The organism is Streptomyces sp. NPDC014656 (assembly GCF_043084305.1).
In the GTDB taxonomy this organism is placed as follows: domain Bacteria; phylum Actinomycetota; class Actinomycetes; order Streptomycetales; family Streptomycetaceae; genus Streptomyces.
In genome coordinates this window covers 1-54,633 of the sequence record NZ_JBIBZN010000024.1, presented here as the reverse complement: position 1 = coordinate 54,633, position 54,633 = coordinate 1, and the positions used below count along the sequence as shown (strand labels likewise).

General features: G+C 75.3%; 58 protein-coding genes (1 of these 58 only partly in view). 34 read left to right on the top strand and 24 right to left on the bottom strand.

The window, feature by feature from the left end; all coding sequences use genetic code 11:
• Both ACF1ED_RS35285 and ACF1ED_RS35280 read right to left on the bottom strand, forming a co-directional pair.
• Positions 1 to 255, bottom strand: partial view of a sacsin N-terminal ATP-binding-like domain-containing protein gene (locus ACF1ED_RS35285; protein WP_391767443.1) — the 5' end (the start) only. It extends 2,880 nt beyond the left edge of the window; only the first 255 of its 3,135 coding nucleotides appear in the window; it begins with the start codon at positions 253 to 255; its stop codon lies off the left edge, out of view.
• Positions 256 to 442: 187 nt separating this feature from the next.
• The gene (locus tag ACF1ED_RS35280; RefSeq protein WP_391767442.1) at positions 443 to 1,378 is read right to left on the bottom strand and encodes a DUF3027 domain-containing protein; all 936 of its coding nucleotides are present in this window, start codon (positions 1,376 to 1,378) and stop codon (positions 443 to 445) included.
• A 495-nt stretch (positions 1,379 to 1,873) separates the two neighbouring features.
• On the opposite strand from ACF1ED_RS35280, the gene ACF1ED_RS35275 reads away from it, so the two are divergent.
• The 4 genes from ACF1ED_RS35275 (at position 1,874) to ACF1ED_RS35260 (ending at position 5,482) form a co-directional block, all read left to right on the top strand.
• Complete coding sequence (locus ACF1ED_RS35275) at positions 1,874 to 3,250, top strand: MFS transporter (protein ID WP_391767441.1); 1,377 nt, start codon at positions 1,874 to 1,876, stop codon at positions 3,248 to 3,250.
• A 132-nt stretch (positions 3,251 to 3,382) separates the two neighbouring features.
• A complete protein-coding gene (locus ACF1ED_RS35270; RefSeq protein ID WP_391767440.1) occupies positions 3,383 to 3,868 on the top strand; it encodes a DUF2771 domain-containing protein in 486 nt (161 codons plus the stop codon).
• A 7-nt stretch (positions 3,869 to 3,875) separates the two neighbouring features.
• Positions 3,876 to 4,628: a futalosine hydrolase gene (locus ACF1ED_RS35265; RefSeq protein WP_391767439.1), complete on the top strand. Its 753-nt coding sequence runs from the start codon at positions 3,876 to 3,878 to the stop codon at positions 4,626 to 4,628.
• A complete protein-coding gene (locus tag ACF1ED_RS35260; protein ID WP_391767438.1) occupies positions 4,619 to 5,482 on the top strand; it encodes a 1,4-dihydroxy-6-naphthoate synthase in 864 nt (287 codons plus the stop codon). Before ACF1ED_RS35265 ends, ACF1ED_RS35260 begins: the two co-directional genes overlap by 10 nt.
• A 3-nt stretch (positions 5,483 to 5,485) precedes the next feature.
• On the opposite strand, the gene ACF1ED_RS35255 is transcribed toward ACF1ED_RS35260, so the two are convergent.
• Positions 5,486 to 5,869, bottom strand: coding sequence for a cold-shock protein (locus ACF1ED_RS35255; RefSeq protein WP_189954685.1), 384 nt, complete (start codon positions 5,867 to 5,869; stop codon positions 5,486 to 5,488).
• 143 nt (positions 5,870 to 6,012) lie between these two features.
• On the opposite strand from ACF1ED_RS35255, the gene ACF1ED_RS35250 reads away from it, so the two are divergent.
• A complete protein-coding gene (locus ACF1ED_RS35250) occupies positions 6,013 to 6,294 on the top strand; it encodes a hypothetical protein (RefSeq protein WP_391767437.1) in 282 nt (93 codons plus the stop codon).
• On the opposite strand, the gene ACF1ED_RS35245 is transcribed toward ACF1ED_RS35250, so the two are convergent.
• The gene (locus ACF1ED_RS35245) at positions 6,291 to 6,947 is read right to left on the bottom strand and encodes an HAD family hydrolase (protein WP_391767436.1); all 657 of its coding nucleotides are present in this window, start codon (positions 6,945 to 6,947) and stop codon (positions 6,291 to 6,293) included. The genes ACF1ED_RS35250 and ACF1ED_RS35245 overlap by 4 nt on opposite strands.
• 80 nt (positions 6,948 to 7,027) lie before the next feature.
• Between ACF1ED_RS35245 and ACF1ED_RS35240 the strand changes: the two genes are divergently transcribed.
• From ACF1ED_RS35240 to ACF1ED_RS35230, 3 genes are read left to right on the top strand one after another with little or no spacing between them, the layout of a single operon-like run.
• Entirely contained in the window at positions 7,028 to 8,032 is a 1,005-nt protein-coding gene (locus tag ACF1ED_RS35240) for a FecCD family ABC transporter permease (RefSeq protein WP_391767435.1), read from the top strand.
• A complete protein-coding gene (locus ACF1ED_RS35235) occupies positions 8,029 to 9,114 on the top strand; it encodes a FecCD family ABC transporter permease (RefSeq protein ID WP_391767434.1) in 1,086 nt (361 codons plus the stop codon). The genes ACF1ED_RS35240 and ACF1ED_RS35235 overlap by 4 nt, the downstream gene beginning before the upstream one ends.
• Complete coding sequence (locus ACF1ED_RS35230) at positions 9,111 to 9,971, top strand: ABC transporter ATP-binding protein (protein WP_391767433.1); 861 nt, start codon at positions 9,111 to 9,113, stop codon at positions 9,969 to 9,971. The genes ACF1ED_RS35235 and ACF1ED_RS35230 overlap by 4 nt, the downstream gene beginning before the upstream one ends.
• Here ACF1ED_RS35230 and ACF1ED_RS35225 read toward each other — a convergent pair.
• Complete coding sequence (locus tag ACF1ED_RS35225; protein ID WP_391767432.1) at positions 9,933 to 11,069, bottom strand: hypothetical protein; 1,137 nt, start codon at positions 11,067 to 11,069, stop codon at positions 9,933 to 9,935. The two genes, ACF1ED_RS35230 and ACF1ED_RS35225, sit on opposite strands and share 39 nt — an antisense overlap.
• A gap of 76 nt (positions 11,070 to 11,145) precedes the next feature.
• Between ACF1ED_RS35225 and ACF1ED_RS35220 the strand changes: the two genes are divergently transcribed.
• Entirely contained in the window at positions 11,146 to 13,848 is a 2,703-nt protein-coding gene (locus ACF1ED_RS35220) for a helicase-associated domain-containing protein (RefSeq protein ID WP_391767431.1), read from the top strand.
• Positions 13,849 to 13,854: 6 nt separating this feature from the next.
• Here ACF1ED_RS35220 and ACF1ED_RS35215 read toward each other — a convergent pair whose 3' ends face one another.
• Complete coding sequence (locus tag ACF1ED_RS35215) at positions 13,855 to 14,208, bottom strand: hypothetical protein (RefSeq protein WP_391767430.1); 354 nt, start codon at positions 14,206 to 14,208, stop codon at positions 13,855 to 13,857.
• A gap of 148 nt (positions 14,209 to 14,356) precedes the next feature.
• Between ACF1ED_RS35215 and ACF1ED_RS35210 the strand changes: the two genes are divergently transcribed.
• Complete coding sequence (locus tag ACF1ED_RS35210; protein WP_391767429.1) at positions 14,357 to 15,994, top strand: DNA repair helicase XPB; 1,638 nt, start codon at positions 14,357 to 14,359, stop codon at positions 15,992 to 15,994.
• Between the two features lie 14 nt (positions 15,995 to 16,008).
• Here the strand turns inward: ACF1ED_RS35210 and ACF1ED_RS35205 are convergent, their stop codons facing one another.
• Both ACF1ED_RS35205 and ACF1ED_RS35200 read right to left on the bottom strand, forming a co-directional pair.
• A complete protein-coding gene (locus tag ACF1ED_RS35205; protein WP_391767428.1) occupies positions 16,009 to 16,305 on the bottom strand; it encodes a hypothetical protein in 297 nt (98 codons plus the stop codon).
• Positions 16,306 to 16,353: 48 nt separating this feature from the next.
• On the bottom strand, positions 16,354 to 16,554 hold the full coding sequence (locus ACF1ED_RS35200; protein ID WP_391767427.1) for a hypothetical protein: 201 nt from the start codon (positions 16,552 to 16,554) through the stop codon (positions 16,354 to 16,356).
• 244 nt (positions 16,555 to 16,798) lie between these two features.
• On the opposite strand from ACF1ED_RS35200, the gene ACF1ED_RS35195 reads away from it, so the two are divergent.
• On the top strand, positions 16,799 to 18,862 hold the full coding sequence (locus tag ACF1ED_RS35195) for a HelD family protein (RefSeq protein WP_391767426.1): 2,064 nt from the start codon (positions 16,799 to 16,801) through the stop codon (positions 18,860 to 18,862).
• Positions 18,859 to 19,272: a VOC family protein gene (locus tag ACF1ED_RS35190; RefSeq protein WP_391767425.1), complete on the top strand. Its 414-nt coding sequence runs from the start codon at positions 18,859 to 18,861 to the stop codon at positions 19,270 to 19,272. The genes ACF1ED_RS35195 and ACF1ED_RS35190 overlap by 4 nt, the downstream gene beginning before the upstream one ends.
• Here ACF1ED_RS35190 and ACF1ED_RS35185 read toward each other — a convergent pair.
• The 5 genes from ACF1ED_RS35185 to ACF1ED_RS35165 form a co-directional block, all read right to left on the bottom strand.
• On the bottom strand, positions 19,269 to 19,703 hold the full coding sequence (locus ACF1ED_RS35185) for a DUF6892 domain-containing protein (protein ID WP_391767424.1): 435 nt from the start codon (positions 19,701 to 19,703) through the stop codon (positions 19,269 to 19,271). The two genes, ACF1ED_RS35190 and ACF1ED_RS35185, sit on opposite strands and share 4 nt — an antisense overlap.
• A gap of 43 nt (positions 19,704 to 19,746) precedes the next feature.
• Entirely contained in the window at positions 19,747 to 21,150 is a 1,404-nt protein-coding gene (locus ACF1ED_RS35180) for a hypothetical protein (RefSeq protein ID WP_391767423.1), read from the bottom strand.
• A 161-nt stretch (positions 21,151 to 21,311) separates the two neighbouring features.
• Complete coding sequence (locus ACF1ED_RS35175; RefSeq protein WP_391767422.1) at positions 21,312 to 22,238, bottom strand: aminoglycoside phosphotransferase family protein; 927 nt, start codon at positions 22,236 to 22,238, stop codon at positions 21,312 to 21,314.
• Between the two features lie 150 nt (positions 22,239 to 22,388).
• Positions 22,389 to 23,087, bottom strand: coding sequence for a copper homeostasis protein CutC (locus tag ACF1ED_RS35170; protein WP_391767421.1), 699 nt, complete (start codon positions 23,085 to 23,087; stop codon positions 22,389 to 22,391).
• A 51-nt stretch (positions 23,088 to 23,138) separates the two neighbouring features.
• Positions 23,139 to 24,134 (bottom strand): hypothetical protein, encoded by a 996-nt coding sequence (locus tag ACF1ED_RS35165; RefSeq protein ID WP_391767420.1) that lies wholly within the window; start codon positions 24,132 to 24,134, stop codon positions 23,139 to 23,141.
• A 216-nt stretch (positions 24,135 to 24,350) separates the two neighbouring features.
• Here ACF1ED_RS35165 and ACF1ED_RS35160 point away from each other — a divergent pair, with 216 nt between their 5' ends.
• The 10 genes from ACF1ED_RS35160 (at position 24,351) to ACF1ED_RS35115 (ending at position 33,443) form a co-directional block, all read left to right on the top strand.
• Positions 24,351 to 24,632, top strand: coding sequence for a cation transporter (locus ACF1ED_RS35160; RefSeq protein ID WP_391767419.1), 282 nt, complete (start codon positions 24,351 to 24,353; stop codon positions 24,630 to 24,632).
• 82 nt (positions 24,633 to 24,714) lie between these two features.
• Positions 24,715 to 26,982, top strand: a complete 2,268-nt coding sequence (locus tag ACF1ED_RS35155; RefSeq protein WP_391767418.1) for a heavy metal translocating P-type ATPase — start codon at positions 24,715 to 24,717, stop codon at positions 26,980 to 26,982.
• 38 nt (positions 26,983 to 27,020) lie between these two features.
• The gene (locus tag ACF1ED_RS35150; RefSeq protein WP_030749685.1) at positions 27,021 to 27,302 is read left to right on the top strand and encodes a metal-sensitive transcriptional regulator; all 282 of its coding nucleotides are present in this window, start codon (positions 27,021 to 27,023) and stop codon (positions 27,300 to 27,302) included.
• 201 nt (positions 27,303 to 27,503) lie between these two features.
• Positions 27,504 to 27,896, top strand: a complete 393-nt coding sequence (locus ACF1ED_RS35145) for a BlaI/MecI/CopY family transcriptional regulator (protein WP_391767417.1) — start codon at positions 27,504 to 27,506, stop codon at positions 27,894 to 27,896.
• Positions 27,893 to 28,804 carry a M56 family metallopeptidase gene (locus ACF1ED_RS35140; protein WP_391767416.1) on the top strand — a complete coding sequence of 304 codons (912 nt, stop codon included), beginning with the start codon at positions 27,893 to 27,895 and terminating at the stop codon, positions 28,802 to 28,804. The genes ACF1ED_RS35145 and ACF1ED_RS35140 overlap by 4 nt, the downstream gene beginning before the upstream one ends.
• Before the next feature lie 139 nt (positions 28,805 to 28,943).
• The gene (locus ACF1ED_RS35135; protein ID WP_391767415.1) at positions 28,944 to 29,423 is read left to right on the top strand and encodes a GNAT family N-acetyltransferase; all 480 of its coding nucleotides are present in this window, start codon (positions 28,944 to 28,946) and stop codon (positions 29,421 to 29,423) included.
• 255 nt (positions 29,424 to 29,678) lie between these two features.
• A complete protein-coding gene (locus ACF1ED_RS35130; RefSeq protein WP_391767414.1) occupies positions 29,679 to 30,629 on the top strand; it encodes an SAM-dependent methyltransferase in 951 nt (316 codons plus the stop codon).
• A 67-nt stretch (positions 30,630 to 30,696) separates the two neighbouring features.
• Entirely contained in the window at positions 30,697 to 31,122 is a 426-nt protein-coding gene (locus ACF1ED_RS35125; RefSeq protein WP_391767413.1) for a Fur family transcriptional regulator, read from the top strand.
• Positions 31,123 to 31,297: 175 nt separating this feature from the next.
• A complete protein-coding gene (locus ACF1ED_RS35120; protein ID WP_391767412.1) occupies positions 31,298 to 32,341 on the top strand; it encodes a LuxR C-terminal-related transcriptional regulator in 1,044 nt (347 codons plus the stop codon).
• Positions 32,342 to 32,390: 49 nt separating this feature from the next.
• On the top strand, positions 32,391 to 33,443 hold the full coding sequence (locus ACF1ED_RS35115; protein WP_391767411.1) for a LuxR C-terminal-related transcriptional regulator: 1,053 nt from the start codon (positions 32,391 to 32,393) through the stop codon (positions 33,441 to 33,443).
• 88 nt (positions 33,444 to 33,531) lie between these two features.
• Here ACF1ED_RS35115 and ACF1ED_RS35110 read toward each other — a convergent pair whose 3' ends face one another.
• From ACF1ED_RS35110 to asnB, 6 genes are all read right to left on the bottom strand, one after another.
• Positions 33,532 to 33,735, bottom strand: coding sequence for a hypothetical protein (locus tag ACF1ED_RS35110; RefSeq protein WP_391767410.1), 204 nt, complete (start codon positions 33,733 to 33,735; stop codon positions 33,532 to 33,534).
• Between the two features lie 227 nt (positions 33,736 to 33,962).
• A complete protein-coding gene (gene mshA, locus ACF1ED_RS35105; protein WP_391767471.1) occupies positions 33,963 to 35,285 on the bottom strand; it encodes a D-inositol-3-phosphate glycosyltransferase in 1,323 nt (440 codons plus the stop codon).
• 377 nt (positions 35,286 to 35,662) lie between these two features.
• The gene (locus tag ACF1ED_RS35100; protein ID WP_391767409.1) at positions 35,663 to 37,228 is read right to left on the bottom strand and encodes a class I tRNA ligase family protein; all 1,566 of its coding nucleotides are present in this window, start codon (positions 37,226 to 37,228) and stop codon (positions 35,663 to 35,665) included.
• 38 nt (positions 37,229 to 37,266) lie between these two features.
• The gene (locus tag ACF1ED_RS35095) at positions 37,267 to 38,013 is read right to left on the bottom strand and encodes an SDR family oxidoreductase (protein WP_391767408.1); all 747 of its coding nucleotides are present in this window, start codon (positions 38,011 to 38,013) and stop codon (positions 37,267 to 37,269) included.
• A gap of 96 nt (positions 38,014 to 38,109) precedes the next feature.
• Positions 38,110 to 39,045: a hypothetical protein gene (locus ACF1ED_RS35090; protein ID WP_391767407.1), complete on the bottom strand. Its 936-nt coding sequence runs from the start codon at positions 39,043 to 39,045 to the stop codon at positions 38,110 to 38,112.
• Entirely contained in the window at positions 39,032 to 40,840 is a 1,809-nt protein-coding gene (gene asnB / locus ACF1ED_RS35085; protein WP_391767406.1) for an asparagine synthase (glutamine-hydrolyzing), read from the bottom strand. The genes ACF1ED_RS35090 and asnB overlap by 14 nt, the downstream gene beginning before the upstream one ends.
• A gap of 148 nt (positions 40,841 to 40,988) precedes the next feature.
• Here asnB and ACF1ED_RS35080 point away from each other — a divergent pair, with 148 nt between their 5' ends.
• Positions 40,989 to 41,732 (top strand): PIG-L deacetylase family protein, encoded by a 744-nt coding sequence (locus ACF1ED_RS35080; protein ID WP_391767405.1) that lies wholly within the window; start codon positions 40,989 to 40,991, stop codon positions 41,730 to 41,732.
• Between the two features lie 34 nt (positions 41,733 to 41,766).
• On the opposite strand, the gene ACF1ED_RS35075 is transcribed toward ACF1ED_RS35080, so the two are convergent.
• On the bottom strand, positions 41,767 to 42,381 hold the full coding sequence (locus ACF1ED_RS35075) for a histidine phosphatase family protein (protein WP_391767404.1): 615 nt from the start codon (positions 42,379 to 42,381) through the stop codon (positions 41,767 to 41,769).
• 490 nt (positions 42,382 to 42,871) lie between these two features.
• On the opposite strand from ACF1ED_RS35075, the gene ACF1ED_RS35070 reads away from it, so the two are divergent.
• From ACF1ED_RS35070 to ACF1ED_RS35020, 11 genes are all read left to right on the top strand, one after another.
• Positions 42,872 to 44,101: a serine hydrolase domain-containing protein gene (locus ACF1ED_RS35070; protein ID WP_391767403.1), complete on the top strand. Its 1,230-nt coding sequence runs from the start codon at positions 42,872 to 42,874 to the stop codon at positions 44,099 to 44,101.
• Between the two features lie 64 nt (positions 44,102 to 44,165).
• Positions 44,166 to 44,330, top strand: a complete 165-nt coding sequence (locus ACF1ED_RS35065; RefSeq protein WP_391767402.1) for a hypothetical protein — start codon at positions 44,166 to 44,168, stop codon at positions 44,328 to 44,330.
• Positions 44,331 to 44,353: 23 nt separating this feature from the next.
• Positions 44,354 to 44,569 (top strand): hypothetical protein, encoded by a 216-nt coding sequence (locus ACF1ED_RS35060; RefSeq protein WP_391767401.1) that lies wholly within the window; start codon positions 44,354 to 44,356, stop codon positions 44,567 to 44,569.
• 73 nt (positions 44,570 to 44,642) lie between these two features.
• Complete coding sequence (locus ACF1ED_RS35055; RefSeq protein ID WP_391767400.1) at positions 44,643 to 45,875, top strand: MFS transporter; 1,233 nt, start codon at positions 44,643 to 44,645, stop codon at positions 45,873 to 45,875.
• Between the two features lie 43 nt (positions 45,876 to 45,918).
• Complete coding sequence (locus ACF1ED_RS35050) at positions 45,919 to 46,422, top strand: cupin domain-containing protein (protein ID WP_391767399.1); 504 nt, start codon at positions 45,919 to 45,921, stop codon at positions 46,420 to 46,422.
• A 97-nt stretch (positions 46,423 to 46,519) separates the two neighbouring features.
• Positions 46,520 to 47,191, top strand: a complete 672-nt coding sequence (locus ACF1ED_RS35045) for a TetR/AcrR family transcriptional regulator (protein WP_391767398.1) — start codon at positions 46,520 to 46,522, stop codon at positions 47,189 to 47,191.
• Between the two features lie 204 nt (positions 47,192 to 47,395).
• Positions 47,396 to 50,104: a nitrate- and nitrite sensing domain-containing protein gene (locus ACF1ED_RS35040; RefSeq protein WP_391767397.1), complete on the top strand. Its 2,709-nt coding sequence runs from the start codon at positions 47,396 to 47,398 to the stop codon at positions 50,102 to 50,104.
• Positions 50,101 to 50,541, top strand: coding sequence for a roadblock/LC7 domain-containing protein (locus ACF1ED_RS35035; protein ID WP_351851890.1), 441 nt, complete (start codon positions 50,101 to 50,103; stop codon positions 50,539 to 50,541). Before ACF1ED_RS35040 ends, ACF1ED_RS35035 begins: the two co-directional genes overlap by 4 nt.
• On the top strand, positions 50,538 to 50,951 hold the full coding sequence (locus ACF1ED_RS35030) for a DUF742 domain-containing protein (protein ID WP_391767396.1): 414 nt from the start codon (positions 50,538 to 50,540) through the stop codon (positions 50,949 to 50,951). Before ACF1ED_RS35035 ends, ACF1ED_RS35030 begins: the two co-directional genes overlap by 4 nt.
• A gap of 5 nt (positions 50,952 to 50,956) precedes the next feature.
• Positions 50,957 to 51,523, top strand: a complete 567-nt coding sequence (locus ACF1ED_RS35025) for an ATP/GTP-binding protein (protein WP_391767395.1) — start codon at positions 50,957 to 50,959, stop codon at positions 51,521 to 51,523.
• Positions 51,524 to 51,584: 61 nt separating this feature from the next.
• The gene (locus ACF1ED_RS35020; RefSeq protein WP_391767394.1) at positions 51,585 to 52,718 is read left to right on the top strand and encodes an FAD-dependent monooxygenase; all 1,134 of its coding nucleotides are present in this window, start codon (positions 51,585 to 51,587) and stop codon (positions 52,716 to 52,718) included.
• A gap of 7 nt (positions 52,719 to 52,725) precedes the next feature.
• Here the strand turns inward: ACF1ED_RS35020 and ACF1ED_RS35015 are convergent, their stop codons facing one another.
• The 4 genes from ACF1ED_RS35015 to ACF1ED_RS35000 all read right to left on the bottom strand — a co-directional run.
• Positions 52,726 to 53,337: a LysE family transporter gene (locus ACF1ED_RS35015; RefSeq protein WP_391767393.1), complete on the bottom strand. Its 612-nt coding sequence runs from the start codon at positions 53,335 to 53,337 to the stop codon at positions 52,726 to 52,728.
• Positions 53,334 to 53,642: a DUF2087 domain-containing protein gene (locus ACF1ED_RS35010; RefSeq protein WP_391767392.1), complete on the bottom strand. Its 309-nt coding sequence runs from the start codon at positions 53,640 to 53,642 to the stop codon at positions 53,334 to 53,336. Before ACF1ED_RS35010 ends, ACF1ED_RS35015 begins: the two co-directional genes overlap by 4 nt.
• An 81-nt stretch (positions 53,643 to 53,723) precedes the next feature.
• A complete protein-coding gene (locus ACF1ED_RS35005) occupies positions 53,724 to 54,389 on the bottom strand; it encodes a maleylpyruvate isomerase family mycothiol-dependent enzyme (protein WP_391767391.1) in 666 nt (221 codons plus the stop codon).
• Positions 54,389 to 54,633: adenosylhomocysteinase (locus ACF1ED_RS35000; RefSeq protein ID WP_391767390.1), on the bottom strand; the 245-nt coding region annotated here is incomplete at its 5' end. The genes ACF1ED_RS35000 and ACF1ED_RS35005, both read right to left, overlap by 1 nt.

The following is a 54,633-nucleotide window of genomic DNA, read 5'->3' as shown; positions in this document are numbered from 1 at the left end:
CGGGTGCAGGGTCAGCCGCAGGCGGCCGGTGGTGCCGGCGCGGGCGGCGGCGTCGGCGGCGTTCTGGGCCAGCTCGACGACGAGGCGGTCGCGGTAGCCGCCGAGGGCGAGGTCCTCCTCGGCGTTCGCGTCCTCGCGGAAGCGGGCGGGGGAGGCGGTCCAGGCGTCCAGGACGCCTCTGCGGAGCCTTGCGGTGCCGAAGGGGTCGCTTCCGTCGGTCGTCGTCCGGACGGTGACGCTCACGTCTGACTCCACTCTGCTGTGCCGGCCTCTGCCGTGGCGGCCTTCGGCTCCGCGCCGAAGTTACCGCGCTCCGCCCCCTACCCCCCAGCGGGCACGGCACCCCCACGGCGTGCCTCCGCCCGGCGCTCGCGCCGTCGGCGGCGGGGTGACGGGCAGGGCGCCGGGGCGGGTGCCGTCGGCGGGGGCGGGTTCCGGCGGGTCAGGAGTGGCCGAGGTCGTCCGAGGTGGGGTCCGGGGCGGCCACCGAGCCGGAGTCCGTGGGCGGGCGGAGGGGGAAGGGGTCGACCGCGGTGGAGTCGAGGACGGGCTCGGCGGGGCGGGGCGGGGTCGGCATGACGGCCGCCTCCGAGTGCCCGCCGCAGCCGTACGCGAGGGAGACCACGCGGCCGTCCGCCGGGGCCAGTTCGTTGGCGCAGAGGCCGAAGGACTGGCCCAGGGAGCCGGCGAGCGGCACGAGGAAGGCGCAGGACTGGCAGGTGGCCGGGGCCGCCTGGGCCATGGGCGTGCGGGGGCCGAAGGCCTCGTCCCAGCGGTCGGCGGCGAGCCGGAGGCCGTACCGGGAGAGGACCCGGGGCCGGCCCAGGCCGAGCTCCTCGGCGACGGACGCGATCGCGCCGCGGGTCGGCACCCGGTGCGTGATCTCGGCGTCCTCCGCGTCGAGGTGGTCCGCCAGCTCGGAGGAGATCGCGGAGTTCGGCGGCGGGGCGTCCTCGCCGGTGTAGCCGGGCTCCAGGCGCGGGTCGTCCTGCTCGGTCGGCAGGAGGTCGCCGGGGCCGAGGTCGCCGGGGCGCAGCCGCTCGCTCCACGGCACCCATTCGGGCGCGAGGAGGGCGTCGGAGCCGGGCAGCAGGACGGTTTCGTCGAGCGTGACGTTCTTGGCGCGGGAGGCGCGGGTGACGGTGACGGCCCAGCGCCAGCCGCGGTAGCCCGGCTCCTTGCACTCGAAGAAGTGCGTGACGACCCGGTCGCCCTCCGCCACGACCCCGGAGTGTTCGCCGACGACGCCGGGGGCGGCGGCCTCCTCGGCGGCCTCCCGCGCGAGGTCCACGGCCTCGGCGCAGAGGCGGTCGGGGGCCGGGGTACGCGTGGCTCGCGGGGTACGCGGGGCACGGTCTCGCGTCGTCGCAGCACTCACTGGTATCGCTTCTCTCCTACGCCGTCTCACGGGTGCGCCGGCCGAGGTTCGGGAGCGAGGCTCCGGAAGCGGGGCGGGCGGAGCGGACCTGGGGGCCGCATCGACGTCCGCACCCGACCGGAACTCGCGCGTCTCGGGCACACCTATCGTCATCCATTCTGCGGGATGCCGAAGGGGCGCGCGGCCGAGAGGAACCGCCGGTGGCGCGCTACGCACGCTACCCCGTTCGCGGGCCTGGGCCCACCTGCGCGCCCCAAGTGACCCGTATCGGGCTCCGGAGCCCCCGCCGGGCCCGGCCCTCCCCGGCCGCCCCCCGGCGTGTCCCGGACCCGCTTCCCGCCGGTCGTACCGGCTTCCCCGCGCCGGTCCCGCCCGCTCCCCCGCCCGTCCCGCCCGCTTCCGCGCCGCCTGGGAGGAGGGGCCGCGGGGGAGGGCCGACACCCCCGGGGGCGCGGGCTCGGTTCGGGCGGGGGGCGGGTGGGGCACTATGAGGTGGTGGCAGCCGCACGGTCCTCTGGTCGATCCCACGATCGTCCCGGGCCGCTCCGCCGAGCGGGCCGGGCGGCGGGGCGTGCTCTGCACCTGCCGTTCACCGGGACCGCGAAGGGGATCCGGCGGGCGACGCACGCGCACGGCGCGGGCGAGTCGGGGCTCGGGAAGCTGATCGAGCTGCACGCGGTGAACGGCGCCGGGGACGTGATGATCACCGTGGCGCTCGCGTCGACCGTGTTCTTCTCGGTGCCCACCGACGAGGCCCGCGGGCGGGTCGCGCTCTACCTCGCCATCACCATGCTCCCCTTCACGCTCCTCGCGCCCGTGATCGGGCCGCTGCTCGACCGGCTGCCGCACGGGCGGCGGGCGGCGATGGCGGCGGCGATGCTCACCCGGGCGGTGCTGGCCGTGCTGATGTCGGGGGCGGTCGCGACCGGCGGGATCGAGCTGTACCCGGCGGCGCTCGGCGTGCTCGTGGCGTCGAAGGCGTACGGGGTGGTGCGCAGCGCCGTGGTGCCCCGGCTGCTGCCGCCGGGCTTCTCCCTGGTGAAGGCGAACTCGCGGGTGACGCTCGCGGGGCTGCTCGCCACGGGCGTCGCCGCGCCGATCGGGGCGGGGCTGCAGATGGTGGGGCCGCGGTGGCCGCTGTTCGGGGCGTGCGCGCTGTTCCTGCTGGGCACGTACTGGGCGGTGCGGATGCCGCACAAGGTGGACTCGGCGAAGGGCGAGCGGCGGGCCCACCTGCTGACGCACGGCGAGAAGCGGCCGAGCCTGCGGACGGTGGGGCCGGCGGTGCTGCACGGGCTCCAGGCGAACGCGGCGCAGCGGATGCTCTCCGGGTTCCTGATCTTCTTCCTGGCCTTCCTGCTGCGCGAGCACCCGCTGTCGGGACAGTCGGCGGCGGTGTCGCTGGGGATCGTGGGCGTGGCGGCGGGGGTGGGGAACGCCTGCGGGACGGCGGCCGGAGGGCTGCTGCGGGACCGGGGGCACCGGCCGGAGGTGATCATCGCGGTGATGATCTCGACGGTCCTGGCGACGGCGGTGTGCGCCGCCGTCTTCTTCGGCGGGGTGATGGTCGCGGTGCTGGGCGCGGTGGCGGGACTGACGCAGGCCCTGTCGAAGCTGTCGCTGGACGCGCTGATCCAGCGGGACGTGCCGGAGCTCGTACGGACCTCGGCGTTCGCGCGCTCGGAGACGGCGCTGCAGATGGCGTGGGTGGTGGGCGGCGGGCTCGGGATCGTGATGCCGCTGAACGGGACGGTGGGGATGGCGGCGGCGGCCGGCTTCCTGGCGATCGGCGCCCTGCTCGCCGTACGGGGCCTGCTGTCCTCGCGCGGTTCGGGCACCTCCGGCCGTCTCCAGCGCGCGAAGGTCGCCTGACCCGGCTCGGTGCCCGCGGCTCCGCCTCCGGGTGCCGGGGAGCGGCCCGGACCGCCGCCATACCGACGGCCCCGGCACGGCACGCCGTACCCCCGCGTGGCAGCGGCGCGGCGGCCCGATAGCCTTCGGCTCATGACCGTTGCGTTCTTCTCCGGCTCGCGCCGCCGGGCCGCCGTCGCCCTCGGGGCCGTCTCCGCCGGGCTCCTCGTCCTCACCGCCTGCGAAAAGCCGACTCCGATCGCGACCGTCACGGTCGGGTCCGAATCGATCAACTCCGAGGCCGCCTGCTACAACGACGGCGACCCCATCAAGGAGTCCGACGTCCAGAAGTGCCTCAACAAGAAGGCCGAGAAGTCGATCACCGTCGCCATGGACGACAAGGTCCGCTTCGGCGTGGACCCGGAGATCGCCGACAACGGCTGGACCATCTTCCTGGGCGGCCAGCAGGCCGAGCCGGAGCCGTACAAGAAGACGTACCGGACCATCCCGGCCAGCGCGTTCTTCTCCAGCCAGAACCCCGGCGAGGCCGCCGCGGACGAGACGCAGGTGACGATCGTCGAGAACACCGGCAAGACGCTCACCGGCATCTGGCACTTCAAGCTGAAGAAGGAATCCTGATCCTCCGGTGCACCGCCGGATCCTGATCGTGACGGCCGTGGCGGCGGAGGCGGACTCCGTCGCCGGCGGTCTCGCTGCCCTCGCCCGCCCGGGCGGGGACCTTCCCGTGCCGGGCGGCCTCGTGCTGCGCCGTTACGAGACGGACCGGGGCGGCACCGACGTCCTCGTGGGCGGGGTGGGCCCCGCCGCCGTCGCCGCCGCGACCGGCGCCGCGCTGACCCGCGCCGCGCTCGCCGACGAGCCGTACGGCCTCGTCGTCTCCGCCGGGATCGCCGGCGGTTTCCCCGGCCGCGCCCCGCTCGGCTCCCTCGTCGTCTCCGACGCGATCGTCGCCGCCGACCTGGGCGCCGACACGCCCGAGGGGTACGTCCCCGTCGAGGAGCTCGGCTTCGGCCGCTCCGTGCACCGCGTGCCGGACGCCCTCACCGGGCCCGTCGCCGCCGCCCTCGCGGCCGCCGGGCTCCCGCACACCACCGGCGGCGTGCTGACCGTCTCCACCGTGACCGGCAGCGCCGCCCGCGCCGGCGAGCTCGCCGCCCGCCACCCGGGGGCCGCCGCCGAGGCGATGGAGGGCTTCGGCGTCGCCGAGGCCGCCGCCGCGCACGGCACCGCCGTCCTCGAACTGCGGGCCGTGTCGAACGCCGTGGGCCCCCGTGACCGCGCCGCCTGGCGCGTCGGCGACGCCCTGACCGCGCTCCGGGCCGCCGCCGCGGCCCTCGTACCCGCCCTCGGCACCCTGGAGGACCGGCCGTGCAGCTGAAGATCGCCTACTCGCCCTGCCCGAACGACACCTTCGTCTTCGACGCCTGGGCCCACGGCCGCGTCCCCGGCGCCCCGCACCTCGACGTCACCTTCGCCGACATCGACGTCACCAACGGCTGGGCGGAGGGCGGCACCGACGGCCACGACGTCCTGAAGGTGTCGTACGCCGTCCTGCCCTGGATCCTCGACGAGTACGCGCTGCTGCCCTGCGGCGGGGCGCTCGGCCGGGGCTGCGGGCCGCTGGTGCTCACCCGGGAGCCCGGGGACGGGCCCGGGGACGGGTCCGGTCTCGCCGGGAAGACGGTCGCCGTGCCGAGCGAGCGCTCGACCGCCTACCTGCTCTTCCGGCTGTGGGCGGCCGAGACCGTGCCCGGAGGGGTCGGCGAGGTCGTCGTGATGCCGTTCCACGAGATCATGCCCGCCGTCCGGGACGGCAAGGTCGACGCGGGACTCGTCATCCACGAGGCCCGCTTCACCTACAGGTCCTACGGACTGCACTGCCTCGCCGACATGGGCGAGCACTGGGAGTCCACCACCGGCCTGCCGATCCCGCTCGGCGCGATCGTCGCCCGCCGCTCGCTCGGCGCGGACACCCTGCGGCTGCTCGCCGACTCCGCCCGGACCTCGGTCCGGATGGCCTGGGACGACCCGGCCGCCTCACGGCCGTACGTCATGGAGCACGCGCAGGAGCTGGACCCGAAGGTCGCCGACCAGCACATCGGCCTGTACGTCAACGAGTTCACCGCCGACCTCGGCGAGGACGGCTACGCGGCGGTCCGGGGGCTGCTCACCCGCGCCGCGGCCGAGGGGCTCGTGCCGCCCCTCGGCCCGGACGCGCTGTCCTTCCCCTGAGGGTCAGACGTCGAGCTGGTCCGCGACCGCCCGCAGCAGGCCCGCGATCTTCTTGCCGGCCGCCTTGTCGGGGTACCGGCCGCGCTCCAGCATCGGCGTGATGTTCTCCAGGACCGTGGTCAGGTCCTGGACGATCGACGCCAGTTCGTCGGGCTTGCGGCGCTGCGCCGCCGCCACCGACGGCGTCGGGTCGAGGACCGTCACCGAGAGCGCCTGGTCACCCCGCTGGCCCGCGACGACGCCGAACTCCACCCGCTGGCCCGGCTTCAGTGCGTCGACTCCGTCGGGGAGCACCGACGAGTGCACGAAGACGTCACCGCCGTCGTCGCGGGAGAGAAAGCCGAAGCCCTTCTCGCTGTTGAACCATTTGACCTTGCCGGTAGGCACGTCTGTCCTCGTCCTCGTTGACTCGTCGGGGTAGCAGAAAGAGCGGGTCGCAAGCGGCCCGCCGTCTCACAGGCTAATGGGCTGGGAGCCGGTGACAAGACGCCGCCGAGGTGTTCCCCCGGCCAGGGAACTACCCTGGCCGGATGCGCAGTGAAACCCCCGCAGGACGGGCGAGCGGTTCCGTGGACACGGCCGTGGACGACTCCGGGCCCGGCGACGGTCTCGTCAAGGCGGGTGTCGTCGTCTTCGCGGTCGGCGCGCTCGCGACGCTGGTCACGGTGGCTCCGCTCCTCCTCGGCACCGACCCCTTCCCGACCGTCGCCTACCTGGTGTCGATGCTCATGGGCGTCGGTTTCGCCCTCGCCGCCGCCGGGGTGCTCCGCTCCGTCGCGGCCCAGCGGCGGCAGGCCCGGCGGGCTTCCTAGGCGTCCTGGGCGGGGCGGGCCGCGAGGTGCTCCGTCCACCAGGCGCGGAAGTCCGTCAGGTCCTCCAGGACCACGTCGGCACCGGCGGCGCGCAGCTCCGCGGCGTCGCACGGGCCGGTCGCGACGGCCACCGACAGGGCGCCGGCGGCCTTCGCGCCGCGCACGTCGCCGACGTGGTCGCCGACGTAGACCGAGGCGCCGTGGGCGCGCAGCGCCTCCGCCTTGGCCTCGGCGAAGAGGCGGCCGACGACCGCGTCCGGCTCGATGCCGAGGTGGTCGAAGTGGCGGTGGGCGTCGGGGGCGTTCTTGGCGGTGACGACGACGGTGCGGCCGCCGGCCTCCCGGACCGCGTCGAGGGCGTCGCGGGCGCCCGGCATGGGGACGGTCGGCACGATCGCGTGGTCGGGGTAGAGGGCGCGGTAGCGGGCGGTCATCTCGGTGACCTGGCCGGCGGGCACCCAGTGCGCCATCTCCTGCTCCAGCGGGGGGCCGAGCCGGGTGACGACGAGGTCGGCGTCGACGGCGACGCCGTACTTCTCCGAGAACGCCACGAAGGCGGCGCGGATGCCGGGGCGGGTGTCGAGGAGCGTCAGGTCGAGGTCGAAGCCCACGGTGAGCGGGGCCCCGGATGTGTTCGTCGTCATGGGGGACATTGTGCCCGGGTGTTCGAATAGGGCCCTTGCTTAAACTGAGCCAAGCCTTACCGAACCTCCGCCTCGCCCGATGGGTGCTCATGACAGCCGCTTTCCGTTCCAGACGGGTCCTCGCGACCTCGGCGGCCGTCGTCGCCCTGCTGCTCGCCGTCCTCCTCAGCCTCGCCGTCGGCGCCCGCCCGATCGCCCCCGGCACCGTCCTCGACGCGCTCCTGCACGGCGGGACCGGCGACGACGCCGAGGTGGTCCGCCAGCTGCGGGTGCCGCGCACCGTCATCGGGCTGATGGTCGGCGCCGCCCTCGCGCTCGCCGGCACCGCCCTCCAGGGCATCACCCGCAACCCGATCGCCGACCCCGGCATCCTCGGCATCAGCCAGGGCTCCTCGGTCGCCGTCGTCCTCGCCATCGCCTTCTTCGGCGTGCACGGCCTCTCCGGCTACGTGTGGTTCGCCTTCGCCGGCGCCGCGCTCGCCTCGGTCGCCGTCTACGCGATCGCCTCCAGCGGCCGGGGCGGCGCCACGCCCGTGAAGCTGGCCCTCGGCGGCGCGGCGATCAACGCGCTGCTGCTGTCCGTGACGACCGGCGTGCTCACGACGAAGGCCGCCGCGCTGGACGAGTTCCGGTTCTGGCAGATCGGCTCCCTCGACGGCCGGGACGCGGCCACGATCGGGCAGATCTGGCCCTTCCTGCTACTCGGCGCCGTCCTGGTGCTGTCGGTGGCCCGGGGCCTGGACGCGCTCGCGCTCGGCGAGGACGTCGCCAAGGGCCTCGGGCAGAAGGTCGCCACCGTCCGGATCGTCGGCGGGCTCGGCGCGACCGTCCTCACCGGCGTGGCCGTCGCCGCCGCCGGACCCATCGCCTTCGTCGGCCTCGCCGTCCCGCACATCGCCCGCGCCGTCGTCGGCTCCGACCACCGCTGGGTGCTGCCGATGGCCGCGCTCGTCGGACCCGTGATGGTGCTGGTCGCGGACGTCGCCGGCCGGATCGTCTTCCCGCCCGGCGAGGTGCCGGCCGGCGTCATGACCGCGCTCATCGGCGTGCCGTTCCTGGTCACCCTGGTGCGCCGGAAGGCGGTGCCGGCGTGAACCCCGTGAAGAACGCCCCGGCCGCCGGGACGCGGCCCGCCGCCACCCGGCCCGCCGGATACGGGCTGGTCCGCACCGGCCCCGCCTCCTTCCTCGTCCACCGGCGCTCGGTGCTCGCCGCCGCGGTGCTGCTCCTGCTGCTGGCCGCCGTCTCGGTCGCGTACCTCTGTGTCGGCGAGCGGACCATCGCCCCCGGCGAGGTCCTCACGATCCTCACCGGCGGCGACTCCCCCGCCGCGTTCGTCGTCGAGGAGCTGCGCGAGCCCCGGCTCGTCACCGCGCTCGCCGTCGGCGCCGCCTTCGGGATCGCCGGCGCGCTCATCCAGACCGTGGCCCGCAACCCGCTGGCCTCCCCCGACATCATCGGCATCAGCCAGGGCGCCGGCGCGGTCACCGTCGCCGCGATGACCTTCGGCCTCGCCTCGTACACGGTCCTGCCGTACCTGTCGATCGCCGGCGGCGTCCTCGCCGCCGCGCTCGTGTACGTCTTCGCCTGGCGCGGCGGGCTGCACGCCACCCGCTTCGTCCTCATCGGCATCGGCTTCGCCATCGCGCTGCGGTCCCTGATCACCCTCTTCATGACCAAGGGCGACTTCCTCGTCGCCCAGCAGGCGCAGATCTGGCTGACCGGCTCGCTCAACGGGCGCGGCTGGGAGGAGTCGGCGCCGGTCCGCTGGACCCTGCTGCTGATGCTGCCCGCCGTGCTGTGGGCGGCCCGCGCCCAGCGGACCGTCTCCCTCGACGACTCCACCGCGACCGCGCTCGGCGTCCGCCTCGGGCGGGTGCGGCTCGGGCTCGTCGCGGTCGGCGTGGTGCTGGCCTCCGTCGCCACCGGCGTCGCGGGGCCGGTCGACTTCGTGGCACTGCTCGCCCCGCAGATCGCCCGCCGGGTCACGCGCACGGCGCAGATCCCGCTGCTCTGCTCGGCGCTGCTCGGCGCGCTGATCGTCACCGCCGCCGACCTGATCGGGCGGCGGCTGTTCTCACCGGTGGAACTGCCGGTGGGCGTCCTCACGGCGGCGGTCGGCGCCCCGTATCTGATCTGGCTCATCGTCCGGAGCCGCACGGGAGAGAAGGCATGAGCGAAGGTACGAAGACGGGCGCGGCCCCCGGCGGCAGGCTGACCGCCCGCGGGCTGACCCTCGCCTACGAGAACCGGGTCGTCGTCGAGGACCTCGACCTCGCGGTCCCCGACGGCAAGGTGACCGTCATCGTCGGCCCCAACGCGTGCGGCAAGTCCACGACGCTGCGGGCGCTCGGACGGCTCCTCAAGCCCGTGGGGGGCGCGGTGCTCCTCGACGGGGAGGAGCTGGCGAAGCTCCCCACCAAGCGGATCGCCCGCTCGATCGGCCTGCTGCCGCAGACGCCCGTCGCGCCCGAGGCGATCACCGTCGCGGACCTCGTCGCACGCGGACGGCAGCCGCACCAGGCGTGGTGGAAGCAGTGGTCCGAGGAGGACGAGCGGGCCGTCACCGAGGCGATGGCCCGCACGGACGTCGCCTCGCTCGCGGACCGGTCCGTGGACGAGCTGTCCGGCGGCCAGCGCCAGCGGGTCTGGATCGCGATGGCCCTCGCGCAGGAGACGGACCTCCTGCTCCTCGACGAGCCCACGACCTATCTGGACATCGCGCACCAGGTGGAGGTGCTGGACCTGGTCCGCCGCCTCAACCGCTCGCGCGGGCGCACCGTCGTCCTGGTCCTCCACGACCTGAACCAGGCCGCGCGCTACGCGGACCACCTCATCGCCATGAAGGCGGGCCGGGTCGTGACGCAGGGCCCGCCGTCCGAGGTCGTCACCGACGCGATGGTCCGGGAGGTCTTCGGCCTCCCCGCCGTGGTCGTCCCCGACCCGGTGACCGGCTCCCCGCTGGTGGTGCCGGGGGCGCCCTGGGACGGGGAGTCAGGGACGGCGGGAGCGGCGCAGGAGGTAGAGGGCTGAGAGCAGGGCGGCGGCCCTGAGGGTCCACGGCCAGGTCTCGGCGAGGGCGGTGTCCAGGGCGCCGGCCGGGACCGGGTCGCCCCAGCGGCCCTGGAGCCTGCCCCACAGCCAGCCGGCGCCGCCCGCCGCCGCCACGCCGGGCAGCACGAAGACGGCCGTCTTGACCTGGGCGGGGCTCAGCCGGCGGGAGCCGTACGCGACGAGCCAGCCGAGGGCCAGCGCGAGCAGCCAGCCGAACGCCGCGCCGGCGACCAGCAGCAGCGCGGCGAGGAGGAGGAAGGGGTGCGCGAAGCCGCGGGCCCCGGCCGCGGCCGGCTCCGCCGTCTCCTCCGGTACCTCCTCCAGCGCCCCTCCCCGGGCCCGGCGCCGCAGCAGCAGGCGGGCCAGGCGGCGGGCCCGGCCGGCCGGGGGCGGCTCCTCCCCGGGGGCCTCGGGCTCCGGCTCTTCGGGCTCGGGCGGGCGGAAGAGCTCGGGCGCCTCCACCCCGCCCACGAAACCGGGGACGATCAGGTCGTCGGCGGCGGAGCCGTCGGGAGCGAAGCCGAAGCCGTCGGGGGCCGGGGCGAAGCCGAAGCCGTCCGGGCCGTGGGAGCCGTCGGGGCCGTGGGAGCCGGGGTCCGCGTCCGTGGCCGGGCCACCGTGCCACCAGCTCCGGGGCTTCGGGACGGGGGCGGGCGCGTCCGCGGGGGCGGGGGCGGGCCGCTCGCCGAGGGGCTTGCGGGGCGCCTTGCGGGATGCCTTGCCGGGCGGCGCACCGGCCCCGGGCTCCTCCCCGGGTGGCGCGCCCGCGTCGGACCACCACGCCCGCCCGCGCCGCGCCGGAGCCGGAGCCGGAGCGTCGGCGGGACCGGAGGCCGTACCGGCCGCTCCCCCGCCCTTCGCCCTCGTCACCACCTCGGCCGGGGTGCCCAGGTCGCCGAGGATGCCCCGGACGGCGGAGGGCGACTCCTCGCCGTGGGTGGCGCGGCGGCGGTCGATCTCGTCGCGGAGGCCGGCGACGAGGGCGCTGCGGTCGCCCGGCGGGAGCTGCCGCTGCTGGGCCAGGTCGCCGACCTCGCTCAGGTAGTCCATGACCATCCGGTCGCTCTCGATGCCCACGCCGCCCCTCCACCGTCCGGCCGAACGCCGTCCCGGTCCTGACGGTAGCGCCTGCGCAGCGGATAACGTGGGGCGGATGGGGATCGGCGAGCTGGACCGGGAGGCGCACGTGCCCGAGGGACGTCCGAGTGGGACCGCGGCGAGCCCGCGCACGCTGGCCGAGGCGCTGCGGGCGCGCGGGGACGACGGACTGGCCGCGCTGCTGCGGGCCCGCCCCGACCTGCTGGGCCCGGTGCCCAACGACCTGACGCAGCTGGCGACCCGCGCCGGGACGCGGGCCTCGGTGGTGCGGGCCCTGGAGCGGCTCGACCGCTTCTCGCTGCAGGTCGCGGAGGCGCTGGCGGTGGCGCCGGACCCGGCGCCCTACCCCGTGCTGGCCGGGCTGTTCGGCGGCGGGAAGGACACGGCGGGGGACGAGGCGGCGGGGGACGAGGCGGCGGAGATCGAGGCGGCGCTGCCCCGCGCGGTGGCGCTGCTGCGCGAGCAGGCGCTGGTGTGGGGCGAGGACGACCGGCTGCGGCTGGTGCGGACCGCGCGCGAGCTGCTGTCGCCGTCGCCGCAGCACCCGTCGCCGACCGGGCTGGGTCCGACGGTCGCGGAGGCGACCGCGGGCATGTCGCCGGGGCGGCTCCAGGAGATCGTGGCGGCGGCCGGCCTGCCGTCCACGCACGACCCGGTGTCGGCGGTGGCCGCGCTGACCGCGCTCTTCACCGACCGGGAGCGGATGGGCGCGCTGCTCGACACGGCTCCGCCGGAGGCGCTCTCCGTGCTGGACCGGCTGGTGTGGGGGCCGCCGTACGGCGAGGTGACCTCCAAGCCGACGGCGCCGGTGACCTGGCTGCGCGACCGGGGACTGCTGCTGCCGGTGTCGCCGCGCACGATGGTGCTGCCGCGCGAGGTGGCGCTGCACCTGCGGGGCGGCCGGGCGCACCGGGCGCCGGAGCCGCGCGCGCCGGAGCCGGTGGTGACCCGCGAGTACCGTCCCCAGGTCGTGGACGGCGCCGCCGCCGGGCAGGCGTACGGGGCGCTGGCCACCGTGGAGGAGCTGCTGAAGTCCTGGGACCACGGCGGTCCGGCGGTGCTGCGGGCCGGCGGCCTGTCGGTGCGGGACCTCAAGCGGACCGCCGCCGCGCTGGACGTGCCGGAGCGGGTGGCGGCCTTCTGGCTGGAGCTGGCCTACGGAGCGGGGCTGCTGGCCTCGGACGGCGAGGCGGACGAGCGGTACGCGCCGACGCCCGCGTACGACGACTGGCTCGACCAGCCGCCGGCCGAGCGCTGGGCCCGGCTGGTCACCGCCTGGCTGCCGGCGACCCGCACCCCGGGGCTGGTCGGCGGCCAGGACGCGAAGGGCCGGACGCTGTCCGCGCTCGGGCCCGACCTGGACCGCGCCGCCGCCCCCGAGGTGCGCCACCGGGTCCTCGTCCTGCTGGCGACCCTGCCGCCGGGCGCGGCGGCCGACCCGGAGTCGCTGCTGGCCCGGCTACGCTGGGAGCGCCCGACGCGCGGCACGTCCGCGACGGGCCGCCCGGTCGCGGCCCCGGCCGCCGCCGCGCCCCACGGCGCGGCGGGCGCGAGTACGGGCACGGGCACGGAGCCCGGCGCGGCGGGCACCTGGGCCTCGGAGACCAGGCCCCCGGCCCCCGCCGCCCCGCCCTCGGCCCCGCGGCCCGCCGCCGACCTGCGCGAGCGCCTCGCCCGATGGGCGCTCGACGACGCCGAACTCCTCGGGATCACCGGCCGCGGCGCCCTCTCCACCCCCGCACGGGCCCTGCTGAACCTGCCGCTCGCCGAGGCCGCCGGGCCGGACGCCGAGGGCGGCGGGGTGGAGCCGGAGGTCGCGGCGGAACGCGCGGCGGAACTGCTGGAGCCGCTGCTGCCCCGGGCGGTCGACCACGTCCTGCTCCAGGCCGACCTGACCGCCGTCGCCCCCGGCCCGCTGCTCCGCCCGCTCGCCGACGCGCTCGCGGTCCTGGCGGACGTGGAGTCGAAGGGCGGGGCGACGGTCTACCGGTTCACCCCCGGTTCGGTGCGGCGCGCGCTCGACACCGGCCGCTCCGCCTCCGACCTGCACGCCTTCCTCGCCGCGCACGCGCGCACGCCGGTGCCGCAGCCGCTCGCCTACCTCATCGACGACGTGGCCCGGAAGCACGGGCACCTGCGGATCGGGGCCGCGTCCGCCTACGTCCGCTGCGACGACGACGCGCTGCTCGGCGAGATCCTGGCCGACCGCCGCTCCGCCGCCCTGGGGCTGCGCCGCCTCGCACCGACGGTCCTGGCCGCGCAGACGGACCCGAAGTCGCTCCTCGAAGGGCTGCGCGCGATGGGCTACGCGCCGGCCGCCGAGTCCGCGGCGGGCGACGTCCTGGTCACCCGCGCCGACGCCCGCCGCACCCCGCCCCGCACGGCCCCCGTCCCCGTCCCCGACGGCCCGCCGGCCCCCGACGCCACGCTGCTCACGGCGGCGGTCCGCGCCATCCGGGCGGGCGACCACGCGGCCACGGCCGTACGCAAGGAGCCCTCGGTCCCGGTCACGGCGGGCGGCCTCCCCCGCACCTCGGCCGCCGAGACCCTGGCCACCGTCCAGGCGGCGGCCATGACCGGCACGGCCGTCTGGATCGGCTACGTCAACGCCGAGGGCGCCGCCAGCCAGCGCGTCATCGCCCCCGTGCGGGTGGAGGGCGGCTTCGTCACCGGCTACGACCACACCGCCGACGAGGTCCGCACCTACCCCCTGCACCGCATCACGGGCGTGGCGGAACTGGCGGACGAGGAGGTCTGAGGCCGGTCAGGAGCGGACGTTGCCGGTGAGGAGCATGACGAGGAAGTACGTCCAGGCGAACTGCCACAGCAGCAGGGGGTAGGCCGCCGCCAGGACGCACCCGGTGACGGCGAGCCGGACGCGCGTCCGGCGCCGCCGCACGGTGCGGGCGAGGAACCACCCCGGGGCGACGACGGCGAGCGGCAGGGCGAACCCGGCGACGAGGAACACGGGAAGGGCCGTGAACAGGTCCCCGGCGGCGGCCGCCCCGCACGACAGCACGGGCGCGAGCAGCGTCCCGGCCAGCGTCGGCCCCCACCAGCGGGGGTCGGCGGCGTCCCCGGCGGCGGGGACGGGGGCGGGGGCGGTGCGCGGCTTCATGCCGTCATTCCAGCGGGCCGCCCGCGTCCGTCCCACCGCGCGCCTACTCATCTCCCCGCCGCTCCCCGTACTCAGATCGAGGAGCCGTTCCCGGAGCCGAGGTAGACTTGTACGTTTCCCTCGCCGCGACCTGCCTGCGGAGGTATGTGTGTCCTGCCTGATCGTCCAGAGCGACAAGACGCTGCTGCTGGAGGTCGACCACGAGCTCGCCGACGCCTGCCGGCGGGCGATCGCGCCCTTCGCGGAGCTGGAGCGGGCGCCCGAGCACATCCACACGTACCGGGTGACGCCGCTGGGGCTGTGGAACGCGCGGGCCGCCGGGCACGACGCCGAGCAGGTCGTGGACGCGCTGGTGGAGTACTCGCGGTACCCGGTGCCGCACGCGCTGCTCGTGGACATCGCCGAGACGATGGGGCGGTACGGGCGGCTCACGCTCTCCAAGCACCCCGCCCACGGTCTCGTGCTGACGACCACGGACCGGCCCGTCCTGGAGGAGATCCTGCGGTCGAAGCGGGTGCAGCCGCTGGTCGGCGCGCGGATCGACCCCGACACGGTGGCCGTGCACCCGTCCGAGCGGGGGCAGATCAAGCAGACGCTGCTGAAGCTGGGCTGGCCCGCCGAGGACCTCGCCGGGTACGTGGACGGCGAGGCGCACCCGATCGAGCTCGCCGAGGACGGCTGGAGCCTGCGGCCGTACCAGCAGCACGCCGTCGAGGGGTTCTGGCACGGCGGCTCCGGTGTCGTCGTGCTGCCCTGCGGCGCGGGCAAGACGCTGGTGGGCGCGGGGGCGATGGCGCGGGCGAAGGCGACGACGCTGATCCTCGTCACCAACACCGTCTCCGCCCGGCAGTGGAAGAACGAGCTGGTGAAGCGGACCTCGCTGACCGAGGACGAGATCGGCGAGTACAGCGGGACGAAGAAGGAGATCCGGCCCGTCACCATCGCCACCTACCAGGTCCTCACCACCCGGCGGAAGGGCGTCTACCCGCACCTGGAGCTCTTCGACTCCCGCGACTGGGGCCTGATCGTCTACGACGAGGTGCACCTGCTGCCCGCGCCCGTCTTCAAGTTCACCGCCGACCTCCAGGCCCGCCGCCGGCTCGGCCTGACCGCGACGCTGGTGCGCGAGGACGGCAAGGAGGCGGACGTCTTCTCCCTGATCGGGCCCAAGCGGTTCGACGCGCCGTGGAAGGAGATCGAGGCGCAGGGCTACATCGCGCCCGCCGACTGCGTCGAGGTCCGGGTCAACCTCACCGAGTCGGAGCGGCTCGCCTACGCGACGGCCGAGGCGGAGGAGAAGTACCGCTTCTGCGCGACGACGGCGACGAAGCGGCGGGTGACGGAAGCGCTGGTGAAGAAGTTCGAGGGCCAGCAGATCCTCGTCATCGGCCAGTACATCGACCAGCTCGACGAGCTCGGCGCGCACCTCGACGCGCCGGTCATCAAGGGCGAGACGACGAACAAGGAGCGGGAGCGGCTCTTCGACGCGTTCCGCAACGGCGAGATCAACGTCCTCGTCGTGTCGAAGGTCGCGAACTTCTCGATCGACCTGCCCGAGGCGACCGTCGCCATCCAGGTGTCCGGCACCTTCGGCTCCCGCCAGGAGGAGGCGCAGCGCCTCGGCCGGGTGCTCCGCCCGAAGGCGGACGGCCACCAGGCGCACTTCTACTCGGTGGTCGCCCGCGACACCATCGACCAGGACTTCGCCGCCCACCGGCAGCGCTTCCTGGCCGAGCAGGGCTACGCGTACCGGATCGTCGACGCGGACGAGCTGCTGGCGCCGTAGGGGCCCCGCGGGGCTCAGTCCATCAGGGCCAGGACCGGGCCGGCGAGGGCCAGGACGTACTGGGCGGTGACGAGGGCGCGGCGGGGCACGACGAGGGCCGCCGCGCCCACCGCGGCGGCGAGGCCCACGGCCCAGAAGCCGGCCGTGACGAAGCCGCCGCCGACGCCGTCGCCGGAGACGGCGTCGTCGAGGGTGACCATCATGGTCGCCAGCGCGCAGACCGCGACGAGCAGCAGGCCGAAGCCCGCGAAGGCGCGGAGGGCGAGGGCGCTCGGGGCGTACGGGTCGGGGGTGGGGTGCCGGGTCGTCATGGCCCCATCCCAGCACCGCGCCGGGGCCGCCGACAGGCGTGCGGGTACTCAGTCGGGGCCGGGCGCGTACTCGGTCCCGGTCCGCGCGTACATAGGGCGGGGGTTCCTGACGCCCGCCTCCTCCGGGCCCGGGTCGCCGAGGAGGACGACGCCGACGGCGGCGGAGCCGAAGGCCCGCAGGGCCGCCACCAGGCGGCCGGCACGGGGGCGGGGGACGGTGGTCACGAGGGTGAAGGTCGTCGCGCTCATGACTCCATTCTGGAATCCGGACATTCGCGGCACATCGCCCTGGGGGTGGAACCGGGCTCACCCTTACGGCGGATCCCTCCCCTACGGGAAACCGATTCGCCCGGGCCCCCGGCCCCCGTTAGAATCACCGGCTTCCCCGCCTCCCGTCCCCGCACGGGAGCGCGCCGCCGCCCGGTCGGAAACCGGCGGCCACATCGACGTGTCCGCGTGTCCGCGTGTCCGTGTACCGACCGGAGGCCTCCCCGTGTCCGCAGCCGTGCCCACCGACGATCCGCTCGTGCGCGAGCGTGCCCACCTGACGTCCTCCCGCGCCGCCCTGCGCGCGATGCGCGAGGAGGTGGAGGCGCTCGACATCAAGGACGTCACCGCCAACTGGGTCAACTCGATCGTCCTGGAACGGCAGATCGAGGACCGCGTCAAGGCGCTCGCGGACCTCTCCCACACCCCGCTCTTCTTCGGCCGGCTCGACTACCTGCCGCCCGCCCAGCACGGACAGCGCTTCTACATCGGCCGCCGGCACGTCCACGACGCCCACGGCGACCCGATGGTCATCGACTGGCGCGCGCCGGTCTCCCAGCCGTACTACCAGGCGTCGAAGAAGGACCCGCAGGACGTCGGGCTGCGCCGCCGCTTCGGCTACACGGGCGGCGAGCTCACCGCCTACGAGGACGAGCACCTGTCCGACCCCGCCGCGGAGACGCCTTCCGGCTCCGCCGAGGGGTCGCGCACCAGCCGGCTGCTCCAGGCCGAGATCGAGCGGCCCCGCGTCGGCCCCATGCGGGACATCGTGGCGACGATCCAGCCCGAGCAGGACGAGATCGTCCGCTCCGACCTGAGCGGCACGCTGTGCGTGCAGGGGGGCCCGGGCACCGGGAAGACGGCCGTCGGCCTGCACCGTGTCGCCTACCTGCTGTACGCCCACCGGGAGCGGCTGGCCCGTACCGGAACCCTCGTCATCGGGCCGAACCGCTCCTTCCTCCAGTACATCGAGCAGGTGCTGCCCGCCCTCGGCGAGCTGGAGGTGAAGCAGGCGACCGTCGACGACCTCGTCGCCCACGTGGAGGTGCGCGGCACGGACGAGGCGGCGACCGCGGTCGTGAAGGGCGACGCCCGGATGGCGGAGGTGCTGCGGCGGGCGGTCCGCTCGCACGTGACGCCGCCCACCGAGCCGCTGATGGTGGTGCGCGGTTCGCGGCGGTGGCGGGTGCCCGTCCACGAACTGGAGGAGATCGTCCGGGAGCTGACGGAGCGTGACATCCGTTACGGGGCGGCCCGCGAGGCACTGCCCCAGCGGATCGCGCACGCCGTCCTCGTCCGGATGGAGCAGGCGGGCGAGGCGCCCGACGACCGGGTGCAGAACGCCGTGGCCCGCGACGCGGCGGTGAAGGCCGTCGTCAAGGAGTGCTGGCCGCCTGTCGACCCGGCGAAGCTGGTGCTGCGGCTGCTGGGCGACGCGGACTTCCTGGCGGAGCACGCGGCCGGGATCCTCGACGCGGAGGAGCAGAAGCTGCTGCTGTGGACGAAGCCGGCCCGCGGCGTGAGGACCGCGAAGTGGTCGGCGGCGGACGCGGTGCTGATCGACGAGGCGAAGGACCTGGTCGAGCGGACCCACTCGCTCGGGCACGTGGTCCTCGACGAGGCGCAGGACCTGTCCCCCATGCAGTACCGGGCGGTGGGCCGGCGCTGCACGACCGGCTCCGCGACCGTCCTCGGCGACCTGGCGCAGGGCACCACGCCCTGGGCCACCCGGAGCTGGCGGACCGCCCTGGCGCACCTCGGCAAGCCGGACTCCCGGGTGGAGGAGCTGACGGCCGGCTTCCGCGTGCCCAGCGAGGTCATCGCGTACGCCTCCCGGCTGCTGCCGCACATGGCGCCGGGGCTGGCGCCGGTGGAATCGGTTCGGGAGAACCCGGGGGCCTTCGAGATCCGGCCGGCGGGCGAGGCCCCGGACGGGGCGGTCGTGGCGGCCTGCGTGGACGCGCTCGCGCACGAGGGCTCGATCGGGCTCATCGCGGCGGACGCGCGGATCGCCCCGCTGGCGGCGGCGCTGGAGGAGGCCGGGCTCGCGTACCTCTCCCCCGGCGAGGAGACGACCGCCGGGTCGCGGCTCACGCTCGTCCCCGCGTCGCTCGCGAAGGGCCTGGAGTACGACTACGTGGTCCTCGACGAGCCCGCCGCCGTCGTCGACGGCGAACCCGACGAGCGCACCGGCCTGCGCCGCCTCTACGTCGCCCTCACCCGGGCCGTCTCCGGCCTGACCGTGGTCCACGCGGCGCCGCTGCCCGGGCAGCTGGAGGCCACCGCGTGACCGCCCCGGTGCCGGGGCTGCCGCACCACCTCGAACTGTGGGTGGGCGACCTGGCGCACGCGGAGGAGAGCTTCGGGTGGCTGCTCGGCGCGCTCGGCTACGTGCCGTTCCAGCGCTGGGAAGGCGGCCGGAGCTGGGCGCTCGGCTCCTTCTACCTGGTGGTGGAGGAGTCCCCCGCCCGGCACGGCGACACCCACGACCGGCACCGGCCCGGCCTCAACCACCTGGCCCTCCACGTCGACGGCCGGGCGGCCGTCGACGCGCTGGCCGCCGAGGCGCCCGCGCACGGCTGGCGCCTCCTCTTCCCCGACCGGCACCCGCACGCGGGCGGCCCCGGCCACTACGCGGCCTACCTGGAGAACGCGGACGGCTTCGAGGTGGAGCTGGTCGCCGCCGGTCCCGCCTCCTAGTCGGTCTCGATGCCCCGCGCGGCGAAGATCTCCGCCGCGTCGGGCACCGCGAGCACGCCGTCCTCCACGAACGTGACCTCGCGGAGGCCGGGCAGCAGGTCCAGGTCGTCGAGGGAGCGGACGTCGAAGAGGTCGTCCTCGCCGTCCCAGGCCGGGGCGCAGTGCCGGAAGACCTCCGTCCCGGCGTCGAAGCACAGCTCCTCGACGGTCGCCAGGAGTTCGGCGGGGATCTCCAGCGCCTCGAAGTAGGCCCGGGGCTCCGGCAGCACCTCCCCCACGAGGTCGTTCTCCAGGGCGTAGGACGCGGGGTCGTCGATGCCCCGCCCGGCCAGGGCCTCGCCCAGGTCATAGACCGGGAGAAGCGTCCCCGCCGAGTACATGAGCTCCTCGATGACGAGCAGCTTGAGGTTGAAGTCGCGGAACTGGGTCATGGGGACATGGGTACCACGGGGGTGCGACAGACCTGGGGGCGCGTCAGTCGCCGACGGGTCGGAGGAAGCTTCCGCGCACGTCCGCGGCCAGTTCCTCGATCTCGGCCCGGCCCATGTGCTCCGCCACGAAGCCCGCCGAGCCGATGCTCCCCCTGTCCGCCCACATGCACACCGCCTTGCGGAGTCCGTCGGGGGCGGCGACCCGGGCGCAGTGCATCCAGCCGCCGCGGGCGCCGGCGTCCGCGCTCCAGTCCTCGCGGACGTCGACGGTTTCCTCCAGGCCGCCGAGCATGCCGTACCGCCCGGACACGTCCTGGGCCCGCACCCGGTGGAAGTCGCCGGCCGCGACGTAAACGACGAGCTGGTCCCCGTCGTCGGTGTCGGTGCCGGAGCCGTACGTCCAGAGCAGCGAGTCCTCGGCGCCCTCCACCGGCGCCGTCCCGCGAAGGGCGCCGAGGTCGACGCCCGCCGCGCCGCGGAACTCGTCGTGGACGACCACCTGGTAGCGCGGGTACGCGAGGGAGGAGGCGTACGCCGCTCCGCCCGCGAGCAGCGCGAGGCCGATGCCCGCGCCGGCGAGGGCGAGCTCGCGGCGGGTGAGGCGCGGCACGGGCGGCAGCTCGGGCGGCCCGAAGCCGTCCGGCTCCCCGGTGCCGTCCGGCCCGGCCGGCACCGCGTCCGCCGCGCGGGCGGCGGCCCGGTCACGGGCCTGGCCGAGGAGCCGGCGGAGGGCGAGGCCCGGGAGGCCCAGCAGAACGAGCACGGCGACGGTGACGCCGTACGGCATCGGGAGGACCGTGCCGCGCAGGACGGCGAGCAGGAGGACGAGCGCGGTGCCCAGGAGCCGGTACTCGGGGGCCCGGCACAGCAGCAGGCGCAGCCAGGTCCGGCCGGGGGCGGCGAGGGCGGCGGTCGTCTCGGCGAGGACGGCGAGCCGGCGGTCGTAGGGGGTGCGGGCGGCCCACCGGGCCGTCTGCTCGGCCGCGTCAGCGGGCGTGGGCGCCGCGGCGAAGGCGCCGGCCGCGTCGAAGCTCTGCACCCGGCGCGCCGAGACGGCGTCCCGGGAGCCGGTGGAGACGGAATTCCCGGCCGCTTCGGCGCGCCTCAACTCCGCCGAGTGCGGGGCGAGTTCGCGCAGCCGGGCGCTGATCTCCACACCTCGGGCGCTTCGTCCGGGCCGCTCGAACCCGTCGGTGCGGGCGCAGAGTTCGGCGTACCCGCCCAGCAGTCCGATGTCGTCCGGGGAGGCTTCGAGGCCCTCCCGGAAGACCCGCTCGGCGGCGTCGTCGTGGTCGTCGTCGTCCTCGGCCATGTGCGCGCGGGCGAGCACGAGGGAGAGCCCGGCGTCGGGCCCGTCCGCGTCGAGCGCGTCCCGCGCGGCGGTCCGCGCCTCGCCGAAGCGTCCGGCGGCGAGGAGCGCCTCGGCGCGCGTCCGGATGTCGTTCAAGAGTCCCCACCCTGGTGAACCGGCCGGACGGGCCCGGCCGCGAGCGCCACTATCACCCGTTCCGGAATCCAGGTCAACCCTTCAGCAACGGCCCTGACCTGCACTTTTGTCACACATGACGGTCAAACGGACGGGGTTTCGGCGGGCGCGCGGCGGGGCCGTCAGGCGTATTCGGGGAGGGCTTGGGTCCAGGTGCGGCGGGCGACGGAGGCGAGGACGGGGTTGGGGACGGGGGCGGTGCCGGGGGCGTCCCCTCCGCCGTAGTAGTAATCGGTGACGAGGCCCCAGCAGAGGGCCCAGCCGCGGCCGCGGGACCAGGTGGCGGGGTCGACGCGGGAGGCGGCGCGGAAGAGGGGGCGGGTGCCGGGGGTGAGGAGGGTCCAGGCGGGCATCAGGTCGACGGCGGGGTCGCCGGTGCCGAGGCCGCCGAAGTCGATGACGGCGCTGAGCCGGCCGTTCCGGGTGAGGAGGTTGCCGGGCAGCAGGTCGGCGTGGAGCCAGACCGGGTCGCGGTCCCAGGCGGGGAGCGCGAGGACCCGGTCCCAGGCGTCGAGGGCGGCGCGCGCGTCGAGGAGCCCGGCGGCCGCCAGGGCGGCGACGGCCGCCGGGAGGGCGCCGCCCTCCCACTCGGTGACGGGGCCGCCCCGGAAGGACCTCGGCCCGCCGGTCGCGTCGGCCGCCCGCAGGGCGACCCCGAAGCGCCCCAGCTCCTCGGCGGCGTGGGCGAGGTCGGTGACGGGCGCGGACCAGGCGTCGGCGCCGTCCAGCCAGGCGTAGACCCCCCAGGGCCGGCCGAAGCCCTCCCCCGGGACGCCCGCGCCGACGGGCACCGGCACGGGGAGCGGGAGCGCGGGCGCGAGCCGGGGCAGCCACCGCCGCTCCTTCTCGATCTGTCCGGTCGCCCAGGGGGCCTTCGGCAGGCGGACGACGAGCTCGTCGCCGAGCCGGAACATCGCGTTGTCCGTCCCGGCGGAGGCCAGCTCCCGCACCCGGAGTCCCGCCCAGCGGGGGAACTGGGAGGCGACCAGCCGGCGTACCAGCTCTTCGCCGGGCTCGGCTCCGGGCTCGGGTGCGGGTGCGTCCGTCATGCCCGGAGGCTAGCCAGGGGGCCCGGAGGGCGCATCGCGTTTTTCCGGGGCCGGTGTCCTCGCGGGCGGCGGACGGCGCGCCACGGGAGGCGGGTTCCCGGCCGCGCACCGCCGCGCGGCCGGGCTCCGCGCGGGGGCGCGGGGCTCGGGTCAGGCCCGCGGCGCGTCCACGGCCTCGCGCCACGTGCTGACCGCGTCCGCCGAGACGGGGGCGGTCCAGCCGCCGGGGCGGGCGGCGCCGCCGATGTGGAAGGCGGTGAGGCCGGCGGCGCGCAGGCGCGGGAGGTGGTCGAGGCGGAGGCCGCCGCCGACGAGGATCTGGGGCTCGTAGCCGGGCTCGCCGGTGCGGGCGGCTTCGGCTTCGAGGACCGGGAGGCCGTCGTCGACGCCGGTGGCGGCGCCGGCGGTGAGGTAGGTGTCGAGGCCGGGGAGGTCGGCGAGGCGCTTGCGGAGGCCGTCGCGGTCGGCGGCGCGGTCAATGGCCCGGTGGAAGGTCCAGCGGGCGCCGTCGAGGACGGCGACGAGCCGTTCGACGGCGACCAGGTCGGGCTCGCCCGCGGGGGTGAGGAAGCCGAGGACGAACTCGTCGGCGCCGGCTTCGCGCAGCTCCCCGGCGCGGGCGACCAGGGCGTCGACGTCTCCGGCGGCGAAGCCGTCCGCCAGGCGGAGCATCACGCGGAGCGGGATGTCGACCTCGCGGCGGATGGCGGCGAAGCCGGCCGTCGACGGGGTGAGGCCGTCCGCCGCCATGTCGGTGACGAGTTCGAGGCGGTCGGCGCCCCCGGTCTGGGCGGCGACCGCGTCCTGCTCGTCGAGGGCGATCACCTCCAGGACAGCACGGTTGCTCATTGCGCCCATTCCTCCATGAATGACGGCTACAGGTCTAGTCCAATGACCAGACTAACCGTGCGAGTGGCCTCCCGCATCGTGCTCGGCCGTCTCCGTGGACGTGGCGGCGGGGGGCCCGGAAGGGGCGGAGGACGCGGCCGGGACGCCCGCCTTCACCGTGAAGGCGGCCGTGCGGACCTCGCCCCCGTGCTGGAAGTCGAGGAAGAGGCGGTACGTGCCGGTGCTCGGCGCGGTGGCCGTGAAGGAGACGTCGGGGCCGGGGCCGCCCTCGTTCGGGTGGACGTGGAGGTAGGCGAGGTCGCCCTGGCGGAGGGCGACCAGGTGTCCGTACGCGCCGAGGTACGGCTCCAGGTCGGTGACGGGCTCGCCGTCCTTGGAGACGGTGAGGCGCAGCTCGCCGGCCTTGCCGGGGTCGAGGGTGCCGCCGAGGCGGACCTGGTAGCCGTCGCCGGCGGTGGCGGTGGTGGCGGCGGCCGGGAGCGGCCGGGGGGCGGAGGCGCCGGGGACGGCGAGGTCGACGCCGAGGGTGAGGCCCTTCGCGCCCTTCGCGGCGGGCTTGAAGTCGGCGAAGGCCTTGTAGCCGCCGGCGGCCGGGAGGTCGGCCTCGACGGTCCAGGTGCCGTCGGGCGCCTTCTCGGGGTGGAGGTGGCGGAAGACCGTCAGGTCGCGCGAGGCGACGATGAAGTGCAGCTCCTTGCCGTGCTCGGTGGTGAAGGCGGTGACCTTCTTCCCGGCGGCGTCCTGGATGGAGAACTTCAGGGTGCTGCGGCCGACGGGCGGGGCCGGGGTCTCCAGGGCGAGGGTGTAGCCGCCGTCGGAGACCTGGAGGCCGCCGGGGAGCTCGGCGGCGCCGGCGGGGGCGGTCTCCTCGTGGCCCGCGTGGCCGCCGGCGGAGGCGCTGGGGTCGGGGGTGGCGGCGGCGTGCTCGCCGTGCCCGGCCTTCACGGGCTCGTCCACCGGGCCGACGCCCTTGCCGACCCCGTACGCGGCGCCGAAGGTCGCGGCGAGCGCGGCGGCGAAGGCGGTGATCCTCACTCCGGTGTTCATGGCTGCTCTCCCTGATGCGTGGGCCGGCGCGTCGGCGCGTGGGCCGGCGCGGTGACGGGTTCTTCTTGCTCTCTGCACTTCACCATACCCCTGGGGGGTATCAAGTCAAGTCGGTCCGACACTTGCACCGGATACCACTGGGGGGTATACATGGAGCCACACCGCCGATACCCCCCGAGGGTATCCGGTCCACCTGGACACACGATGGAGGACGACATGGGTTCCTGCTGCACCCCCGACAACAGCTGCTCGACCGGCACCACCACCGCGGTCGCCGTGGCCGACGCCACCAGCACCGTCTACGCGGTCTCGGGCATGACCTGCGGCCACTGCAAGACCGCGATCACCACCTCCGTCAGCGCGCTGGAGGGCGTCCTCTCCGTGGACGTCGACGTCGCCGGCGGCCTGGTGACCGTCACCACGGACGGCGCGCCCGACGACGCCGCGATCGCCGCCGCGGTCGACGACGCGGGCTACGACCTGACCGGCCGCGCCTGACCGATCCGGCCGCCGGGGCCCGTCCCGTAACCCCGCCCGGGCCCCGGCCCCCGTGCACAGGAAAGAAAGAGGGAGCAGTTTCATGACCACGACGACCCCCGGCACCGCCCAGGTCGAGCTCGCCATCGGCGGCATGACCTGCGCCTCGTGCGCGGCCCGGATCGAGAAGAAGCTCAACCGCATGGACGGGGTCGAGGCCACCGTCAACTACGCCACCGAGAAGGCGAAGGTCACCTTCGCCGCCGACATCCCGGTCGCCGACCTGATCGCCACCGTCGAGGCCACCGGCTACACCGCCGCCGAGCCCGAGCCGGAGCGCCCGGCCGCCGCCGGCGGCCCCGAGGGCCCGACCGACGAGGAGAAGGCCGACGAGGAGCTGCGGCCCCTCAAGCAGCGGCTGGTCACCGCCGTCGCCCTGGCCGTGCCCGTCATCGCGATGGCGATGGTCCCGGCCCTGCAGATCGAGTACTGGCAGTGGCTGAGCCTCACGCTCGCCGCGCCGGTCGTCGTCTACGCCGCCTGGCCCTTCCACAAGGCCGCCTGGACCAACGCGAAGCACGGCGCGGCCACCATGGACACGCTGATCTCGGTCGGCACGATCGCCGCGTTCCTGTGGTCCCTGTGGGCGCTGTTCTTCGGCACCGCCGGCACGCCGGGGATGACGCACCCCTTCGAGTTCACCATCGCCCGCACCGACGGCGCCGGGAACATCTACCTGGAGGCCGCCGCCGGCGTCACCGCCTTCATCCTCGCGGGCCGCTACTTCGAGGCCCGCTCGAAGCGGAAGGCCGGAGCCGCGCTCAAGGCGCTGATGCAGCTGGGCGCCAAGGAGGTCACCGTCATCAAGGACGGGCGCGAGACCACCGTGCCCACCGCCGAACTCCAGGTCGGCGACCGCTTCCTGGTCCGCCCCGGCGAGAAGATCGCCACCGACGGCACCGTCGTCGAGGGCTCCTCCGCCGTCGACGCCTCCATGCTCACCGGCGAGTCCGTGCCGGTCGAGGTCTCCGTCGGCGACTCCGTCACCGGCGCCACCCTGAACGCCGGCGGCCGGCTCGTCGTCGAGGCCACCCGCGTCGGCGCCGACACCCAGCTCGCCCGGATGGCGAAGCTCGTCGAGGACGCGCAGAACGGCAAGGCCGCCGCCCAGCGCCTCGCCGACAAGATCTCGGCCGTCTTCGTGCCGATCGTCATCGCGCTCTCGCTCGGCACCCTCGGCTTCTGGCTCGGCACCGGTCAGGGCCTGACCGCCGCCTTCACCGCCGCCGTCGCCGTCCTGATCATCGCCTGCCCCTGCGCCCTGGGCCTCGCCACCCCGACCGCCCTCATGGTCGGCACCGGCCGCGGCGCGCAGCTCGGCATCCTCATCAAGGGCCCCGAGGTCCTGGAAACCACCCGCAAGGTCGACACCATCGTCCTGGACAAGACCGGCACCGTCACCACCGGCCGGATGACCCTCCTCAAGGTCCACACCGCCGCCGGTACGGACGAGACCGACGTGCTGCGCCTGGCCGGCGCCCTGGAGCACTCCTCCGAGCACCCGATCGCCCAGGCCGTCGCCACCGGCGCCGCCGCCAGGGTCGGCACCCTGCCCACCCCCGAGGACTTCGCCAACGTCCCCGGTCTCGGCGTCCAGGGCGTCGTCGAGGGGCACGCCGTCCTCGTCGGCCGCGAGAAGCTCCTGGAGGAGTGGGCGATGTCCCTCCCGGCGAGCCTCAAGTCCGCGAAGGACGCGGCGGAGAAGGCCGGGAGGACGGCCATCGCGGTCGCCTGGGACGGGGAGGCCCGCGCGGTCCTGGAGGTCGCCGACGCGATCAAGGAGACCAGCGCGGAGGCGATCCGCCGGCTCAAGGGCCTCGGGCTCACCCCGATCCTGCTGACCGGCGACAACAAGGCGGTCGCCGAGTCCGTCGCCGCCGAGGTCGGCATCGGCGAGGTCATCGCCGAGGTCATGCCGCAGGACAAGGTCGACGTCGTCAAGCGCCTCCAGGCCGAGGGCCGTTCGGTCGCCATGGTCGGCGACGGCGTGAACGACGCCGCCGCGCTCGCCCAGGCCGACCTCGGCCTGGCGATGGGCACCGGCACGGACGCCGCCATCGAGGCCGGCGACCTCACCCTCGTGCGGGGCGACCTGCGGGCGGCGGCGGACGCGATCCGGCTCTCCCGCAAGACCCTCGGCACCATCCGCTCGAACCTCTTCTGGGCCTTCGCCTACAACGTGGCCGCCCTGCCGCTCGCCGCGGCCGGACTGCTCAACCCGATGATCGCCGGCGCCGCGATGGCCTTCTCCTCGGTCTTCGTGGTCGGCAACAGCCTGCGGCTGCGCGGCTTCCAGGCCGCGGACAAGTGACCCCCTCCCCCTCTCCACTGATGTGACGGGAGCCCGCCGTGGCCGGTTACGTACAGCACAAGGAAGACATCATCAGAAGACTCCGGCGGATCGAGGGACAGGTCCGGGGGGTGCAGCGGATGGTCGACGAGGACGTCTACTGCATCGACGTCCTGACCCAGGTCTCGGCCATCAACGCCGCCCTCCAGTCCACCGCGGTGGCCCTCCTGGACGAGCACCTGAGCTGCTGCGTCACGGAGGCGATCGCGGCCGGCGGGGACCAGGCGAAGGTCAAGGTCGGCGAGGCGTCGAAGGCGATCGCCCGGCTGATCCGGACCTGACCCGGACCCGAACCGGACCCGGCCCGACCTGACGGAGTCCGGCACCGCCCCCGTGCGAGGGGCCCGCGCGAGCGGGCCGCCGCACGGGGGCGGCGGCCGTTCCCGGGGCCGTCAGGAACCCGCCAACCTACCCCCAGGGGGTATACCTCGGGCGGGTGCGCGACCCGTACGATGAGCCGCCCGCGAGGGGAGGGGATGCACGTGCGCCGGCTGGGAGAGCTGGAGGCCGAGATCATGGACCGGCTGTGGGCCTGGCAGCGGCCCGCCACCGTCCGCGAGGTCGTCGACGACATCAACCGCGGCCGCCGGGTCGCCTACACCACCGTCATGACGGTGGCCGACATCCTGCACCGCAAGGGCTGGCTCCGCCGCGAGAAGGCGGGCCGGGCCTGGCTGTACGAACCCGTCCGCAGCCGCGAGGAGTACACCGCCGGCCTGATGCGCGACGCCCTCGGCGACAGCCAGGACCGGCCCGCCGCCCTGCTCCGCTTCGTCGAGGCCATCTCCGACGAGGACGTCGAGGCCCTCGACGCCGCCCTCCGCGCGGCCCGCGGCGAGGACGACGCCAAGGCCGCGCCGGGAGGCCGCGCGTGAACCACCACGCCCTCATCCCCCTCGGACTCGGACTGCTCTCCGGCTTCCTCGTCCCCTGGCTGCTGGTCCGGGCCCGCTGGGCGCAGCAGGTGCCCCGGCTCGCGGTCGCCGTCTGGGCCGCCTGCGGCACCGTCTTCGCCGTCGCGAGCGCGCTGCTCCCCGCGCAGCTGCTGCTGCCCGGCGCGTCCAGCCACCGTCTCGCCGACATGGTGCTGACGCTTCAAGTGCCCCTCCCCGGACAGCTGTTCGCGCTGCGGGGGCGGGAACTGGCCGCGCTCGCCGTGGCCGTCGCGGTCCTCGCCGTGCCGGCCGGCGCCTTCGCCCGCGGACTGCTGCGGGCCCGCCGGGCCCGGCGGGAGCACGCGGGCGTGCTGCGGCTGATCGGGCGGTACGACGCCGGGCTGCGGGCCACCGTCCTCGACCACGCCCGGCCCGCCGTCTACTGCCTGCCGGGCCGCACCCGCCGGGTCGTCGTCTCCTCCGGGGCCGTCGACACCCTCACCCCCGCGCAGCTCGGCGCCGCCCTCGCCCACGAGCGGGCACACATCGCGGGCCGGCACCACCTCCTGGTCGCCGCCGCCGAGGCCTTCGGCACGGTCTTCCGGCGGCTGCCGCTCGCCCGGCACGGCTCCTCGGCGGTCCCGCTGCTGCTGGAGATGGCCGCCGACGACCGGGCCCTGCGCCGCTGCACCCGGGACGCGCTCGCCACCGCGCTCTACGCCCTCGCGGCGGGCCGCGCGCCGCGCGCCGCGTTCGCCGCCGGGGGGCCTTCCGCGGCCCTCCGGATGCGCCGGATCCTCACTCCGCACAGCGCCGGACACCCCGTGCTGCGGGGGCTGCTGACGATCGGCGCGGCGGCTCTCGCGATGGCTCCGCTCGTGGTCGCCTGCTGTTCCTTCCCGGCCTAATGCCTGAACCAACTCAGCTATTTACTAAGTGAATTCGTAGATTTCGCATCGGTCACACGCCCCGGAATCGGTCGCTATTGTGGGTACGTTGGGGCTCCGGTCCACCACGGCGCTCGGCACGGCGAAGGGTACAGATCCAATGCAGCTCGCTGGCGTCCGTACGGCAGCCGCCGGCGACGCGACGACGATATCCCGGCTGCTCGCCGACGCGATCCGGAGCAGCTATGCCGGAATGCTGGACGAAATCCCGTTGCGCCGGCTGATCTCCACACAATGTGCGCTGCCCCGCATACGCGCGGAAATAGAAATTCCGGGAGGCGCGCCCGGCTGGCTCGGCTGGCTGGTCGCGGAACGCCCCGGGGGCGGGCTCGTCGGCGCCGCCGCGTGCGGGGTGCCGGTGCCGGGCGAGGGCGAGCTGTACGCCCTGGCGGTCGAGGAGGGCGCGCGCAGGCGCGGGATCGGTACGGCCCTGCTGGCGGCGGCCACCGACCGGACGCGCGGCTACGACGCGCGGGAGCAGCGGGTGCAGCTGCCGGTGGAGGCGGACCCGGCGCTCCCGTTCTACCGGGGGCAGGGCTTCACGCCCCTGGGACCGAAGCGCTGGGGCCGCGCGGTCTAGGAGACCCGTCACGCCGGGCCGTGGGCCGGGATCACGTATGCCGGGGTCCCTTGCGTCGGGGTCCCGCAGGCCGGGGGCGGTACGCCCGGGGCCCGTACAAGGGTTCGTGGCAGATCCACGCCATCGCGTGTTCACGCCGCCCGATCCGGTGGATCGGGGTTCCTTCCGCAGGTCAGGATGGGCGCAGCGGCGCGGTCCCGGCGGCACGGGTGCCCCGCCCGGACGGCATGGACCGCGCGAGCCCCTGGAGGAGCGATGCACACCCCGAGCGGCACTTCCCTGCCCGCCGTGCCCGCAGCGCTCGCGCCGGTCCTGCCGTCCCGATACGACCGGGAGCGGGCGCCCCGGGCCGGGGCCGGGGTGCGGATCGCCCCCGACGCGCTGCCCGGACTGGAGTCCGTCTCCGCGATGGACGAGGGGTCCGTGTGGCTGCACGACGCCCTGCTCGGCCCGCACAGCGCGGACATCGTCCGCTATCTCGGCCTCGCCCGCTCCACCGGCGGACCCGTCCTGGACCTCGGCTCCGGCGCGGGGCGGCTCGCCGTCCCCTTCGCCCGGCACGGCTTCGCCGTGGACGCCGTGGACCGGGACGCCTCGGCACTGGAGCGCCTCGAAGGCTGGGCCCGGCGGATCGGCCCGCAGGTGGCCGGTCTGGTGGCGACGCACCGCGCGGACCTCACCGAGCTGCGGCTGCGCGGGAGTTACCGGCTGGCGCTGCTCGCGGGCACGATGGTCTCGGCGGTCCCGCCGGCCCGGCGGCCGGGGCTGCTGCGGGAGGTCGCGGGCCATCTGGAGGCGGGCGGGGCGCTGGCCCTGGACTACACCGCGCACCTGCGGCCGGGGCTGGTGGCGGAGCCGCGGCGGACCTGGGCGTTCCAGGTGCCGCGGTTCGACGGGATCGACGAGTGGGTGGTGGCCCGGCAGGTCTTCGACCTGGGGTCGATGAGCGAGCGGATCACCTACTACACGGCCAGGACCGGCAAGCTCTCCTCGGAGCGGACGGTGCTGACCACCGACAAGTGGATCGTGGACCAGGAGCGGCTGGCGGCCGAACTCCACTCCGCGGGCCTGCACATCGAGGGCCGGCGGCGGCAGCGGATCGACGAGCGCACGGAGTCGGTGCTGCTGGTCTGCCGTGCGGACGACCGACCGGCCGCCGCCTGTCGGGGCGGGCGGGCAAGAGGTACGATGCCCGCAAACGTTTGAGCCGACCAGAAGGCGCCCGGCGGCCGGCCGGGACGCGACCGGGCGGCGGCCGGAGAAGAGGGCAGTCGTGGAAGAGCTGACGGGCCGCGAGGCGGTGATCCAGCGCCTGCGGGACGTGGGCCTGCGGGTCACCGGGCCGCGCCTGGAGGTCCTTTCGGTGCTCGCCGCCGGCGGCCACCTCGACGTCGAGGCGATCACCGCGGCCGCCCGCGAGCGGCTGGGCTCGCTCACCAGCCAGGCCGTCTACGAGATGCTGCGGCACTTCCAGGAGACCGGCCTGGTCGGCAAGTTCGACCGCCCCGGCCTGCCCGCCGTCTTCGAGATCTCGGGCCCCCGCCACCAGCACGCCCTGTGCGTGCGCTGCGGACGGGTGGAGAACGTCGACGCGCCCGCGCCCGCGCCGCCGCGCGGCGGCCTGCCCGGCTGGCGGACCGAGGAGACCGAGCTGGTCTTCAAGGGGCTGTGCCCCGATTGCTCGGAAGAGTCCGCCTGATCCCGCTCGCGCGGTTTCATCCAGCCCTTCCGGCTTCATCCGCACCCTTCCGGCTTCGTCCGGCTCCTTCCGGCTTCGTCCGTGAACCTCGTGCGGAACGTTCGAATGTGTGGCAGGGTCTGCCGGGGCGTTTTTCAACGGGATCCGCGCGATCCGAGGGGAGTCTGCTGCCGCCGTGTCCAAGAACGCCGCCGGAGCACGTACAGGAGGCGAGCAGGCCCTCGCCCTCTACCAGGCCCTCCGCGCCGCGCCGGGCACCCCGCTCGACGAGGCGGCCCGCCAGCTGGAGCTCACCGGGGCCGAACGGGACCGCGCGCGCGACGAGTTGACCACGCTCGGCCTGATCGACACGACCGCGCCGTCCCCCCTGGTCATCGCCCCTGACGTGGCCCTGCTCGGACTGCTGCGGCACGAGCGGGACCGGCTGGAGAGCCGGCTCGCCGAGACCAGCCGCGCGCACACCGCCCTGGAGACGCTCGCCGGCCCCTTCCTGCGGGCCCGCGCCGAACCCGGCTCCGACGTCGAGGTCGAGATCGTCGACGACCCGTCCCGGATCCGGCGCGAACTCGCCGACCTGACGAAGACCGCCCGCGGCTCCGTCCACTCCATGGCCACCGGCTCGGTCCGGCGCGAGGAGATGGCCCTGGAGCTGGACCGGGACCGCGAGCGGGTGGCCCGCGGGGTCCGCGTCCAGGCCATGTACAGCGCCCGGGTCGGCCAGGTGCCGGAGATGGACCAGCACCTCGCGGCCCGGACCGCGCTCGGCGCCGAGATCCGCCTCTCCCCCGTCGTCCCCATGAACATGGTCCTCGCCGACGACTCCTTCGCCCTGCTGCCGACGGACCCCCGCGACCCCGCCTCCCCCGCGATCCTGGCCCGCGGCCCGGGCCTGGTGCGCGTCTACCGCGCGCTGTACGCCTACTGCTGGCAGGCCGCGACCCCGTACGGGGACCGGCGGGAGACCGACGGGCAGGACGGCGGCGGGCTGACCGAGCAGCACCGGACCGTGCTGCGGATGCTCGCCTCGGGCATCAAGGACGAGCAGGTGGCGCGGACCCTGGGGGTGTCGCTGCGCACGGTCAGCCGGCTCATCTCCGAGGTGATGCACGAACTCGGCGCGGCCAGCCGCTTCGAGGCGGGCGTGAAGGCGGCCCGGCTGGGCCTGCTGGACGGCGAGGGCGGTCCCGAGGGCCTCGGGGCCGCGCGGCACACCGCGTAGCCTGAACGGTCCGGACGGTCGATTCGCGACGACGAGGGGGAAGTTCGCCATGGTCACCACGGACGGCGGCACGGAGGACGGCGGGACCGGACTCCTGGTGACGCTCTATCAGGAGCTGCGCCGTCGCGGGGTGTCGAACTACGCCGAGGTGGCCGCCGGCTTAGGACTCGCGCCGGAGGAGCACGAGCGATGTCGGGCCGAACTGCTCTCCCTCGGCCTGATCGTCCCGACCACCAGCCGGCACGCCACCGCCGCCGACCTGCGCAACGCCGACTGGCGGCCCGAGGAGGGCGCCGTCGCCTCGGTGCACCCGGAGATCGCGCTGCTGCGGATCCTCAACCGCGAGCGGGCCCGGCTCCGCGAGCACCTGGCCGAGGCGGACCAGGCGTACAGCACCCTGGAGACGCTGGCCGGCGCCTTCCTCCAGCCCGGCTCGCTGTCCGGCTCCGAGATCGCGGTCGAGGCGATCACCGACTACCGGCGGATCCAGCAGGCCCTGGAGGACATCGTCGACGTCACCCAGGAGGCCTCCTGCTCGATGTACCCCACGGGCCCGAGCCGCCAGGTCCCCGAGCGGATCTTCGAGCGGGACGCCCGCCAGCTCGCCCAGGGCATCCGGCTGCGCGCCGCCTACCGCGTCCAGGACGCCGTCCGGCCCGAGGCCGCGGCCGTGATCAAGCGCCGCGCCGAGCTGGGCGTCGAGGTCCGGATCGCGCCCGAACTGCCCATGACCATGGTCCTGGTGGACCAGCAGTACGCCTTGGTGCCACTGCACCCCGAGGAGCCCGGCCGGGGCGCGATCCTGGCCCGCGGCCCGCTCCTCGTCGGCTCCTTCCTGAGCCTGTACGAGCACTGCTGGCACACGGCCACCCCGTACGGCGACGACGTGGCGCCCGAGCGGGGCGGCGACGGCCTGTCCGAGCAGCAGCGGGCGGCCCTCCAAATGCTCGCGGACGGGATGAAGGACGAGAAGATCGCCCGGAATCTCGGGGTCTCGCTGCGCACGGTGAGCCGCATGCTCTCCGAACTCATGCAGGAATTGGGGGCGTCGAGCCGATTCGAGGCCGGGGTGCGCGCGGTGCGGCTCGGCTGGCTCGACTGAATTTCCCGCACGGCGATTCCGGGCGCGCGAAAGCCCCGTGATCGTGGCAGCGATCACGGGGCTTTCGGCGTTTCCCTTCGCCGGCGTCTCAGTCGACCGGCGGGGCGGGGGTCGCGGTGGCGGTGGCGTGCGGCCAGTCGACGGTGACGCCGGCGTGCTGAACCGGGGATTCCGGGGCGCTGCCGGGGCCGACCGCGAAGGCCGCGCCGGCGCCGACCGCGAGACACGCGGTGAGGGCGACCAGGAACTGTCGGACGGTCTTCCGCATTCCGGAGTTCTGCGCGACGGACATGATTCCTCCAGGAGTCACGAATGGGCGGGGTGCCGATTCCCGTCTCCGGGGGCCCGTGCCGCCGGGCTCTCCCTGAAGACAACTCCATTCTGTCGGGGCCCCGTTGGCGAATCCATGGTTCTCCGATGCGTGGACCCGCCATGGCGTGTGTGCGTCAATCGGCCGCCGAATCAACGGAATTGGCCGGTCCGTAGCGTCCCTAATCTTTGGTCGAACCAAAAGAGATGCTAGACTCGTGCTACGGCCTTCTCGTTCCTCCAGGAGAGAGGGGCCGCCGGGGCAGGGGCGTGCCGCCGCCCCTGCCCCACCCCCTGACCCCCCGCCGCCCGCGCCGGCCCCCGGGCCGCCAGCGCGTCCTCGTAGACCTCGATCGTCCGCGCGGCGGAACCCCGCCAGCTCATCCCCCGGGCGTGCCCGACCGCCGCCGCCCCCATCGTCGCCCGCGCCCGCGGATGCCGGGCCAGCCACAGCAGCCGCCGGGCGTACTCCACCGGGTCGTGGCCCCGCACCAGCAGCCCCGTCACCCCCTCCCACACCGCCGTCGGCAGCCCGCCCACCGCCGAGGCCAGCACCGGCGTCCCGCACGCCTGCGCCTCCGCCGCCACCAGCCCGAACGACTCGCTGCGCGAGGGCACCACCAGCACGTCCGCCGCCCGGAACCACTCCGCGAGCCGCTCCTGCGGCACCGGCGGACAGGGCCGCAGCACGTCCGCCACGCCCAGCTCCGCCGCCAGCCGCGCCACCGTGCCCCGCTCCCCCGCCCCCGAGTGCCCGCCGATCACCGGCACGAGCAGCCGGCCGCGCAGCCCCGGCGCCATCCGCAGCAGCTCCGCCACCGCCCGGACCAGCACGTCCGGCCCCTTCAGCGGCTGGATCCGGCCCGCGTACAACGGCACGAAGGCGTCCGCCGGCAGCCCGAGCCGGGCCCGCGCCGCCGCCCGCCCCGCGTCCGGACCCGGCCCCGGGGCGAAGGTCCGCAGGTCCACCCCCGGCCGGACGACCTCGGTGCGGGCCGCGTCCGCCCCGTACAGGCTCCGCAGCGCCTCCGCCTCGTCCGCCGTGTTGGCGATCAGCCGGTCGGCCTCCGCCGCCAGCTGCCGCTCGCCCAGGATCCGGGCCCCGGGCTCGGGGGCGTCGCCCTCGGCGAGGTGGGCGTTCTTCACCAGGGCCAGGGTGTGCGCGGTGTGCACCAGCGGGGTGCCCCAGCCGAAGGCGGCGATCCGGCCCGCCTGCCCGGACAGCCAGTAGTGCGAGTGGACCAGGTCGTAGGCCCGCTCGTGCCGGAAGAGCCCGAGCGCGAAGGGCAGCACCAGACCGGGCACCGCCTCCTTGGCCACCGCCCGGCGCGGGCCCGCCACCACGTGCCGGACCCGCACCCCGGGCGCGAGGTCGGTGAGCCGGGGCGCGCCGCCGTCCTGGCAGCGGGTGAACAGGTCGACGGCCACGCCCTGTTCGGCGAGCGCCCGGGAGAGCTCGACCATGTAGACGTTCATGCCGCCGGCGTCCCCGGTGCCGGGCTGGTGGAGCGGGGAGGTGTGGACGCTGAGCATGGCGACGCGCAGGGACACGAGGGGCTCCTGAGGGGTGGGGGAGCCGCGTGCCCCCGCGCGGGTCGCGCCGGCGCACGCGGCGGGGGTGGTCGGTGACTCGGGACTTCTCGGGGGGCTGTGGGACTTCTCGGGGGGCTGTGGGACTTCTCGGGGGGCTGTGGGACTTCTCGGGAGGGCTGTGGGACTTCTCGGGGTCCGTGGGGCTTCTCTGCGAAGCCCGTCGGGCTTCGCGGCGGGGCCCGGCGGGCTTCGCGGTGGGGCCCAGCGGACTTCGCGGCGGGGCCCAGCGGACTTCGCGGCGGGGCCCAGCGGGCTTCGCGGCGGGGCCCAGCGGGCTTCTCCGTGCGTGGGGAGAACGGATCCGGCGGGGGCGCCGTTCAGAAGCCGAAGACCGGTCCCGACGGCGGGGCCAGCCGGGTGCCCGGCAGCGGCGGGATCAGCGCGTGCCAGTCCACCGGCCGCCCCGGCTCCACCCGCAGCGCCGCCGCCAGCCGGTCCGCGCCCTCCGGCATCACCGGCCGCGACCACGCCGTCAGCGCCGACGCGACCGCCAACTGGGCCGCGAGCGCGGGCAGATGGCGGCACGCGGTGGTGGGACGGCACCGCTCGTGCGCGTTGACGTGCCCGAAGTCGGCCGCCGAACGCACCATCTCGTCGAGGACGGCCACCGCCCGGCGCGGGTCGAAGGCGTCGGGGCCGTACGCCTCGCGCAGGTCGTCCACCGCCCGGTGCAGCCGCCGCTCCAGGACCTCCCAGCCCGTGCCGCCCGGCAGCGCCTGCGGGGCGAGCCCGTCGCACTCCTCGCGGACCGCGGCGAAGAGCCGGGACAGCCAGCTGTTCCAGTTCTCGTCCAGCTCGCGGCGCGCCGCCGCGAGCCGGTCCCGCCGGAAGACCGTGCGGCGGCCCAGCGGACGGGCCTGCAGGACGTGCCGGCGCAGGGTGTCGGAGCCGTACTCGGTGAGCAGGTCCAACGCCCACGCGTTCCCCTCCCGCACCCCCTCCTCGATCACGAAGGACTCGTTGACGTTGAAGTCCTGCGGCAGCTTCACGCCCTGCGCGAGCAGCAGCACCGGCAGCAGCACCGCGTGGCAGAAGGAGTGCCCGAAGCCGCAGAAGTGGATCGCGCGGGCCGGCAGCGGCTCCGCGGCGCCGTAGCCGAAGAGGTGCATCGCCGCCGCCTCGAAGCAGCCGTCGATCCGGTGCTCGGGAAAGCCCTCCACCGGGACCGCCAGGCCCCACCGGGCCGGCTGCCCGACCGCGATGTCCGGCAGCCCGTCCTCCACCAGCGACTCGCACAGCGCGGCCAGCCGCGGCGGCAGCCCGGCCGCCGCCCAGTAGTCGGCGAGCGTCTCCCGGAACGGCTCCAGGGGGATGTACAGCCGGCGGCAGCGGCGGGCCACCGCCGGGGTGTCGCACAGCGCGCAGCGCGCCCCGATGAGGTCCCCGCCGTCGTTGGGCCGCGCGCACTCGTGGCACATCCCGCCGTCGCTCGCCGCCCCGCAGTGCGGGCAGGCGCCGGTGGCGTGCGCGCCGTGCAGCCACCGCTCGCACGGCTCGCAGTACGGCAGCAGGCGGGTCCGCGGGACGATGACGCCCTCCGCGTACAGCTTCGCGAAGAGCTCCCGCACCCAGCGCCCGTACCCCTTGTCGCGGCGGGGCCGGACGATGTGGTCGAACTCGACGCCGGACCGCAGCCAGTCGGCGGCGATCGCCGCCCGGTACCCCTCGGCGACCTCCTCCGGCTTCCGGCCGAGCTGCCGCGCCCGGAGCTCGACGGAGCTCGCGTGGTCGGCGGTGCCGGTGGTGAACCGGACGGGCTCGCCCTCGGCCCGCAGGTATCTGGTCAGGACGTCGGCGGCCACGTACGGCCCCGCGAGGTGGCCGATGTGGAGTTCGCCGTGGGTGGCGGGCGGGGTCGCGGTGATCCAGACGGGGGTGCTCACGGAAGCCTCCTGAGCGTGGCGGGAAGGTGGTCCGGGGGTCAGCGGGGCTCGAAGTGGAAGGAGCGGATGAAGCAGTCGCGGGGCTGCTCGACGGCGTAGACGATGCACTCGAAGAGCGCCTGCGTGGTCAGCTTGTCGTCGGCCTCGGCGCCGCTCGGACGCACGCCGTCCCACTCCGCGAACCGCGGGTCGGCGGTCGAGAAGTCGGGCGGGAAGAGGGAGAAGACCCGCACGCCGGACGGCCGCAGCCGGCGGGCCAGGATGTCCGCGAAGCCGGCCTGCGCGCTCTTCGCCGCCCAGAACGCCTCGTGCGCCCCGCCGGCGGCGGCCGCGGATGCGCCCCCGGCGTCCCGCACGGCCACCATGTTCACGATGTCGGGCCGCAGCGAGCCCCGCAGCAGTGGCAGGAAGTGCTTGACCATGAGGACGGTGCCGCCGGCCGTGGACTCGATGGTCTCCATGATCTCGGCGTCGCCGGCGGCCTCCAGGTCCATGCCGTCGAGCCAGCGGGCGCCGTTGTTCACCAACAGGTCGACCCGGTCGGTGCGTTCGCCCACCCGCGCGGCGAACTCCCGGATCTCGGCGGGCCGGGAGAGGTCGCACCCGAAGGCGTGGATGCGGTCACGGGCCGAGCCCATCACCTCCGTACGGGTCCGCTCCGCCGCCTCCACCGTCCGCGCCGACACGTAGACCTCCGCCCCGAGATGGGCGAACCCGACGGCGAGCGCACGGCCGAAGGAGCGGGACGCGCCGGTCACGACGACACGCAGATTCTCGAATTTCATGTGCGTCTGCTCTCCCCACGGATACGGCTGCCAATGGCCGGTCCGTTTCAGCGTGGCAGAGGAAGGAAGCGCTGGACCTGCGAAAAGGCTGCGCGTTCACGCCGTTGCGTGGACACGCCAGCGCCCCGGGAGCGGGCAGGCGCCCAGCACCGTCGCCCGCTTGTGGTGCACGCTGACCCGGTCGGAGCGGGCCGAGACGGTGACGGTGCCGCCCGGGGTCCGTACGGGCCCGTCGACCCGGGGCACCACGGTCCCGTCCAGCACCCCCGCCGCGGCCAGCGCCGCCGCGCCCGTCACCGCCAGCCGCGGATGCCAGCCGCCGACGGTGAGCGCGCGGACCGACAGCCCGGCGGACACGGCCTCGACCGCGGCGATCTTCGGGAGCGCGGAGTGCGGCGGGTGCCCGAGCAGCCGGGCGGCCTCGGCGCGCAGCGCGAGCAGATGCGCCCGGGCGGGCGCGCGGACGTGCCGGGCGTCCACGAACACGTAGGGGTTCCCGTACGAGACGAGGCTGACCGGCACGCCGAGCAGCCGGTCCCGGGGCCGGCCGGTCGGCAGCGTGCCGGGGGCGTCGGGCGGCCGCAGGAAGTGCAGGGTGTACGCCCCCGGGTCCCGCTCCGGCTCGCACAGCACGGTGTCGCCGGTGGTCACCGCGCGGACGCGCACCGGCCCGGGCCGGCCGGCCGCGACCACGCAGGCGAGCAGCGAATGCCCGCAGCCCGCACGGAAGTCGAACCGTCCGCCGGGCAGCCGCTGCACGAACCGGTACCGCAGGCCGCCGGCGCCGTCGTCCCCGTACAGCCCGATCTTGCGGTACGCGGACGGGAGCCGCGCCAGCTCGTCCCCGAGTCCCAGCAGACCGCCCGGCACCTGGCCGAGGGGGACGGCGAGCGTCGGGCCGGGGGCGTCGTGGGCCCGCACGAGGAGCGCGGTGCCCGCGCCGCCGCCGCGTGCGGGCGGTCGCTCCGCGGGGCGGAACGGGCGGGCGCGCGGAGCGGCGCCCTCCGGGGCTCGCGCGTCAGGCCGCCGCATAGTCCGAGGGGACCTGGAGGGTGCGGTGGACCTCGGTCCAGAGTTCGTGCACCGCGAGGGCCCACAGGGCCTGGGCGTCGGGGCGGTTGGGGCGGTCCAGCTGGCGGGCCAGGAGGCGGGCGACCCGGTCGGCGCGGACCTTGCCGCCGAGGACCAGCCGGGCCGGGGAGAGCAGTTCGCGGACGGTGTCGAGGAGCGGGCCGCCGGGCGCGATCATCGCTTCGACGGGCAGCGTGAAGGGCTGCTTGGGGCGGCGCAGGACGGCGGCGGGAAGCAGCTCCGCGCCCGCCCCGTACAGGGCCCGCTTGCCGGTGCGCGCGGCGGACGGCAGGGCGCGCGCGTGGGCGACGACGGCGGGCTGGCAGAAGGGCAGCCGCGTCTCGACGCCCCACGCCATCGCCAGGTGGTCCACCCGCCGCAGGTGGTAGGCGGGCATGCGCCACCGCGTCTCCAGGGCCGTCGTGGCGGTGATCCGGTCGGCCCCGGCGGCCTCGGCGGAGCGCAGCTCCTGCTCGACGCGGTCGGCGGCGGAGCCGGTGTCGGCGATGTGGGCGCGGTAGTCGGCGGTGTAGAGGTGCTCGCGGAGGAGGCGGGGCGCGGCGGAGAGCGCGTCCGCGTAGGCGGCGGCCCAGTCCGTGCCGGGCGGGGCGGCGAGGGCCGCCGCCATCCGGTCGTACCCGCCGAAGAGTTCGTCCGCGCCGTCGCCGGTGAGCGCGACGGTGAAGCCCTTCTGGCGGACGGCGCGGAAGAGGGCGTAGGTGGAGAGGGCGATGGGGTCGGCGTTGGGCTGGCCGAGGTGGCGGACGGTGCGGGTGAGGAGGGAGGGGAGCTCCTCGGGGTCGAGGGCGATCTCGTGGTGGACGGTGCGGGCGCGGCGGGCGACGGAGCGGGCGTGGGCGGCCTCGGAGCCGGGCCAGTTGCCCCGGTAGGTGAGGTGGAAGGTGTGCGGCGGCTCCGCGTCGGTCTCGCGGGCGTGCTCGGCGGCGAGCGCGGTGACCAGTCCGGAGTCGAGGCCGCCGCTGGTGACGGCGCAGACGGGCACGTCGGCGCCGGCGAGCCTGCGGACCTCGCGGCGCAGCACGTCCTGGGTGTCGCCGAGGGGCGCGGCCCGGTGGGGGGCGCGGCGCCGGACGACGGGCGCGGCACCGGGCCGGACGAGGGCGGTGGCGCCGGGCGGGAGGACGCTGACGCCGTCGAGGGCGGTGCCGGTGGAGAAGGAGGTGCGGGTGGCGAGGACGGTGTCGAGGGAGTCGACGCGCGGGGCGAAGCGCACCCCTCCGAAGGCGAGGAGGGCGGGGACCTCGGAGGCGAAGCGGGTGGAGCCGTCCTCCGGGTCGTGGTGGAGGTGGAGCGGCTTCATGCCCATGTCGTCGACGGCCAGGACGAGTCGGGACCGGCCGGGCCGCAGGTCGAGGACGGCGACGGCGAACATGCCGTCGAGGTGCTCGGCGAAGGCGGGGCCGTGCTCGGCGTAGAGGGCGGGCAGGAGGGTGCCGTCGCAGCGGTCGGGGAAGCGGTGGCCGCGGGCGGCGAGGGCGCGGCGCAGCTCGGCGTGGTTGTAGATCTCGCCGTTGAGGACGGCGAGGACGCCCGGGAGGTGGGCCAGGCGGTACGGCTGCTGTCCGCCGCGGGGGTCGGTGACGGCGAGCCGGTCGCAGCCGAGGGACCAGCCGGGGCCGCTGAGCACCCGGTGTTCGTCGGGGCCGCCGTGGCGCTGGCGGGCCGAGGCCGAGGCGAGCGCGGCCGGGTCGGGGCGGGCCGCGCTCGCGGCGAAGGAGCCGAGGATCCTGCACATGCCGGTCGCCTCCGGGTCATCCGAAACCATCGATGAGCAGTTCAGTGATTTGAATCTACCAACTTTTTGAATGGCGCGTAAGTGCCATGTCCTGTTCACGCCACGGCCCGGCCTTGCGGCACCCCCGCTCGGTCAACAGGCTGGACACATGGAGGACTTGGCGACCGACCACCCCACCGACCGCAGCGCGCCGGAATCACTGCTGGTGGTGGCCGCGCACCCGGACGACATCGAGTTCTGCGTCAGCGGCACCGTCATGCGGTGGATCGAACGCGGCACCCGCGTCACCTACTGCATCGTCACCGACGGCGACGCCGGCGGATACGACCCGCTGCTGCCCCGACAGGCCATGGCCGACCTGCGGCGCGCCGAGCAGGTCCACTCGGCGAAGCTCAGCGGCGTCGCCGACGTCCGCTTCCTCGGCTACCCCGACAGCTTCGTCGAACCGAGCGTCGAACTGCGCCGGGACCTGTGCCGGGTCATCCGGGAGGTGCGGCCGCAGCGGGCCGTCATCCCCTCCCCCGAGATCAACTGGGCCCGCGCCGCCGACCTCCACCCCGACCACCGGGCCGTCGGCGACGCGTGCCTGCGGGCGGTGTACCCCGAGGCGCGGAACCCCTTCGCGCACCCCTCGCTCCTCAAGGAGGAGGGCCTGGAGCCGTGGACCGTCCACGAACTGTGGCTCATGACGGGCCCCACGCCGAACCAGTACGTCGACGTCACGCCCGTCTTCGACCGCAAGGTGGAGGCGCTGCGCCTCCACACCTCCCAGACGGCCCACTTCGACGACCTCGCGGGCCTGCTGCGCACCTGGCTCTCCGAGCACGCCAGGGCGGCGGGCCTCCCCGCGGGCCGCATGGCCGAGGCCTTCCAGACCGTCCGCATCGACTGACCCGCGCCCGCGACCGCGCGCGCGGCGGCCGGGGTCAGACGTGGAGGTGCGGGGGGAGGCCGGTCCAGCGGAGGTCGGCCGGGAGGTGCCCGGTGTCGTTGAAGAGGAGGAGCGACGGGGGGCGGCCGGGGGCGTAACGGATCACCGTGAGCGCCGCGTTCGCGTGGTTGAGGCCCATCCACCGCCACGCGGGCGCGTCCAGCGCCCCCCGCACCAGCCAGCCGACGAGGAAGTTGTGCGTGACGACCAGCTCGTGCCGCGGCTCGTCCCCCGGCACCGGTCCGGTGAAGCGCGCGACCGCCTCCGCCGCCAGCTCCGCGCCCCGCTCGCGCTCCTCCGCCGGGAACTGCTCCAGGAACCCGAGCATGGAGTCGGCGATCTCCGCCGGCAGCTCCTCCCGGGAGGGCTGGTACGGGACGTAGTCGCCGGCCGCCTCGCAGGACCGCACGGGCACGCCGTCGAGCCGCTCGCCGGCCAGCCGCGCGGTCTCGGCGGCGCGGGCGAGCGGCCCGTGGTGGACGGCGGCCAGCGGGACGCCCCGGAGCCGTTCGCCGAGCAGCGCCGCCTGCCGCCGCCCCGCGTCCGTGAGCCCGCTCTCGTCGGGCGTCGCCTCGCCGTGCCGGGTGAGGTAGAGGTAACGGTCCGCCATGTTCTCGATCATGCACGGAAGGACGGTCGACGGTTCCTGGTGGTTGCGGTCGCCGGCGGCCACGGGCGTTCCGGGCGGGAGCGTTCCGGGCTGGGCGGCGGTGGGCGGGCGCTGGGCCGACCGGGGGTGGGCGGTAAGGGGTCGGCGGCGCCGAACGAGTGGACTCGGGCCCGCTCCCGGCGGCGGGCGGGGCGCCGGTACGGGTGCTGGTGCTGATCTGGCAGCGCCCGTACGCCCGGGATCCACGATCCCGGATCCCGGATCCCGGATCCACGACCCGGGATCCACGACCCACAATCCACGATCCGGGTTCCACGACCCACAACCCACAACCCGGGATCTACGACCCACAACCCGGCATCTACGACCCACGATCCGGGGCCCGGGATCCACGATCCGGGGTCCGGGATCCAAGGCCCGGGATCGTGGATCCGGGATCGTGGATCCGGGATCCAAGGCCCGAAGCCCCGCACCCAGAAGGCGCCCCCTCATGCGACGCACCCCCCACCGCCGGCTCCTCGCCACCGTCCTGCTCCTCGCTGCCGCCGCCCTGACGCCCGCCGCGCTGCCGGCCTCGGCGGCACCCGGACCCGCTCCCGTACCGCTCGCCGGCCCCGACCGCCACGACGACGGCGGCTGCGCGGACGGGGGCGGCAGCACCCTTCCGCCGGCGCTCACCTCGCGCCTCGACACGACCGTCGAGAAGGTCCGGCGGGACGCCGGGATCCCCGGGCTCGTCGTCGGCGTCTGGATGCCGGGGAAGGGCTGCTACGTCCGGGCCACCGGGGTCGCGGACAAGAGGACCGGCGAGCCGATGTCCCCCGACGGCTTCATCCGGATCGGCAGCGAGACGAAGACGTTCACCGTCACCGCGCTGCTCCAGCTCGTCGACGAGGGGAAGGTCGGCCTCGACGACCCGATCGACGACTACGTCCGCGGGGTGCCGAACGGCCACCGGATCACCCTGCGGCAGCTGGCCGGGATGCGCAGCGGCCTGTTCCCGTACACCTCGGACTCCGGCTTCCTCCACGACCTGCTGAGCGAGCCGAAGCGGCCGTACAACCCGTGGGAGTTGCTGTCTTACGGCTACCGGCACGCCAACACCTTCCAGCCGGGCGCGACCTTCCAGTACTCCAACTCCAACCTGGTGCTGCTCGGCCTGGTCGTCGAGAAGGTCACCGGCCGGCCGCTCGCGCGGGTGCTGCACGAGCGGGTGGTCCGTCCGGCCGGGCTGCGCCACTCCTTCCTCCCGAAGGGCGCGGAGTTCCCGCTGCCGCATCCGCACGGCTACACCGACCAGACCCTCAGCGGCGCGGTCGCCGACACGACGGACTGGAACCCGAGCTGGGCGTGGGCGGCCGGCGCGATGATCTCGGACCTCCAGGACCTGCGCCGCTGGGCCCGGGTCGTCGCCACCGGTGAACTCCTCAGCCCCGCCACCCAGGCGCAGCGCCTCAAGACCCTCCCGACCGGCTTCCCCGGCACCTCCTACGGCCTCGGCATCCTGAACACGAACGGCTGGATCGGCCACAACGGCTCGCTGCCCGGGTACGAGACGGTCACCGTCCACCTCCCGTCCCAGAAGGCCACCCTCGTCCTGATGCTCAACACCGACTCCCTCAGCGGCGGTCAGGAGCCCTCCACCCTGGTGGCCCGCGCCGTCACGGGGATCGTCACCCCGAAGAACGTCTACGCGGGCTCGGTCACCCCGCGCCGCTGACCCGCCCCGCGAAGCGCCGCCGGGGAACCGGTTCCTCCGGCGGCGCGACGGGTACGGGCCGTACATGTCAAAGGGCTGGGGCTGGTGGTTCCTCGCGGGGTTCGCCGTGTGGACGTTCTTCGCGCTGCGGTGGACCGAGGTCGGCTGCGAGTACCCGGAGGCGTATCTCGCCGTGATCCGCTTCGGCACGCCGGAGGGACTGGAGTTCCTGCCGGCCTGCGCCGGATAGGCGCCCGTGCCTACGAGCGGGGCATGAGCGCCGACGGTTCCCGCTGGTCCCTCTGCTCCCGGAACTCGCTCCTGTCGATCGGCTCGGTCCTCTCGGCGGAGTCCCGCCGGTCGGCCCTGTCCTGGCGGTCCCGCTGCGGAGCGACGGCCGCCGGCACCGCCCTCACCGCCGCGGCCGTGACGGCACTGGTCCCCCGGCGGGGCGGGGGGCTTCCGTCCACCCGACGACCACGAAACTAAACCGAACGGTTCAGACTGCCAACGGAACAGTTCAGTCTTGACAGTGAACCGAACGGTGTAGTTTTCTCGCCGCATGACGACGACACCGGCCCTCGCCACCGACCGCACCCGCCTCCGCCTCCGCTCCCGCCCCCGCCTCCAGCCCCGTCCCCGTCCCCGAACCGGCGAAGGGGCGGAACGAAGACGCGGTTTACTGCTCGCGGCCCTCGCCGCGCCCGCCGCCGCCGGGGTCTCCGGGCCCGCGCTCGTCGTGCCCCAGGCGGCCGCCTCGCTCGGGGTGTCCGCCGGGGCGGCGGCCTGGCTCCTGACGGTGTTCGGGATCGGCATGGCCGCCGGTACGCCGCTGCTCGCCGCCGCCGGGCGGCGCCGGGGGCCCGGCGGGACGCTGCGCGTCGCGGCGGGTCTCGTCCTCGCCGGGGCGGCGGTCGTCGCCGTCGCGCCCGGCTTCGCCGGCGCCCTCGCCGGGCGGGCCCTGCTGGCGGCCGGGGCGGCGGGGTTCAACGTCGCCGCCTTCCAGCTCGCCGGCCGGGACGGCAGCGGCCGGTCCGCCGGGCTCGTCGCGATCGGCAGCGCGGCGGGCGGCACGGCCGGGCTCTTCGGCGGGGCGGCGGTGGCGGCGGCCGTCGACTGGCGGGCGGCGCTCGTCCTCCCCCTGCTCAGCCTCGCCGCGCTCGTACCGGTGCTGCGCGACGCGGCGGCGACCCGGCCCACCGGCCCTCAGGCACCGGCACCCGAAGCGACCGGGGCGACCGGGGCGACCGAAGCCACCAAGGCGACCGAGACGACCGAGACGCGGGTGCCTGAGCCGTCAGGGACGCGGAACGGCGGCGGAGGGACCCGGCGGATCCTCGCCTCCGCCCCCTTCCTGGCCGCCGCCGGGCTGATGCTCGCGCTCTCCACCGTGAACTTCGGGCTCATGTACGCCGGTCCCGCCCGCGTCGCCGCGCTGACCGGCTGGGGCCCCGTGCCGATCGGGGCGTACGCCGCCCTGGCCGCCCTGGCCGGAGCGCTGGCCTCGTGGGGCCTCGTGCGGCTGGGCCCCCGGCTGGGGGCGGCGCGGGTGCGGGCGGTGCTCGCCGCCGGGGCCGTGCTCGCCGTCGCCCTCGCCGCCGGCCCCTGGGCCTGGCCGGTGCTGCTCGGCACCGCCGTCAGCTCGCTCGCCACGGCCGGCGGCCAGGGGCTGCTCACCGGCGCGTCCGCCGCCGGGCTGCCGGAGTCCCTGCGCGACTCCGCCGTCGGACTGTTCAACCTCGCGTTCCTCACCGGCGTCGCCGTCGGCCCGGCGCTCGCCGCGGCCCTCCTCTGACCCGTCACCCCACCGAACCCGCCTTCCGGACAGGAGCCCTCCCATGTCGTACCCCGACCCCCGTGCGTACCCCGCCGTCCGCTACACCGGCGAGCACGGCGAGGTCAGCGCCCGCTACCGGTCCGCCGACACCCCGCCGGACTTCGTCGCCACGGGCGCCGCGCCCGCCGCGTACCACTACCTCTCCACCACCCTGTCCACCCAGGGCGAGTACGGCCTCTACCGGGTCGACATGGGCCCCGAGTCGGCCGGCCCGAGCACCCACTTCCACAAGGCGATGTCCGAGGCCTTCTTCGTGCTCTCCGGGACCGTCCGGCTCTTCGACGGCGAGCGCTGGGTGGACGCCCGCTCCGGCGACCACCTCTACGTGCCCGTCGGCGGGCTGCACGCCTTCCGGAACGAGTCCGGAGAACCGGCGTCGATGCTGATGCTGTTCGCGCCGGGCGCGCCCCGGGAGGAGTACTTCGAGCAGGTCGGCGGGCTGGCCGGGCTCAGCGACGAGGAGCGGGCCGCGTTCCTCGTGAAGCACGACAGCTTCTTCGTCTGAGCGGAACCGGTCTTCACCACTTCTTTGCAGACCAAACCGTTCAGTTCATATACTGGAACCCCCCGACCTCCGCCCCCCCTACTCCGAGGACGCACCCATGGCAGCCGGCAAGGACGTCCTCGACGAGTACGGGATCCCGGTCATCCCCGACCCCGCCGACGCGGCCTCCCGCAAGCGGCAGGCGATCATCGACGCCGCGCTGACGGAGTTCCTGGCGGAGGGGTACTCGGCGGCGTCGATGGACGCGATCACGGCCCGGTCCGGGGTGTCGAAGGCGACGATCTACAAGCACTTCGGCAGCAAGGAGCGGCTGTTCCTCGCGGTCATCGGCGGCGTGCTGCCGAAGACGTACGCGGACCTGGAGCCGGAGAACTCGACCATCGCCGCCGCTCCCGACCTGCGCTCGGCGCTGGTGCGGCTGACCACCGACTGGGCGCGGATCCTGCTGCGCCCGGACATCATGTCGCTGCGTCGGCTCGTGATCGGCGAGATAGACCGCTTCCCGCAGCTGGGGCAGCTCTGGTACCGCGTCAGCTACGACATGAACAACGGGCCGCTGGTCGAGGCGTTCACCGAGCTGACCGCGCGCGGCGTCCTCGACGTGCCGGACCCGAAGCTGGCGGTGCAGCAGCTGGTCGCGGCGACGGTCGGGGTGCCGCAGCTGGTGCGGACCTTCTCCCCGGAGGAGGAGATCGAGGGGGCCGAGCTGGAGCGGGTGATCGGCTCGGGAGTCGATCTCTTCCTGGCGCGGTACGCCACCGGCGCCTGACCCCCGTCCGGGCGGCCTCCGCCCGGGTGGCCCCCGTCCGGGTGGCCCCCGTCCGGGCGGCCCCGAACCGTCCTCCGGGAGCGTCCCGGAAGGGCGTTCTGTCTGATCGCACATCAATTGACATGCAGGAATGGGCTATTCCGCATACCTCCCGATCAGTTGTGATCGAGAGGTGACTAATATGCACGCGTCGATGTACGTGTGGTGCTGGAACGGTCACATCCGTTCCCGGTCGAGGAGCATGCCCTGCGCAAGCGCATATCCGAGCGGACCCGCAGAACGTCCTCCCTCTCCCTGGGCCGGACCCTGCTCGTCATCGCCTTCGTCCCCGCCCTCGCGCTGATCGCCCTGTGGGCCGTCACCAGCGGACAGGTCTTCCTCGACTTCCAGCGCCAGGCCGGCCAGGGCCTGCTCGCCGAGAAGGCGGGCCAGCCGTCCAACCTCGTCTACTACAGCCTCCAGGAGGAACGGCGCCTGAGCGCCGAGGTCCTGTCCGGCCGCTCCGGCGCCGCCGCCGCGCTCAAGGAGCAGCGGGGGCGGACCGACGAGGCCGTCCGGCAGTTCCAGACCCTCTCCGACGTCTCCGAGGACGGCGCCCCCCAGGAGGTCCTGGACGCCGTGGCCGGAGCCCGCGCGGCCATCGCCCGGCTCGACGCCCAGCGCTCCCTCGTCGACAGCGGCGACGACGACCAGCAGCAGGCCGTGTACGACTACTACACCGACCTGATCTCCGTCGACCTCGACCTCTTCGCCGCCCTCAGCCACGTCGACAACGGGCGCATCACCACCCTGTCGCAGCCTCTCGTCGACCTCTTCCGGGTCAAGGAGATGATCTCCCGGTCGGACGCCCTGCTCGCCCGCGGCTGGGCCGACAGGAGCCTGAGCGCCCGCGAGTTCGCCGACTTCCGGCAGGTCGTCTCCGCCCAGCAGCTCACCTACACCTCCTCCGTGGTGCCCTATCTCCCGGACGACGAGAAGGCCCTGTGGGACGCGATCGTCGACAGCCCGGAGTGGAAGGCGAAGACCTCGGCCGAGAACGCGGTCCTCGCCCCCGCCCGGACCACCTCCACCGGCTCCGTCCCCCTCACCGCCGACGAGAAGACCTGGCGCGCCTCCGTCGACGCCCTCGACGACCGCGTCGAGGCCCTGCTCCAGCACCGCACCGCCCTCGTCGTCGAGGAGGGCAAGGGCAGCGTGATGTCGCTGCTGCTGCGGATGGCGCTCACCACCGTCATCGGCCTGCTCGCCATCATCGCCGTCATCACCGTCACCTGGCGCCTCACCCGCACCCTGCGGCACCGCATCGACCTGCTGCGCGAGCAGGCCGAGGCGCTGGAGCGCAGCCTCCCCGACATCGTCGAACGGCTCGGCCAGGGCGAACGCATCGACGTCGAGGCCGAGGTGCAGCGCGTCCGGCAGGACGAGAACGACCACGCCGACGACGAACTCACCCGCCTCGGCGAGGCCCTGAACCTCGCCCGCACCAGCGCCCTCGAAGCCGCCGTCCGCCAGTCCGACCAGCACCGCGGCTTCGAGCGGCTGCTCCAGCGGATCGCCCGCCGCACCCAGCAGCTCATCGGCCAGCAGCTGAAGAAGCTCGACGACCTGGAGCACCGGCACGAGGACCCCCGGCTGCTGGAGGACCTCTTCGACCTCGACCACCTCACCGCGCGCCTGCGCCGGTACGAGGAGAACCTGGTCATCCTCGCCGGCGGCTCCCCGCACCGCCGCTGGCGCCGGCCCGTGCCGCTGCTCGACGTCATGCGCTCCGCCCAGGGCGAGGTGCAGGACTACCGGCGGGTCATGCTCGACCTCGACGGCAGCCCCTGGCTCGCGCCGCGCGCCGTCGGCCCCGTCACCCACGTCCTCGCCGAGCTGATCGAGAACGCCCTCTCCTTCTCCCGGCCGCCCAGCCCCGTCGAGATCCGGGCCGCCCACGTCAGCCGCGGCCTCGCCGTCGAGATCGAGGACCGGGGCCTCGGCATGGAGGAGGAACAGCTCGCGGAGCTCAACGAGCTGATGGCCCGTCCGCCCCGGATGGACCTCCTCGCCCGCACCGAGGACATCCGCCTCGGCCTCCACGTCGTCTCCCGCCTGGCCGCCCAGTACGGCCTCCGGGTCGAGTTCCGCTCCTCCGCCTACGGCGGCACCCGCGCCGTCGTCCTCGTCCCGCACGAGCTCCTCGCCGGCCCCGAGGAGACCGCGCCCGCCGTCCCCCAGGGCGTCACCCCGCTGCCCCGCCCGGCCGAACAGGCCGCCCCCGTCGGCCCGGTGAGCCACGTGTACGAGGAGGGCGCCCTGCCCAGCCGCGGCCGGGGCCAGGCCCTCGCCGAGGTCACGGGCCACCACGCCCGCCCGGCCGAAACGGCGTTCCCGCACCCGGAGCCGTACGCGGAGCCGCAGGGGCAGCCGTTCCCGGAGGCGCACCCGGAGCCGCAGGGCCAGCCGTTCCCGGAGGCCTTCCCGAACGCCTTCCCGGAGCCGTACGCGGAGGCGCACCCGGAGCCGTACGCCGCGCCGCCCGTGATCGAGCCCTTCCCCGAGCCGTACGCGACCCCGTACGCGCCCGAGCCGCACCCCGCCGCGCACGCCCCCGCGCTCCCCGGGCCCCTCCCGCCCGTCACGCCCGTCACGCCCGCCGCCGCGCCGGCGCCGCACGCGGACTCGGCGCCGCTGCCGCGCCGGGTGCGGCAGGCGAGCCTCGTCGACGAGCTGCGGGTCGACCCGGGCGCCCCCAGGACCCCGGCCGCTCCCCCGCCGGACTGGCGGACCGACCCGCTGCTGCGCCCCGCGCCCCGCCGCGCGGGAGCGACGATCGGCGCCTTCCAGCGCCGGTCCCGCGCGGCCCGCGCCCAGACCGACCCCTCCCCCGCTCCCTCCCCCGCCCCCTCCACGAGAGAAGACTGGTCATGACCACCCGTACCACCGCCACCCATCAGGAGCTGGACTGGCTGCTCGACGGACTGGTGGAGTCCGTGGCCGAGACCCGCAGCGCCGTCCTCCTCTCCGACGACGGCCTGGTCGTGAGCCACTCCCGCTCCCTCGACCGGGCCTCCGCCGAGCGCCTCGCCGCGATCTGCACCGGCCAGCAGAGCCTGGCCCGCGGCGTCGGCCAGCTCTTCGACGGCGGCGCCGTGCACCAGGTCATCGTCGAGCTCTCCGAGCTGTGGCTCTTCATCGTCTCCGCCGGCCAGGGCACCCACCTCGCCGTCGTCGCCTCTCAGGAGGTCGACGCGGAGGTCATGTCGCTCGCCATGCACAACCTCGTCCAGCAGGTCGGCCAGAAGCTCGGCACGCCCGCCCGCTCCGAGTTCGACGCCTTCGGCAGCGCACCCGGTCCCCGCGGATGACCAGCGGCTACGAGGACGCCCACGACGACTACGAGGACGACGCCGCGGGCACCATGGTCCGCCCCTACACCGTCACCCGCGGCCGGACCGCGCCCGAGCGGGACGACTTCACCCTCATCACGGTGATCACCACCGTCGAGGAACCCCTCGACGAGTTCGGCCGGCCGCTCCGCCCCCAGCGGCTCCAGCCCGAGCACCGGCTGATCCTCGACCGCTGCCGCCGCCCCATGGCCGTCGCGGAGGTCGCCGCCGCCCTCGGCCTGCCCGTATCGGTGGCCAAGATCCTGCTGGGCGACCTCGTGGGCCTCGGCCTGCTCACCGCCCGGGCCCCGCTCTCGATGGCCCGGGCCGCCGGCGGCGCCCGGCACGACCTGCTGGCCGCCGTCCGCGACGGAATCCGGAGACTCTGACACCCATGACCAGCCCCGCCGCGGCCCCCGCCGCCGTCAAGATCCTCGTCGCCGGCGGCTTCGGCGTCGGAAAGACCACCCTCGTCGGCTCGGTCAGCGAGGTCACCCCGCTGCGCACCGAGGAGTACCTCACCACCGCCAGCGTCGGCGTGGACGACCTCGCCGGCGTCGCCGCCAAGGAGACGACCACCGTCGCCCTGGACTTCGGCCGCATCACCGTCAGCGACGAACTGGTCGTCTACCTCTTCGGCACCCCCGGCCAGGAACGCTTCTGGTTCATGTGGAACGACCTGGTCCAGGGCGCCCTCGGCGGCGTCGTCATCGCCGACACCCGCCGCCTGGAGACGAGCTTCGCGTCCATCGACTTCTTCGAGAGCCGCGAGATCCCCTTCGTCGTCGCCATCAACTGCTTCCACGGGCACAACACCCGCACCGCGGAGGAGATCCGGGCCGCGCTCGACCTCGACCCGCACGTGCCGCTGCTCATCGGCGACGTCCGGCAGCGCGCCTTCGGCAAGGACGCCCTCCTCGCCCTCGTCGACCACCTGATGAGCCTCCCGGCCCCGGCCTGACCGCCCGAACCCTCCCCCCACCTCCTCCTTCCGTACGCACCAGCCCCTGGAGGCACCCGAGATGACAACCCCCCTGCGCGTCCTCGTCCACGGCGGCGGCATAGGCGGCCTCACCCTCGCCACCCTGCTCGCCCGCCGCGGCCACACCGTGGAGGTCGTCGAGGTCCGCGAGGAGCCGGAAGCGCTCGGCGTCGGCATCATCCAGCCCTCCAACGCGCTGCACGTGATGCGCGAGGCCGGCCTCCTCGACGCCTGCCTCGCGGCCGGCTTCGAGTGGGAGACCCTCACCATCGCCGACCCCGCCGGCACCCCGCGCGCCGAGATCCCGCAGCCCCGCATGGACGGCGCCCCGCCCTCCAACGGCATCCCCCGCCCCGCGCTCGCCGGCCTGCTCACCGACGCCGCCCGCGAGGCCGGCGCCACCCTCCGGTACGGCGCCACCGTCGACGCCCTCACCGACGACGGCGACGGCGTCGACGTCACCCTCACCGACGGCTCCGCCGGCCGCTGGGACCTCGTCGTGGGCTTCGACGGCATCGGCTCCCCGCTCCGCACCCGCCTCTACGGCGACCGCCACACCCCCGAGTACACCGGCTTCGCCAACTGGCGGGTCACCGTCCCGCGCCTCCCGCGGGTGCGCGGCGTCGTGATGTGCATGGCCGGCCCCGAGGCGAAGGCGCTCCTCACCCCGATCACCGACGAACTCATGTACCTGGGCGCGGTGTTCCCCGAGGACGAGGACTTCCGGCCGGGCGCCGACACCGCCCACGAGGAGCTCGCCAAGCGGCTCGCGATGTTCTCCGGCCCGGTCGCCGAGGCGCTCGCCTCCGTCACCGACCCGGCGTCCGTCGTCTACACCCGCATCTCGCAGGTGACCGTCGAGGACCCGTGGCACGTCGGCCGGGTCGTCCTCGCCGGCGACGCCGCCCACGCCTCCACCCCGCACCTCGCCCAGGGCGCGGCGATGGCCGTCGAGGACGCCCTCGTCCTCGCCGACTCGCTGCGCGACGAGGAGACCGTGCCCGCCGCCCTCGCCGCCTGGGAGGCCCGCCGCCGCCCCCGCGCCCTGTGGGTGCAGGCGCTGTCCCGCGCGGTCCTCAAGCAGGAGACGGGCACGCCGACGACCCCCGAGGAGGACGAGCTCCTGAAGACCGGCATCCCGGGCGCCGCGCACGTGCTGGCCCAGCCCTACTAGGCGGTTCTCACACCACCAGCCCCACCGCCAGGACCGCGATCAGGGCGCTCGACGCCAGGCCCGTGAGGAGTCGGGCGCGGGGGCCCGTCAGGGTGTGGCCCAGGAGGGTGCCGGTGGCGGCCAGGAGGAGTTGCCAGCTCGCCGAGGCGGCGAAGGCCGCGGTGACGAAGACGGCCGCCTCGGCCCGGCCGCTCGTGGCGTGGCCGCCGAGGACGAGGGCCGTGAAGTAGAGGACCGTCATCGGGTTGAGGACCGTGATGCCGAGGAAGGTCCAGAAGGCGCGGTGCGGGGCGGTCACCGGCCGCTCCTCCGGCGGGGTTCCGGCGCGGTGCGCGCGGAGCGCCGTACGGGCCGAGGCCGCCGCGAGGGCCAGCAGGACGAGGGCGGACGCCCAGCGCAGGGGCGTCGCCACCGGCGCGAGGAGCGGGACCAGGGCGGCCCCTGCGGCGACCGCGAGCAGGGCGTACGCCCCGTCCGCCGCCGCGATGCCGAGCGCCGCGCCCGCTCCCGTGCGCCACGGGCTGCGGGCGGCGACCGCCACCAGGTGCGCGCCGACGGCGCCCACCGGGATCGCGATGCCGTAGCCGGCCAGCAGGCCGGCCACCGCCGCGGAGGTCACGCGACGGCGGGGGCCGCGCCTCCGGGGGCCGGGGCCGTGCGCTGTCGGTGGTAGGCCGCGCCGTCCTTCGTCCGGGCCAGGTGGCCGCCGACGACGAGGTGGCGGCGCAGGGCCGGGTAGTCCTCGTGGACGGTCTTCAGCGCTTCGTTGACCTCGGTCTCGCGGTAGACGCGGCCGAGGTCGAAGAGGGTCTCGGCGAGGTGCGCGAGGAGCGCCTCGCGGCGCGCCGGCCGGCGCGGGATCGCGAGGAGGCGTCCCTCGGCGGAGAACAGGTCCGCGACGGGGCGCGGGGAAGGATGGCTCATGGGGGAAGGGTCGTCGCCCGGCCCCCGCGCCCGCAAAGGGTTTTCGTCCCGGCCTGCCGGCGCTCGTGAGGACGTCACGGCTCAGCGGTAGATCAGCAGTTCCTCCTCGGTCGCGCCGGTGAGGGCGTAGCGGGTGCGGACCAGGGGGCGGCCCGCGTAGATGCGGATGAGGGTGGCGGCGTCGCCGACGAAGACGGCGGGCGGGCGGCCCTCGATCTCGTTGCCGAGGGCCACCTCCCCCGGGTGGCCGGCGAGCCGGCCGACCAGCCGCGGGGTCTCCCGTCTCCGGCTGGTGACGGAGAGCAGGGGGAGGGCGAGGGAGAGGGCTTCGCCGCAGTAGGCGCCGGGTTCGCCGAAGGCCTCCCGGACGTCCCCGGCGTGCACCCACTCCCCGAGGGCGACCGCGTCGAGCCGTCCGTCCTCGTGCCCGGCGATCACCGGGCCCGCCTCGGTGAGTCCGCGTTCCAGTTCGTCGAGGACCCGGCCGAGCGGCCAGTCCTCGCGTTCGGCCACGTCGCGGGCGTTGGCCTCGGGGAGGAAGACGCCCTCTTCGAGGCGGTCCTCCACGATCCGGACCAGCGCCGCGCCGCAGTGCGCGAGGACCTGGCGCGCGGTCCAGCCGGGGCAGGCGGTGCGCAGCTCGTACGCCTCCTCGGGGGTGCGGCGCAGCAGCGGCATCAGCAGGTCCCGTTCCGTCCGCAGGAGCCGGTCGGGGAGCCAGGGGTCGCGGGTGCCGTCCGTGCACATCAGTAGCGGTAGTGGTCGGGCTTGTACGGGCCGTCGACGGGGACGCCGAGGTAGGCGGCCTGGTCGGCGGTGAGGGTGGTGAGGCGCACGCCGAGGGCGTCGAGGTGGAGGCGGGCGACCTTCTCGTCGAGGTGCTTGGGGAGCGTGTGGACGTCGGTCGGGTACTGCTCCGGCTTCGTGAACAGCTCGATCTGGGCCAGCGTCTGGTCCGCGAAGGAGTTCGACATCACGAAGGACGGGTGGC

Excerpts from the sequence above, each read along its gene's own strand:
- ACF1ED_RS35270 (WP_391767440.1), top strand. The coding sequence starts at position 3,383 with ATGACCGTTGCGTTCTTCTCCGGCTCGCGCCGCCGGGCCGCCGTCGCC.
- ACF1ED_RS35250 (WP_391767437.1), top strand. The coding sequence starts at position 6,013 with ATGCGCAGTGAAACCCCCGCAGGACGGGCGAGCGGTTCCGTGGACACG.
- ACF1ED_RS35245 (WP_391767436.1), bottom strand. The coding sequence starts at position 6,947 with ATGTCCCCCATGACGACGAACACATCCGGGGCCCCGCTCACCGTGGGC.
- ACF1ED_RS35240 (WP_391767435.1), top strand. The coding sequence starts at position 7,028 with ATGACAGCCGCTTTCCGTTCCAGACGGGTCCTCGCGACCTCGGCGGCC.
- ACF1ED_RS35230 (WP_391767433.1), top strand. The coding sequence starts at position 9,111 with ATGAGCGAAGGTACGAAGACGGGCGCGGCCCCCGGCGGCAGGCTGACC.
- ACF1ED_RS35220 (WP_391767431.1), top strand. The coding sequence starts at position 11,146 with ATGGGGATCGGCGAGCTGGACCGGGAGGCGCACGTGCCCGAGGGACGT.
- ACF1ED_RS35215 (WP_391767430.1), bottom strand. The coding sequence starts at position 14,208 with ATGAAGCCGCGCACCGCCCCCGCCCCCGTCCCCGCCGCCGGGGACGCC.
- ACF1ED_RS35205 (WP_391767428.1), bottom strand. The coding sequence starts at position 16,305 with ATGACGACCCGGCACCCCACCCCCGACCCGTACGCCCCGAGCGCCCTC.
- ACF1ED_RS35200 (WP_391767427.1), bottom strand. The coding sequence starts at position 16,554 with ATGAGCGCGACGACCTTCACCCTCGTGACCACCGTCCCCCGCCCCCGT.
- ACF1ED_RS35185 (WP_391767424.1), bottom strand. The coding sequence starts at position 19,703 with ATGACCCAGTTCCGCGACTTCAACCTCAAGCTGCTCGTCATCGAGGAG.
- ACF1ED_RS35175 (WP_391767422.1), bottom strand. The coding sequence starts at position 22,238 with ATGACGGACGCACCCGCACCCGAGCCCGGAGCCGAGCCCGGCGAAGAG.
- ACF1ED_RS35170 (WP_391767421.1), bottom strand. The coding sequence starts at position 23,087 with ATGAGCAACCGTGCTGTCCTGGAGGTGATCGCCCTCGACGAGCAGGAC.
- ACF1ED_RS35165 (WP_391767420.1), bottom strand. The coding sequence starts at position 24,134 with ATGAACACCGGAGTGAGGATCACCGCCTTCGCCGCCGCGCTCGCCGCG.
- ACF1ED_RS35160 (WP_391767419.1), top strand. The coding sequence starts at position 24,351 with ATGGGTTCCTGCTGCACCCCCGACAACAGCTGCTCGACCGGCACCACC.
- ACF1ED_RS35155 (WP_391767418.1), top strand. The coding sequence starts at position 24,715 with ATGACCACGACGACCCCCGGCACCGCCCAGGTCGAGCTCGCCATCGGC.
- ACF1ED_RS35135 (WP_391767415.1), top strand. The coding sequence starts at position 28,944 with ATGCAGCTCGCTGGCGTCCGTACGGCAGCCGCCGGCGACGCGACGACG.
- ACF1ED_RS35130 (WP_391767414.1), top strand. The coding sequence starts at position 29,679 with ATGCACACCCCGAGCGGCACTTCCCTGCCCGCCGTGCCCGCAGCGCTC.
- ACF1ED_RS35115 (WP_391767411.1), top strand. The coding sequence starts at position 32,391 with ATGGTCACCACGGACGGCGGCACGGAGGACGGCGGGACCGGACTCCTG.
- ACF1ED_RS35110 (WP_391767410.1), bottom strand. The coding sequence starts at position 33,735 with ATGTCCGTCGCGCAGAACTCCGGAATGCGGAAGACCGTCCGACAGTTC.
- mshA (WP_391767471.1), bottom strand. The coding sequence starts at position 35,285 with ATGCTCAGCGTCCACACCTCCCCGCTCCACCAGCCCGGCACCGGGGAC.
- ACF1ED_RS35095 (WP_391767408.1), bottom strand. The coding sequence starts at position 38,013 with ATGAAATTCGAGAATCTGCGTGTCGTCGTGACCGGCGCGTCCCGCTCC.
- ACF1ED_RS35090 (WP_391767407.1), bottom strand. The coding sequence starts at position 39,045 with ATGCGGCGGCCTGACGCGCGAGCCCCGGAGGGCGCCGCTCCGCGCGCC.
- asnB (WP_391767406.1), bottom strand. The coding sequence starts at position 40,840 with ATGTGCAGGATCCTCGGCTCCTTCGCCGCGAGCGCGGCCCGCCCCGAC.
- ACF1ED_RS35080 (WP_391767405.1), top strand. The coding sequence starts at position 40,989 with ATGGAGGACTTGGCGACCGACCACCCCACCGACCGCAGCGCGCCGGAA.
- ACF1ED_RS35075 (WP_391767404.1), bottom strand. The coding sequence starts at position 42,381 with ATGGCGGACCGTTACCTCTACCTCACCCGGCACGGCGAGGCGACGCCC.
- ACF1ED_RS35070 (WP_391767403.1), top strand. The coding sequence starts at position 42,872 with ATGCGACGCACCCCCCACCGCCGGCTCCTCGCCACCGTCCTGCTCCTC.
- ACF1ED_RS35065 (WP_391767402.1), top strand. The coding sequence starts at position 44,166 with ATGTCAAAGGGCTGGGGCTGGTGGTTCCTCGCGGGGTTCGCCGTGTGG.
- ACF1ED_RS35060 (WP_391767401.1), top strand. The coding sequence starts at position 44,354 with ATGAGCGCCGACGGTTCCCGCTGGTCCCTCTGCTCCCGGAACTCGCTC.
- ACF1ED_RS35055 (WP_391767400.1), top strand. The coding sequence starts at position 44,643 with ATGACGACGACACCGGCCCTCGCCACCGACCGCACCCGCCTCCGCCTC.
- ACF1ED_RS35050 (WP_391767399.1), top strand. The coding sequence starts at position 45,919 with ATGTCGTACCCCGACCCCCGTGCGTACCCCGCCGTCCGCTACACCGGC.
- ACF1ED_RS35045 (WP_391767398.1), top strand. The coding sequence starts at position 46,520 with ATGGCAGCCGGCAAGGACGTCCTCGACGAGTACGGGATCCCGGTCATC.
- ACF1ED_RS35035 (WP_351851890.1), top strand. The coding sequence starts at position 50,101 with ATGACCACCCGTACCACCGCCACCCATCAGGAGCTGGACTGGCTGCTC.
- ACF1ED_RS35030 (WP_391767396.1), top strand. The coding sequence starts at position 50,538 with ATGACCAGCGGCTACGAGGACGCCCACGACGACTACGAGGACGACGCC.
- ACF1ED_RS35025 (WP_391767395.1), top strand. The coding sequence starts at position 50,957 with ATGACCAGCCCCGCCGCGGCCCCCGCCGCCGTCAAGATCCTCGTCGCC.
- ACF1ED_RS35020 (WP_391767394.1), top strand. The coding sequence starts at position 51,585 with ATGACAACCCCCCTGCGCGTCCTCGTCCACGGCGGCGGCATAGGCGGC.
- ACF1ED_RS35010 (WP_391767392.1), bottom strand. The coding sequence starts at position 53,642 with ATGAGCCATCCTTCCCCGCGCCCCGTCGCGGACCTGTTCTCCGCCGAG.
- ACF1ED_RS35005 (WP_391767391.1), bottom strand. The coding sequence starts at position 54,389 with ATGTGCACGGACGGCACCCGCGACCCCTGGCTCCCCGACCGGCTCCTG.